This window comes from Mixta intestinalis (assembly GCF_009914055.1).
GTDB classification, from domain to species: domain Bacteria; phylum Pseudomonadota; class Gammaproteobacteria; order Enterobacterales; family Enterobacteriaceae; genus Mixta; species Mixta intestinalis.
In genome coordinates this window covers 974,122-1,030,827 of record NZ_CP028271.1, presented here as the reverse complement: position 1 = coordinate 1,030,827, position 56,706 = coordinate 974,122, and the positions used below count along the sequence as shown (strand labels likewise).

The following is a 56,706-nucleotide window of genomic DNA, read 5'->3' as shown; positions in this document are numbered from 1 at the left end:
CCGACTCCAGCGAGGTATGACCAATGGCTTCCACCATTGGACTCAGGGAGTATAACACTACGAGGTAATCATGCAAACAACCCTTCCATCATCAATCAACAAGGTATTATTCATTGCAGCACAAAAATATTCCTGGGAAGATAATTTCAGCATCAGGGTTTTAGATTATGAACCAATAAGCAATGACAATGTAGCAACTATTTTATTAACAACTCATGATTTATCAATTGACATACCATCTGTCGATTTAACACAAGGGGAAATTAATCATCTGGAGGAATCGAAAAGAAAAATACTTTCCGATGCACATGCAAAAGTACAGATAATTGAGGGAAAAATTCAATCCTTACGTTGCATTGAACATAAATAAGCGAGGAATGACCAATGGCATTATATATTTGTGGATTCATACCAAAGAAATCAGCCTTAGCCACCGGAACCGTGGCACTTGCTATTGCAGTTGAGGCTAAAAATGAAAAGCTGGCCGAGATGAAAGCCTCTGTAGCATTAGAAGAAAGTTTCCCTGACTCAGGAAATAACTACTTCAAACCTAAAATCAGTCTTTATCGTGACGGCATAGAGCATCCATCTGTTAATGAATTCGATGAAGAATGGATGTCAAATCACACATGGAATGAAGAAAATAAATGTTTTGATTTAATAGTAGCAGAAGATCCAAATAACAAAGAACCTGCCGTTATTTTCGATCTCCCTGCTGATGTGCGAATTGCCTATATCGTCATGTATGGCGCAGTGCCGGAAACTGTAAATCAGGAGTATTTGTCAAACGCCTACGACATGCTGAATGACGAAGAAGCACCGGAAGATATTCGCGCGGTGATAGATGGCCTTTGCCGCGTTACCGCCGTTAAAAATATGTTCCCTGCATCCGTTGATAATTTGCTTACCGCCCTCCGCGCCCGGACGCCACCGGATGATAACCCCGATGATGTGCAGGCGTTTGCTGAAAAATGGGTAGCAACAAGACCAGGAGAGCGGGAATCAACCGAGCGTCGTACCTACGACTTGCTTGATCTGGTAATAGCATTAGCGCTTAACGGCGTTAAACGCGCCGATGCCAAAGCTTCTGATGTGAAGAATGCCCGGGCGCTTATCAATGGCCGGGATCAGACCTGGCGAATGTGGAGCGCGTCTCTGCGGGTTATCGTAGACATTCTGGACGTCGATGATGAAACAATTTTCGAACTGGTATCCGCTGGTATGAAGTTCGATACGTTCGCTACTGATGCTGCTTTACGTAAGGAATACATTCGCAAATGCCTTACAGAACGCTGTGGTATGGTTTTTGAAGATACCATCCAACCCGTCCGTGGCGACGAGCAACAAGAAGTTGAGAGTACGCAGCAAACCACCTCAAATGAAGGGAAAAAAACGGAAGTACATAATTTGGGTGGTGGGAAATTCAGCATTGACGGCCTGATTGGTTCGAGCGCTGAACCAGCAAACGATACCAGCGCTCCAAATGATACAGAAAAACCAGTAACAGAGCATTCTAATGATCCAGTAAAAATACCGGAAGCTACCCCTGTGGTGGTTACTGCGCCTTGTGACATTGCTGCCGACAATTTCCAACAACGTGCGACACAGGTTGAAAAAGAAATTGCGGATCAACCGCAGGACATACAGGACAACCTCAGTCTTTGGCGCAAACTTCACAGAACCGACGAACGATTCACCAAAGCATTCGCAACGAATGGTGGCGGCACATCGATCAACGGTACCTATATGGTAATGCAAGCCACCAAGGTACTCGGCCCCCAAGGTATCAACTGGAAAATTGAGATTTTGGAAGAGCGTTTTGATAATGGCGCACCCATTATGCGCTCAGTTAAAGGTGCTGATGGAAATTTCGTAAAAGAAGTGATCCCTAATGGGGCTGGTGGCTACCTGACCGAAGTAAACCACACAACAAAAGTACGCCTGTGGTACGTGCTGGATGGTAAACAAGGCGAAATTTTTGCGTATGGCTGCACTCCCTATATTTACAACACAAAAAACGGCCTTATCAGCGATGGCGAAGCGCCAAAAAAATCACTCACAGACGCAACCAAAAAGGCACTTTCTCAGCTTGGCTCATCTGCTGATGTGTTTCTCGGCCTGTTTGACGATCAACAGTATCGCCAGGAAAACGCAGCTCAATTCGCCATCGAGAATGCCGGGGAAAAAGCCGGGGATACCGTACGTCTTCGTAAAGAACTGGACGAGAAAATCACCAAAGTCGCTAATACCATCGAAAGTGCCGTTACACCGAACGAAGCCAAGAAAGTGTATGAAACGATGGCGAGAGAAGTTGATGTCCATCGTAAGAATGCCGAGAGCACGGGCGATAGCCAGCATTCCGATTACCTGAAAAAACGTCTTCTCAGTCTTCACAAACTGACCGAGAAGCGCATTGCAGAACTGGAGGCGCAATCATGAGCACAGCAATTTCACTGGCAGCAGACATCCGTAAATTATTCGAACTGTCCCAGGAATCTGACGAACTGACGCCTGAAATGCTGGCTGATACCTTTGAGGGTCTTGAGGGTGCGCTGGCCGATAAACTTGATGGCATGATGGGATTAATGCGTGAGTACGAAGGACAAGCTGCAACTTGCAAGGCAGAGCGTGAGCGAATCGCTCAACGCGAGAAACACTTCAGTACCTATGCAGCCAGCCTTAAAAAATACGCTCTGCAATGTCTGATCGCCGCTGATAAGAAATCGTTAAAAACTGATTTCAATACCTTCTCCGTTAAACCGGGTTCAGTCAGTGTGATTATCGACAACCAAAACGCTATCCCTGATGAGTATGTCGATGTGGCAACCGTTGTTGCCCCGGATAAAGCCAAAATAAAAAAAGCGATCAAGGAGGGTATAGAAATTCCCGGTGCTCATCTTGAAACCGGATCACCTTCACTCGCAGTTCGCTAACTGATTTTTAAAAATCAAAACCACACCGGCCAGCGCTTTAACCTGTTGGCCGGTCGTATCGAGGTATGACCAATGGCCAGAATGGTTAGCTTAGAAGATTGGGCTAAAGATGAGTTTGGCGATAAAGCCCCTAGCCTACGCACTTTAAAACACTATGCCAAAGGCAGAATGATGGCACCACCAGCCGTGAAAGTTGGTAAAGAATGGATGATTGATCGTGATGCTCGTTTTACCGGCATTTTAGCAGCCCCGAAAATAGCACCAAACGCTAACCCTAGATTGAGAAGGATTATCGAAGATGGCTGCAAGACCACGAACCCATAACATAACGATCCCGAACCTGTACGCCAAACTTGATAAACGTACGGGCCGTGTGTACTGGCAGTATAAGCACCCTATCAGCGGAAAATTCCACAGCTTAGGCACTAACGAAGAGGAAGCAAAGCAAGTCGCCTGTGAAGCAAACGACATCATTGCCGAACAGCGCACACGTCAGATCCTGAGCGTTAACGAGAAAATTGCCCGAATGCGGGAATCAAGAGAATTTATCACCGTCACAACCTGGCTGGATCGTTACCTTGAAATCCAGCAGGAACGCCTTGATACAGGCGAAATAAAAATCAACTCAGTTAAACAAAAGAAGAAGCCTGTCGAATTATTGCGCCAACATTCAGGGATGCTTTATCTGAAAGATGTTACTGCGCTGGAAGTAGCAGAAATCATTGATGCCGTGAAAGCACGGGGGCATAACCGTATGGCTCAGGTCGTCAGGATGGCTATTATTGACGTTTTCAAAGAGGCGCAACACGCCGGACACGTGCCGCCAGGCTACAACCCGGCACAGGCAACAAAACAACCTCGAAACAGAGTGACACGCCAGCGCTTGTCGCTTGATGAGTGGAAAACCATTTATGCCGCCGCTGAACAACATCCGCCCTACCTCCAGTGTGCAATGCTATTGGCTTTAGTGACTGGCCAGCGGATAGGTGACATTTCTAATATGAAGTTTTCTGATATCTGGGGCGACATGCTGCACGTTACCCAGGAGAAAACCGGTTCACGTCTGGCTATCCCGCTGGATCTGACCTGTGGGGCGATCAATATTTCACTGAGGGAAGTCGTGGCTAAGTGTCGGGATGCGGTACTAAGCCAGTATCTGGTACATTTTCGACACACCACATCACAGGCGGTTCGGGGAGACAGGGTTTCGGCTAATTCCATCACAACCACATTCAAAAAGGCCAGGAACCGGTGCGGCATAACGTGGCCGGAGGGAACCGCGCCAACGTTCCATGAACAACGTTCTCTGTCTGAACGTCTGTATCGGGAACAAGGACTGGAGACGCAAAAACTGCTGGGCCATAAATCACAAAAAATGACGGATAAATATAACGATGATCGAGGGAAAGAGTGGATGGTAATCGCAGTTTAAACCGTACTTTTTTTATACAGTTTTGGGGAAGAGTTTTGGGGAAGTTTTGGGGAAAGATTAGGAGATCAAAAGGCCAACATAAAATTAACAATTTATGTTGGCTGTATGTTAACAAAAATACTTACATGTGCTTAACGATGGCGTCGCCAAACTCTGAACATTTCAGCAGCTTAGCGCCTTCCATCAGACGTTCAAAGTCATAGGTTACGGTTTTAGCGGCAATCGCACCTTCCATACCTTTAACAATTAAGTCGGCGGCTTCTGTCCAACCCATATGACGCAGCATCATCTCTGCGGAGAGAATAACGGAACCAGGGTTTACTTTGTCCTGACCCGCATACTTCGGCGCGGTGCCGTGCGTGGCCTCGAACAGTGCACATTCGTCACCGATGTTGGCACCCGGCGCGATACCGATACCACCAACCTGCGCCGCCAGGGCGTCGGAAATGTAGTCACCGTTCAGGTTCATACAGGCGATAACGTCGTACTCTGCCGGACGCAGCAGGATCTGTTGCAGGAAGGCGTCGGCGATCACGTCTTTCACGACGATCTCTTTGCCGGTATTCGGGTTCTTGATTTTCACCCACGGGCCGCCGTCCAGCAGCTCGCCACCGAACTCTTCACGCGCCAGCTGGTAACCCCAGTCTTTAAAGGCACCTTCAGTGAACTTCATGATGTTGCCTTTGTGCACCAGCGTGACAGAATCGCGATCGTTGGTGATAGCGTATTCAATCGCCGCACGCACCAGACGTTTAGTGCCCTCTTCCGAGCAAGGCTTCACGCCGATACCACACTGCTGCGGGAAGCGAATTTTGCTAACGCCCATTTCTTCACGCAGGAACTTGATCACTTTATCCGCTTCCGGCGTACCCGCTTTCCACTCAATGCCCGCATAGATATCTTCACTGTTTTCACGGAAGATAACCATATCGGTATCCTGCGGACGCTTCACCGGGCTTGGCGTGCCCTGATAGTAGCGTACCGGACGCAGGCAGATGTAAAGGTCCAGCTGCTGGCGTAGTGCAACGTTCAGAGAACGAATACCGCCGCCAACCGGGGTCGTCAGCGGGCCTTTAATGGCAACGCGATAATCCTTAATCAGGTCAAGGGTTTCTTCCGGCAGCCATACGTCCGGGCCATACACCTGAGTAGACTTCTCACCGGTGTAAATTTCCATCCAGGAAATTTTTCGCTCGCCGCTGTAGGCTTTTTTCACGGCGGCATCAACCACTTTGATCATCACTGGCGATACGTCCACGCCAATGCCGTCACCTTCGATATAAGGGATGATCGGATTAGCAGGCACAACCAGTTTGCCCTGATCGTCAAGAGTGATTTTCTGACCTTCCGCCGGAACAACTACTTTGCTTTCCATTAACCTCTCCTTCGAGCGCTTTTTTGTTAATGATTTGTAAGATGCGCGTCAATACTACTTGAATATTGCCGCCACGCCAATCATCTCAATTTCGGGTTATAATGCGCCCATTAACCTTAAGTGCAAAGCCTATGTGTAAAACTGTCGTTAAGAAACACAACGTTAAACGATTCAGCCGCGCCTCTGCATCCCCTGCCGTACGCAAGGGACCGCGACGCGTGATTATTTTTAACAAACCCTATGACGTGCTGCCGCAGTTCACCGATGAGGCAGGCCGCGCCACGCTAAAAGATTATATTCCGGTTGGCGATGTTTACGCCGCAGGCCGTCTGGACCGCGACAGCGAAGGCCTGATGGTGTTGACCAACGACGGTGCGCTCCAGGCGAGGCTTACGCAGCCCGGCAAACGCACCGGAAAAATTTATTACGTTCAGGTCGAAGGCGAGCCGGATGAAGCGGCGCTCAATACCCTGCGAAATGGCGTTAATCTGAAAGATGGCCCGACTCTGCCCGCCGGGGTGGAAAAAGTTTCAGAACCGGCGTGGCTCTGGCCGCGCCAGCCGCCGATCCGCGAGCGCAAATCGATTCCGGTCAGCTGGCTGAAAATCACGTTGTATGAAGGACGCAACCGCCAGGTACGGCGTATGACCGCGCATGTCGGTTATCCGACGCTGCGTCTGATCCGCTACGGCATGGCCTCACTGACGCTGGACGGGCTGGCGCAGGGTGAATGGCGCGACGTCAGCGACGCATTTTAATCTGATAAGGAGCAGCGGATGTATAAACCCCATGTCACCGTCGCCTGTATGGTGCAGGCGGAAGGCGAACTGCTGGTGGTGGAAGAAACCATCAATGGGAAGGCCACCTGGAATCAGCCCGCCGGTCATCTGGAGGCGGAAGAGAGTCTGTTGCAGGCGGCGAGCCGCGAGCTGAACGAAGAAACCGGCATCCAGGCTGAGATGGAACATTTTCTCGGCGTACAGCAGTGGACCGCACCCGATAATACGCCCTTTATCCGCTTTCTGTTTGCTGTCGATCTGCCCAGCCGACAGGCTACTGAGCCACAGGACAGCGATATCGATCGCTGCTGGTGGCTGCCGCCACAGCAGATTTTGGTTGCGGAAAATCTGCGTTCGCCGCTGGTGGCGGAGAGCGTGCATATCTGGCAAAGCGGCACGCGTTATCCCTTGTCGCTGTTGCGCTTTTATCGATAATGGCCTTCCGCTGGTGCAAGGCGCGCTGCGGGGATGCGCCCCCGGCTGACGCGTGCTAGAATACGCCGCCTGTTTTTGTTCCTTGTCGTGAGTGTGTCATGTCTGACAACAGCCAGAAAAAAGTGATCGTCGGGATGTCCGGCGGCGTTGATTCCTCCGTTTCCGCCTGGTTACTGCAACAGCAGGGCTATCAGGTGGAAGGTTTATTTATGAAAAACTGGGAGGAGGACGACGGCGAAGAGTACTGTACCGCCGCAGACGATTTGGCCGATGCCCAGGCGGTTTGCGACAAACTCGGTATGAAACTGCATAAAGTTAACTTTGCCGCCGAATACTGGGATAACGTTTTCGAACATTTCCTTGCCGAATATAAGGCGGGCCGTACGCCGAACCCGGATATTCTCTGCAATAAAGAGATCAAATTTAAAGCTTTCCTCGAGTTCGCGGCCGAAGATCTTGGCGCTGACTATATCGCTACCGGCCACTATGTGCGCCGCCAGGACAGCAATGGCCGCAGCCAGCTGCTGCGCGGCCTCGATGGTAATAAAGATCAGAGCTACTTCCTTTACACGCTCAGCCACCAGCAGATCGCCCAGAGCCTGTTTCCGGTCGGCGAGCTTGCCAAACCGGAAGTCCGCCGCATCGCCGAAGAGCTGGAGCTGGTGACGGCGAAGAAGAAAGATTCCACCGGTATCTGCTTTATCGGCGAACGTAAATTCCGTGATTTCCTCGGACGCTATCTGCCCGCCCAGCCAGGACCGATTGTCACCGTCGACGGCCTGACGGTTGGCGAGCATCAGGGGCTGATGTATCACACGCTGGGCCAGCGCAAAGGGCTGGGGATCGGCGGCATGAAAGAGAGCAATGACGATCCCTGGTACGTGGTGGATAAAGATGTTGCCAACAACCGATTGATTGTCGCCCAGGGAGCCGATCATCCGCGCCTGATGTCCGTAGGGCTTATTGCCCAACAGCTGCACTGGGTCGATCGTGAAACGCTCCGTGCGCCGCTGTCGTGCGTGGTGAAAACCCGCTACCGTCAGGAAGATATTCCCTGTGTGATAACCCCGCTGGATGACGATCGCATTGAGGTTCGCTTTGAGCAACCGGTGGCCGCCGTCACGCCAGGTCAGTCTGCGGTGTTCTATCTGGGCGAAGTTTGCCTCGGTGGCGGCATTATTGAGCAGCGCCTGCCGCTGGTTCAGGCATAACAGCGCGTGCGGCTTACGACGAGTATACAGGAGTAACCGTGGCTAAAAATTATTATGACATCACCCTCGCGCTGGCCGGTATTTGCCAGGCTGCGCATCTGGCACATCAGCTGGCCCATCAGGGCCAGTGTGATACGCCATCGTTGCGTACCTCTCTGGGCAGCCTGCTCGACTTAAACCCCTCTTCCACCCTTGCCGTTTATGGCAACGACGAAGCGCACCTGCGCCTCGGCCTTGAGACGCTGCTGGCGGTGTTGGGCAATCCCAGCCGCCAGGGGGCAGGCGCTGAACTGACGCGCTACACCCTGAGCCTGATGGTACTGGAGCGCAAGCTAAACGCCAGTCAGTCGGCGTTGGATACCCTGGCCCAGCGTATCACTCAGCTCGACCGCCAGCTGGCGCATTACGAGCTCGAGTCTGAAACCATTGTCGCTGCGATGGCCGGGATCTACGTCGATGTGATCAGTCCGCTCGGCCCGCGCATTCAGGTGACAGGCTCACCTGCGGTGTTGCAAAACAGCCAGGTGCAGAGCAAAGTGCGCGCGGTGCTGTTGGCAGGCATTCGCTCAGCGGTGCTCTGGCAGCAGGTTGGCGGTGGACGTCTGCAGTTAATGTTTTTCCGAAGTCGCCTGCTGCGCGAGGCGAAACGTATTTTAGCCGGTATGCAGTCGGCCTGATCGGGCCGATATGCACCAGACCTTTAGTTAACGATCCAGGAGTTGCTCTGATGGAATTATCCTCTCTGACCGCCGTCTCACCCGTCGATGGTCGTTACGGCGAAAAAGTCAGCCCGCTGCGCGGCATCTTCAGCGAGTATGGCCTGCTGAAGTTTCGCGTTCAGGTTGAAGTTCGCTGGTTACAAAAACTGGCCGCGACCGCAGAGATCAAGGAAGTTCCTGCTTTTGACGCCGACGCAAACGCTTTCCTTGATGCGATCGTCGCCAATTTCAATGAAGATGACGCCGCGCGTATTAAAACCATCGAACGCACCACGAATCACGACGTCAAGGCGGTGGAGTATTTCCTGAAGGAAAAAGTGGCAACGGTACCGGCGCTACATGCGGTGTCTGAATTTATCCACTTCGCCTGCACCTCTGAAGATATCAATAACCTGTCGCATGCGCTGATGCTGGATACCGCTCGCCGCGACGTGATCCTGCCTTACTGGACACAGCTGATCGATGCCGTTCAGGATCTGGCGCAGCAGTATCGCGATATTCCGCTGCTGTCACGCACTCACGGTCAGCCTGCCACACCTTCGACCATGGGCAAAGAGATGGCAAACGTGGCCTATCGTATGGCGCGCCAGCTGCGTCAGCTGGAGCAGGTTGAAATCCTGGGCAAAATTAACGGCGCGGTAGGTAATTATAACGCGCACCTTGCCGCCTATCCTGAAGTGGACTGGCATCAGCTGAGCGAATCTTTCGTAACTTCGCTGGGTATTCAGTGGAACCCCTACACTACTCAGATTGAGCCGCACGACTATATCGCCGAGCTGTTTGACTGCGTCGCACGTTTTAACACCATCCTGATCGATTTCGATCGCGATATCTGGGGTTACATCGCCCTGAACCACTTTAAACAGCGCACCGTAGCCGGTGAAATCGGCTCTTCCACCATGCCGCACAAGGTAAACCCGATCGACTTCGAAAACTCCGAAGGCAACCTCGGCCTGGCGAACGCGGTGATGCAGCATCTGGCGAGCAAGCTGCCGATATCGCGCTGGCAGCGCGATCTTACTGACTCCACCGTGCTGCGTAACCTCGGCGTCGGCCTGGGCTATGCGCTGATCGCCTGGCAATCCACACTGAAGGGCATCAACAAACTGGAGATCAACCGCGATCGCCTGCTGGCAGAGCTGGATCAGAACTGGGAAGTGCTGGCGGAGCCGATCCAGACCGTAATGCGTCGCTATGGCATTGAAAAACCTTATGAAAAGCTGAAAGAGCTGACGCGCGGCAAACGCGTGGACGCCGCCGGTATGCAGGCCTTTATCGACGGCCTGGCGCTGCCGGAGGAGGAAAAAACGCGGCTTAAGCAAATGACGCCCGCCAACTATCTGGGCCGCGCGGTGCAGATGGTAGACGATCTGAAGTAAGTCGCTTTCCCGGACGAGCGGATAGCCTCCGTCGTCCGGGATTGTCGTTGTGTTAACGCCCGGTTTATCTGCCTTCCCCTATACTCAGCGCTGGGTTATTTGTAAAGGAAAAGACTATGCGCGTTTTGGTTGTCGAAGATAACGCCCTGCTGCGTCACCACCTTTCCGTACAGCTGCGAGAGATGGGTCATCAGGTTGATGCGGCGGAAGATGCAAAAGAAGCGGACTATTTTCTGACCGAACACTCTCCCGATATTACGTTAGTCGATCTCGGCCTGCCGGATGAAGATGGCATGACGCTGATTCGCCGCTGGCGTAGTCAGGACGTAAAGCAGCCGATTCTGGTGCTCACCGCACGCGAAGGCTGGCAGGCAAAGGTGGAAGCGCTGGAGGCGGGTGCCGACGATTACGTAACCAAACCCTTTCATATTGAAGAAGTCGTGGCGCGGATGCAGGCGCTGATGCGTCGCAACAGCGGTCTGGCATCACAGATTATTACGCTGCCGCCGTTCCAGATCGATCTCTCGCGCCGTGAGCTATCGATCCATGAGCAGCAGATCAAGCTGACCGCCTTCGAATACACCATTATTGAAACCCTGATTCGCAACGTTGGCAAAGTGGTCAGCAAGGATTCGCTGATGCTCCAGCTCTACCCGGACGCCGAGCTGCGCGAAAGCCATACTATTGATGTGCTAATGGGGCGTCTGCGTAAAAAAATCCAGGCCGTGCATCCGCAGGAGGTGATTACCACCGTACGCGGACAAGGCTACCGATTCGATATTTAAGCCTTGAAGCGTTTTCTGCAAAGCCATCGCCCTTTTTCACTGCGCGCCCGTTTTCTGCTGGCGACTGCCGCCGTGGTGCTGGTGCTATCTCTTTCCTACGGCATGGTGGCCGTGGTCGGCTACATGGTCAGCTTCGACAAAACCACCTATCGTGTTATGCGCGGCGAAAGCAATCTGTTTTATACCCTGGCCCAGTGGCACGATAATCATTTGACCATCGCCCAGCCGGAGCAGATGACGCTGAATTCACCGACGCTGGTTTTTATCTATGACGAGCGCGGCAGGCTGCTGTGGCAACAGCGCGACGTGCCGGAAATCCGCCAGAAGATCAGGCCAGAATGGCTGAAAAAGCCCGACTTTTACGAAATTGATACCAATAATCAAACCAGCCGCGAGGCGTTAGGTGACGATGCCGCTGCACAGAGCAAGCTATACGATTATGACAATAACGGTGACGATACGTTTACCCATTCGGTAGCGGTCAATCGCTATGACGCCACCACCACCTTACCGGCATTGACCGTGGTAGTGGTGGATTCGATTCCACAAGAGCTACAGCACTCCGATGTGGTCTGGGCATGGTTCAGCTACGTGGTATTAGTCAATCTGCTTTTAGTGATCCCGCTGCTCTGGCTGGCGGCCCACTGGAGTTTGCGCCCCATCGGTACGCTGGCGGGGCAAATTCGCGAGCTGGAAAGCAGCCAGCGCGAGGCGCTCGATCCCAATCCGCCGCAGGAGCTACGCAGCCTGGTACGTAACCTTAACCTGCTGCTGGAAAATGAACGCCAGCGCTATACGCGCTATCGCACCACGCTTTCCGATCTGACCCACAGCCTGAAAACGCCGCTGGCGGTGCTACAAAGTACGCTGCGATCGCTACGCGGCGGCAAAAACTTTTCTGTCGAGCAGGCGGAGCCGATTATGCTGGAACAGATTAGCCGCATTTCGCAGCAGATTGGTTACTACCTGCATCGCGCCAGTATGCAGGCGGATCACAACCCGCTGAAACGGGAACTGCATTCGGTTTCCGCGCTGCTGGACAGCCTCTGCTCGGCGCTGAACAAGGTTTACCAACGCAAGGGCGTCTCCCTGACGCTCGATGTCTCGCCGGAGATCACTTTCGTTGGCGATCAGAACGACTTTATGGAAGTAATGGGCAACGTGCTGGATAACGCCTGTAAATATTGCCTTGAGTTTGTGGAAATCAGCGCGCAGCAGACCGATGCCAGCCTGCAACTGATCGTCGAAGATGACGGGCCGGGTATTCCGGAAAGCAAGCGGGAGCTGATCTTCCTGCGCGGCCAGCGCGCTGATACGCTGCGCCCCGGACAGGGGCTGGGGCTGGCCGTGGCGCGCGATATCCTTGAACAGTATGCGGGCGATATTGAAGCCGGTACCAGCCCGCTCGGCGGCGCCCGCATGAAAGTTATTTTCCAGCGTCAGGAAGTAGAACATAACCTTGAGTAGAACCGCATCGCCGCTGTTATACTTGGTGCAACTTATTGCCTGAACCGGACAACCTTATGGATTATCAGCTCGATCTTAACTGGAATGATTTTTTACAAACCTACTGGCAAAAACGTCCGGTAATCCTGAAACGCGGCTTTAAAAATTTTATCGATCCTATCTCGCCCGATGAACTGGCGGGGCTGGCAATGGAAAACGAGGTGGACAGCCGCCTGGTCAGCCAGCAGGATGGTAAATGGCAGGTAAGCCACGGCCCGTTTGAGAGCTACGATCATCTCGGCGAGCATAACTGGTCGCTGCTGGTGCAGGCGGTCGATCACTGGCACGAATCCGCCGCTAAGCTGATGCGTCCGTTCCGCGTCCTGCCCGACTGGCGCGTTGACGATCTGATGATCTCCTTTTCTGTACCCGGCGGCGGCGTTGGCCCACATCTCGATCAGTATGATGTTTTCATTATTCAGGGTACCGGTCGTCGTCGCTGGCGCGTCGGTGAGAAAGTGGCGCTGAAGCAGCACTGCCCGCATCCCGATCTGCTGCAGGTCGAGCCGTTTGACGCCATTATTGATGAAGAGATGGAGCCGGGCGATATTCTTTATATTCCGCCGGGTTTTCCGCACGAAGGCTATTCGCTGGAAAACGCGCTTAACTATTCGGTCGGCTTCCGTGCGCCCAGCGGGCGTGAGTTGATCAGCGGCTTCGCCGATTTTGTGCTGGCGCGCGAGCTGGGCAGCCGCCGCTACAGCGATCCAGACATTGCCGCTCGCGCCTGTCCGGCCGATATCCTGCCGCAGGAGATCGACGGCATTCGGCAGCTGATGCTGGAAGTGATCGATCAGCCGGAGCAGTTCCGCCAGTGGTTCGGTGAGTTTATCTCACAGTCGCGTCATGAGCTGGATATTGCGCCGCCGGAGCCGCCTTATCAGCCTGACGAAATTTATGATGCGCTTCAGCAGGGCGATCGGCTGGTACGCCTCGGCGGTCTGCGCGTGCTGAAAATCGGTAACGCGGTATTTATCAACGGCGAGCAGCTCGAATCAGCCCATCCTGCCGCGCTGGAGGCGCTGGCCGACAAACAGACGCTGGAACTGAACGATTTTGCGGACGCGCTTGACGATCCCGCCTTCCTTGCACAGCTGGCAGAACTGGTAAACAGCGGTTACTGGTTCTTCAACGACGCATAATTCTGTGGCGGCTGGCGCACAGCCAGCCGCCCGGGAACTACTTTTTCTCCGCTGCCAGTTTGGCAATACCGACGATAACCTCTACCGTTTTTTCCATAATATTCAACGAGGCAAACTCATGCTTGCCGTGATAATTATAGCCGCCGGTAAAGATATTCGGGCAGGGCAACCCCTTAAAGGAGAGCCATGCGCCATCGGTGCCACCGCGAATCGGCTTCACGTCCGGTTCCACGCCGCAGTCACGCATCGCCTGTAACGCCAGCTCAATACTGTGCGGATGCGCCTCAACGATCTCGCGCATGTTGTAATAGCTGTCTTCGATGGTGACGTCGATATAGCAGTCAGGATTCAGCCCTTTACCTACCCGCCGGGCGATATCGATCAGCTTTTGCTTACGCGTTTCAAAACTGTCGCGATCGAAATCGCGCACGATATAGCTCAGCTCGGCGCGTTCTACGGAGCCTTTAATGCTGTTCAGGTGATAAAAGCCTTCGTAACCGCTGGTAAACTGCGGTTTCTCGGTAGCGGGCACTTCAGCATGGAAACGCATCGCCAGATCCAGCGCATTCACCATCACCCCTTTCGCGGTGCCGGGATGCACATTATTACCAACGATCTTCACCGTCACCGACGCGGCGTTAAAGTTCTCGAACTGAAACTCGCCCAGGCCGCTGCCGTCAACGGTATAGGCCCACTCGGCACCAAACGCCTCAACGTCGAAATGTTCCGTACCGCGCCCTACTTCTTCATCCGGCGTAAAGGCCACGCGGATTTTCCCGTGCGGAATATCACCCTGCGCCAGCCGCGCCAGCGCCGTCATGATTTCCGCTATGCCCGCTTTATCATCGGCACCGAGCAGCGTCTTACCGTCGGTAGTGATAAGCGTGTGCCCGGTAAGCTGATGCAGCACCGGGAACATTACCGGCGACAGGATCTCTTCACCAATACCGAGCGCAATATCCCCGCCACGGTAGTTCTCCACGATCTGCGGGTTAACGTGCTTCCCGCTGAAATCAGGTGAGGTATCCACATGGGATATAAAGCCGATAACCGGCACCTGATGGTCGATATTAGCGGGCAGCGTTGCCATTACGCAGCAGTGCTCGCTAAGCGTCACCTCCTCAAGGCCCAGCGCAACCAGCTCGTCATACAGCACCCGAGCCAGCTGCCACTGCCCTTCCGTGCTGGGAACTTGCCTTGCATGCGGGCGTGACTGGGTATCAAATGAAACATAGTGTAAAAACCGGTCCAGTAGCGTTGTCATCTTTCTTCTCTCTCAATGGCCGTGAGCTATTATGGGAAGCCTGCTCCATCAACATATTGCGTCAGGTCATACTGTTAAAGCGTAGTGTGCAAAAAGACATATCGCGTTTTTTCGCGATAAATGGCGGTTATTGGTTCGGGAGCATGGAAATAACGCCGTTTTCAGGTATCATCGCGCCCCTGACTTTGTGGCGGGTCGACCGTAGCGACCACGCTTTACACACATACAGGCAGCCTGTCTGCCGATAACTTCGGGCTGAGTGACTAAAATGACGCAAACACGCGCGCAAACGGCGCTGGTTACGCTTTCTGGCATCAGTAAAGCTTTTGACGGCAAGGAAATTATTGCCGACTTTAACCTGACCATACACCACGGCGAGTTTATTACCCTGCTTGGCCCCTCCGGCTGTGGCAAAACTACTATACTGCGCCTGATTGCTGGCCTGGAAGAGACCGACAGCGGCGAGATCGTGCTTGATGGCGAAACCATCACCGCCACGCCCGCAGAACACCGCCACGTCAATACGGTATTTCAGAGCTACGCGCTGTTTCCCCATATGTCGGTATTTGAAAATGTCGCCTTCGGCCTGCGCATGCAGAAAACCCCGGCGACAGAAATTTCCGCCCGCGTTAACGAAGCTCTGGCGATGGTACAGCTCGACAGCTTTGCCGATCGTCGCCCGCATCAGCTCAGCGGTGGTCAGCAGCAGCGTGTTGCCATCGCGCGTGCGGTGGTCAACCGTCCTAAAGTCCTGTTGCTGGATGAATCGCTTTCGGCGCTGGATTACAAACTGCGCAAGCAGATGCAGAACGAACTGAAGGCGCTGCAACGCAAGCTGGGGATCACCTTTGTTTTTGTCACGCACGATCAGGAAGAAGCGCTCAGCATGTCCGATCGCATCGTGGTGCTGCGTGACGGGCGCATCGAGCAGGATGGTTCGCCGCGTGAAATTTATGAAGAACCCGCCAACCTGTTTGTGGCGCGCTTTATCGGCGAAATCAACGTTTTTGACGCCGAGGTTATCGCGCCGCTGGGTAATCAGCGCGTACGCGCCAGGGTCGAAGGACGCGAATGCGATATTCTGGTTCCTTTCCCGGTGACGCCGGGTCAGCGGCTGCATGTGCTGCTGCGCCCGGAAGATCTGCGCGTTGAAGAGATCCACGACGGCGAAGGTGCCGATGGTCTGGTGGGCTTCGTGCGTGAACGTAACTATAAAGGTATGACGCTGGAATCGACCGTCGAGCTGGAAAACGGCAAGCTGGTTACCGTCAGCGAGTTCTTTAACGAGGACGACCCGGATTTTGACCACTCGCTGGATCAGAAAATGGCGATTACCTGGGTAGAAAGCTGGGAGGTGGTGCTGCCTGATGAAAATAATGCGTAACCGTTTTCAGAAAACGATCATCACTCTGATCGTCGGCTGGCTGCTGCTGTTTGTGTTCCTGCCAAACCTGATGATTATCGTCACCAGCTTTCTGACGCGTGATGACGCTAATTTTGTCCGGATGGCGCTGACCTTTGACAATTATACCCGGCTGCTCGATCCGCTGTATGGTGCGGTGCTGTTGCATTCGCTCAATATGGCGCTGATCGCTACGCTCTGCTGTCTGCTGCTTGGCTATCCGTTTGCCTGGTGCCTGACAAAACTGCCGCCGCGCATGCGCCCGGTGATGCTGTTTTTACTGATCGTCCCCTTCTGGACCAACTCGCTGATCCGTATCTATGGACTGAAGATCTTCCTCAGCACGCGCGGCTGGCTGAATGAGTTTCTGCTGTGGCTGGGCGTTATCGACAAACCTTTTCGCATTATGTATACCTCAGAAGCGGTGGTGCTGGGCCTGGTCTATATTTTGCTGCCCTTTATGGTAATGCCGCTCTACTCCAGTCTGGAAAAGCTGGATAAATCCTGCCTGGAGGCGGCGCGCGATCTCGGTGCCAGCAAGCTACAAACTTTTTGGCGCATTATTTTGCCGCTGACGATGCCGGGCATAGTCGCAGGCTGCCTGCTGGTGCTGCTGCCCGCGATGGGATTGTTTTTCGTCGCCGATTTAATGGGCGGCGCAAAAAACCTGCTGATCGGCAACGTGATTAAGAGCCAGTTCCTGAATATCCGCGACTGGCCGTTCGGTGCTGCCACCAGCATTGTCCTGACGCTGGTAATGGGGTTGATGCTGCTCTTCTACTGGCGCGCGGCTCGTCTGCTGAACAAGAAAGTGGCCGAACTGGATAACTGATCGCCTCTGAGGCTTCCCCATACTGTACAGCCTGCAGTATGGGGAAGCGTTGATTTCCCCTTTATTGCCTTGCTTTTTCAGCGATAAGCCTTTGTTGTTATTTCTCCCCTGCGCTCGATAAAACTGAACAGGTTATTTATCTTTTTCACCGAAAAAAGGTATTATTCGCCCATATAAAAATTACCCTTTAACATAAATCGGGAAGTTTTAAGAAAACGTTATTATCGCGTTCTGTTTAATTTAAAAATTAATGTGCTCTATTATTTCTGCCAAAAGAAATACAGCGCTAATACGCATATAAAAGGAAAAATAAAACCTTTTAAATAAAGAACAAACAACGGTAAAACAAATTTAATCACTCATTATTTACAAAATAAAAATAAATTAACTTTTATTACTCAATTATGCTTCCTGCCGCATAAAAAATTTTTACGCCTGCCGGGAAGCACGCTTATAAACACAATGGGGAAGTTATGAGTAAAAGAATGGCGAGGCTGTCAGGGTGGGAAGAAGCGTCTGCCGCAGATTATCAGCGCGCCTATTTACGCTACGGCGGAAATTTTTCCACGCACCCTGAGGTGCTTGCCATCCAGAGCCAGCAATTAAAGGTAAACCAGCGTTACTTTGTAAAAACCACCCGGCTGGGAGAGATTAAAGGCGCGCTTTGCGTATGGAATAATCAATTTATCGCCAACGATTATGCCACCGCCAATATTGTCAGCACTGCCGATCTGCCGATAGCCAGAGATGAACTCATCCTGCCGCTAGCTGCTGACGAAAAATTTTTTCTGCCTTTTAACAGTAAAATCCTTTCCGCCTGTCACAGGCAACAAATCATAAATACCACCTACCGCGTTAACGCCGGGAGAACGCTCTGTCTTGCAAAAAGCGTGGCGCAGTTTTCTGCCAAAACCCGACAGACCAGGAAAAAAGAATTACGGAAATTTTTATTACAGGGCGGCGAAGTTTTACCCATCCAGCAATTTAGCGCAGATGATGTATCGATGATTTACGCCGAACTGTTTTTTAAGCGGCGTAACAGAAAGATCGAAAAATCAGATGAGCAGCGCGATTTTCTGAGACAAATTAAACCGCATATTTTTGGCAACATCCTGTTTTTCAACGGCAATCCGTGTGCTATCCAGCTCATTATGAAAGCGGAAAGCGAGCGGCACATTACCTATGACTATATTAATATCGGGCTGGACCCGGCGCTCTCTGCGCTGTCGCCGGGTACGATTATCACCTGGCTGAACGTACAGCAGGCCGACAGCGAGTGCCAGCACAAAGGTAAAGCGATGCGCTTCTCCTTCGGCAGGCCAACGGTGGATTATAAAAACCGCTGGTGCTATCAGGAACCGGTTGGACGGATACTCACGCTGTAGTCCGCTAAGCAGGCGTTTTATGTCGGTGAGATTGTCACGCCTGCGCTTCCTTTCTTTTTTAAAAGTGAACGTTCTGTGGATATCAACGTCTGTCAGCCAGTGGCGATATTATGTCCATCATCAAGCTTAACCTGCAGTAAAATCGTTATATTCGATAAAATGATGTAGAATGCGCGCCTTCGAAAGGCGGATCGACGCCCGAACGCCGTTGAGTTGATAATTTTGATGCGGTTTTATTAATAAAACAAAGGGTTGCATAGCTAATTTTTTAAGCTAATAAACAGTTTGCATAAGAAAGTGGAGCTGGAAGAATGGGCAAAACCTTACGCAGCGGCTTTATGTTCCTCATTTACGCCTGGCTGTATATTCCGATCGTCATTTTGATCGTCAATTCCTTTAACGCTTCGCGTTTCGGTATCAACTGGCAGGGCTTCAGCACCCAGTGGTATGCGCTGCTGATGAACAACGACAGTTTAATTGAGGCAGCAAAACATTCGCTGGTAATGGGCGTGCTTTCCGCCAGCTTTGCGACGCTGATCGGCGCGCTGACGGCAGTCGCACTCTATCGCTATCGCTTTCGCGGCAAGCCGTTCGTCAGCGGAATGCTGTTTGTGGTAATGATGTCACCTGATATTGTGATGGCGATTTCGCTGCTGGTGCTGTTTATGCTGCTCGGTATTTCCCTGGGCTTCTGGTCGCTGCTGGTATCGCATATCACCTTCTGTCTGCCGTTCGTGGTGATTACGGTCTATTCGCGCCTCAAAGGGTTTGATGTGCGTATGCTGGAAGCGGCACGCGATCTTGGTGCCAGCGAAGCAACCATTTTGCGTAAAATCATTTTGCCGCTGGCGATGCCCGCGGTTGCGGCGGGCTGGCTGCTGAGCTTTACCCTGTCGATGGATGATGTGGTGGTTTCTTCCTTCGTCACCGGGCCTGGCTTTGAGATCCTGCCGCTGAAGATCTATTCGATGGTAAAAGTCGGCGTCTCGCCAGAGGTTAACGCGCTGGCGACGATTCTGATGGTGCTGTCACTGCTGCTGGTAGCCGGTAGCCAGCTGCTGCTGCGTGATAAAACAAAATAGAGGAAAGGTTAATGAAGAAATGGGGTTACTGGCTGGCGGCTGGGGCGCTGGCGTTGGGCTTACAGAGCGCACAGGCTGCTGATGACGGCAAAACGCTTTATTTCTACAACTGGACTGAATATGTGCCGCCGGGACTGCTGGAGCAGTTTACCAAAGAGACCGGCATCAAGGTGATCTACTCCACCTATGAATCAAACGAAAGCATGTACGCCAAGCTGAAAACCTATAAGGATGGCGCGTACGATCTGGTGGTGCCTTCCACCTATTTTGTGGCGAAAATGCGCAATGAAGGCATGATCCAGAAGATCGACAAGAGCAAGCTGTCGAACTTCAGCAATCTCGATCCTAACCTGCTGAACAAGCCTTTCGATCCCGATAACGATTACTCCATTCCCTATATCTGGGGGGCCACCGCCATCGGCGTGAACGGCGATGTCATTGACGCGAAAAGTATTACCAGCTGGGCAGATCTGTGGAAACCGGAATATAAGCAGAGCCTGCTGCTGACCGACGACGCACGCGAAGTGTTCCAGATGGCGCTGCGCAAGCTGGGTTATTCTGGCAATACCCGCGACGCCAAAGAGATCAATGCGGCCTACGACGAGCTGAAGAAGCTGATGCCGAACGTGCTGGCGTTTAACTCTGACAATCCCGGCAATCCCTATATGGAAGGCGAAGTTAACCTGGGCATGATCTGGAACGGTTCGGCATATGTTGCGCGTCAGGCCGGTACGCCGCTGGAGATCGTCTGGCCGAAAGAAGGCGGCATCTTCTGGATGGATAGCCTGGCGATTCCGGCTAACGCCAAAAACAAAGAGGGTGCGCTGAAGCTGATTAACTTCCTGCTGCGCCCGGACGTAGCGGCGCAGGTAGCGAAAACCATCGGCTATCCGACGCCCAACCTTGCGGCGAGAAAACTGCTGCCGCCGGAAGTGGCTAACGATCCTTCTCTCTACCCTTCCGATACGGTAATTAAAAACGGCGAATGGCAGGATGACGTTGGCGACGCCAGCGTACAGTATGAGATGTTGTTCCAGAAGCTGAAGGCGGGACGTTAATCTGCCTCAGTCAATGAAAGCGGAGCCTGAGGCTCCGCTTTTTTATTTCACAGATTGAGCAACAGTTTATTTCTCAGTTAGGCACCAGACGCGATATCCAGCTAACAGACGCTGCTCATATCAGCCGGATATCAGGCTACACCAGCCGGTACAGCCCTTTCTGAAATTTTTCCACCCAGGCTGGCACCACTTCGCTGGCCAGGCCGTAATGCTTTTCGGCAAACTGGCTGCCTACCTGGCTTGGCTCCAGATTCAGCTCCACGGTATGCACGCCCTGTAACTTCGCTTCATGCACAAAGCCCGCCGCCGGGTAAACGTGCCCGGAGGTGCCAATCGCCAGGAAATAGTCCGCCTCAGAGAGCGCCTGGTAGATCTCATCCATTCCCAGCGGCATCTCACCGAACCAGACCACGTGTGGACGCAGGCGCGCCGGAAACTGACAGCAGTGGCAGCGATCGTCCACGCTGAGATCGCCGGTCCACTCCAGCACCTGGCCGCTCATGCTACAGCGCACCTTGAGCAACTCGCCATGCATATGCAGCACGCGCTGGCTGCCTGCACGTTCATGCAGGTTATCAATATTTTGCGTAACCAGCAGGAAGTTATCACCCAGTACCGCTTCCAGCTCCGCCAGCGCCAGATGTGCAGCGTTAGGCTGGATATCCGGCTGCTGGATCTGACGACGACGCGCGTTGTAGAACGCCTGCACCAGCGCCGGATCGCGGGCGAAGCCTTCCGGCGTGGCAACATCTTCAATGCGGTGCTCTTCCCACAGCCCGTCATCGGCGCGGAAAGTGCGGATACCTGACTCAGCGGAAATGCCAGCACCGGTCAGCACTACCACCCGCGGCTGTGGATGGGCCGCCAGCTCAGCGTTACGATCGCGTTCAAAAATACGCTGCCGGAAACGCTGATGCATTTTGCGCCGGGTTTTACGAAAGCGCGCAATGCGTAAACGGCGACGGGGTGTGCGCATACAGTCTCCTTTGGTTACTTAAGATGCAGGAATGCCGCACCGCGCATTCCACCTGCGTCCCCATGACGCGCACGGGCAAAGCGCGGCGGCTTCGCCACCGGTAGCAGGTGGGGTTGCACCTGTTCCGCCAGTCCGTCATAGATCGCGTCAAACCGGGATAATCCGCCGCCAATCACCACCAGATGCGGATCGATAAGAGTCAACAGATTGCCCAGGCATACCGCCAGCAGGGCGCGGAAGCGTTCGGTATGCGCCCGCGCCTGAGGATCGCCCTGCGCATAGCGTTCGGCGATCGCTTCCGCACTGAGCGTCTGTTGATAAAAATGGTGGAACAGCCAGGCAAAGCCGCGCCCGGAAAGCAACGTCTCCATGCAGCCGCGCTTACCGCAGCCACACAGCGGCAGTGGAACGCCCTCGCCCAGCACGCTTAACGCATCCAGCGGCAGGCGCATATGCCCCATTTCGCCAGTGACGCCGCTGCGCCCGGAAACCGGTCTGCCCTCAACCACCAGCCCGCCGCCGACGCCGGTGCCAAGAATCAGCCCCAGCACCACCGGGTAATGCTGAAATTCCTCGTCCCAGGCCTCGGAAAGGGCAAAACAGTTCGCGTCATTATCGATGCGTACCTCACGATCCAGCCGCGCACTCAGATCCTGAGCAAGCGCCCGCCCGCGCGCCGCCGGAACGTTGGCGGTGAACAGCGTGCCATCTTCAGGGTTAATCAGGCCCGGCACGCCAATGCCGACGCTGCCCCCCGTTCCGGTCAGCGCATCCGCCTCCGCCGTCAGGCTAACCAACGCGGCCAGCAGCTGCGCGTAATCATCCCGCGGCGTGGCGATACGTTTGCTCCAGACCAGCTGACGCTGTGGGTCATATACGCCGAGCGCAATTTTGCTGCCGCCCATATCGAAGCCGTAATACATCTTGTCACCCGTCACGTCAGAATCACTGTCCACTTAATACCCGTGCCGGATCGATACGGCTGGCGCGCCGCGCCGGATACCAGCTTGCTAGCAGGCTCAGCACAATCGCCGTCGCCAGTACCGAGATCACATCAAGCCAGTGCAGCTCCGAGGGCAGAAAATCGATAAAGTAGATATCGCCGGAAAGGAAATGATGTCCGGTCAGATGTTCAATGCCTTTGATCAGCGGCGTCAAATTCAGCGCCGCCAGCACGCCAACCACAACACCGCTCAGGCTGCCCAGCAGCCCGGCACGCAGGCCATACCAGACGAAGATAGCGCGAATCAGGCCATCTTTCGCGCCCAGCGTGCGTAACACTGCGATATCGCTGCTTTTATCTTTTACCGCCATCACCAGCGTGGAGACAATATTAAAGCAGGCGACACCGATCACCAGCACCATCGCCAGATACATAATGGCGCGGATCATCTGGATATCGCGATACATATAGCCGTAGGTGCCGATCCAGCTACGCAGATAGACGTAAGACTGCGTCACTTCGCCCGCATCGCGTACCAGCTTAACGGCATTAAAGGGATCGTTCATCTTTAGCGCGATGCCGCTGATGTCGTTCGCCTTATCCAGATAGCGCTGTGCATCGGTTAGCGGCACCAGCGCCAGGCTGTGATCGAGCATACCGCTCAGTTGCAAAATCCCGCTCACCTGCAGGCGAATGCGCTTCGGCTGCAACAGTTTATTCTGCCCGTCACTGTTCGGGATCATCACCGTCAGCCAGTCACCCTGGCTGATACCGAGTGATTTCGCCACGCCGCTGCCGATAATGATCTGCTGCTTGCCGGGGCTGAAGCTGGACCAGGCATCGTTCTGCACAAACTGCGGCAGCGCGCTCAGGTGGGTTTCCCGCGCCGGATCGACGCCTTTTATCTGAATCGCCTGTAGCTTCGCCCCGCTCTCCACCAGCCCGGTAAAGTTAATATAGGGCGCGGCAGCGGCGATGCCCGGCACCTGCTCAATGCGCGGTAACATCTGCTGCCAGCCGTTCAGCGAACCGTCAACCGGTTCGATCTCGCCGTGCGGCACCACCGCCAGAATGCGGTTATTCAGCTCACGCTCGAAGCCGTTCATCGCGCTCAGGCCAACAATCAGCACCGCCACGCCCAGCGCAATTCCCAGCGTGGAAATCACTGAAATCAGCGATACCATGCCGCCGCGCCGCCGCCCGCCGCTGAAACGCGTGGCTAACAGTAAAGAGAGTGAAGCCATTACAGCGCTCCCGTCAGCGTTACCTGCTCGCTAAGCTGACCGTCGCGCATTTCGCGCTGCGCGGGAAGCCGCCTCGCCAGGTGCAAATCGTGGGTAACCACCAGAAACGCGGTGCCCTGACGAACATTCAGCTCGCCCAGCAGATCGAAGATGGCGTCGGCATTGCGCGCGTCAAGGTTGCCGGTCGGCTCATCAGCCATGACCAGCCGTGGATTATTGACCAGCGCCCGCGCAATCGCCACGCGCTGCCGCTCGCCGCCGGACAGTTCGGCAGGACGATGCGCGGCGCGTTTATCGAGGCCAACCGCGCTCAGCATATCCAGCGCTTTCTCCTGCGCTTCCTGCTTGCTTTTTTTACCGATCAACAGCGGCATCGCCACATTTTCCAGCGCGGTGAAATCAGGCAGCAGATGATGGAACTGATAGATAAATCCCAGCTCGCGGTTGCGCAGCTCCGCTTTTTGTGCGGAGGTCATGCCGCCGAGGGCGCGTCCGTTGAACAGCACATCGCCGGAAGTCGGCGCGTCCAGCCCACCCAGCAGATGCAGCAACGTACTTTTACCGGAACCGGAACTGCCAACGATCGCCATCATTTCGCCGGGCCGCATAGTGAAACTGACGTCGCGTAACACGTCTGTCTGCACGCTCCCTTCCTGATAGCGTTTGCACAGTTGGTGACACTGTAACAGAATAGATTCACTCATAGCGTAAAGCCTCAGCGGGTTGTACGGCGGCGGCGCGCCAGGATGGATAAAGCGTTGACAGCAACGCCAGCGCCATGGCGGTCAACGCAATCACGCTCACCTGCCAGTAAGAGATCGCTACTGGCAGCGCGGCACCGTTAAGGAACATACCGATAACCGGCATCAGGTTATTCAGCTGGCTGGCCAGCAGCACGCCGAGCAGCGCACCGAGCAGCGCGCCAATAATCCCGGCGCTGGCCCCCTGTACCATAAACACCAGCATGATCTGACGGGGAGTCAGTCCCTGAGTTTGCAGAATCGCCACTTCGCCCTGCTTCTCCATAATCAGCAGGCCGAGCGAGGTGATAATGTTAAACGCCGCCACGGCGATGATCAGGCTCAGCAGCAGCCCCATCATATTTTTTTCCATCCGCACCGCCTGGAAAAGATCGCCTTTGCGGTCGCGCCAGTCTTTCCAGACCAGCCCCGGCGGCAACGGCTGCTCGCTAAGGCTATCCACCTGTAACGGCTTATCCAGCCACAGACGCCAGCCGGTAATGTTACCTGTTGGATAACGCATCAGGCGCGAGGCGTCCTGCTGGTTAACCAGCATCTGATAACCATCCACCTCGCTGTTGGCGGCAAAGGTGCCGATAACGGTAAACAGCCGCTGGCTGGGCAGACGTCCCATCGGCGTAAACTGACTGGCGGAAGGCACCATCAGGCGCAGCCGATCGCCACGTTTGACGCCGAGCTGACCTGCCAGCTGTTCACCCAGAATAACATTGTACTCACCGGGCAGTAGCGCCTGTTGCTGAACGTTGACCAGATAAGGTGACAGCGGATCGGCCTCATTCGGCTGTACGCCAAGCATCACACCCACCGCCACGCTGTTGGCGCTTTGCAGCACCACATCGCCGGTGGTCAGCGGCGTGATGCGACTTACGCCCTCCAGATGTAGCTCGCTGGCGGGTTGCTGTTGTGGATTAAGCGAGCCTTTTTCTCCGGTAATCAGCGCCTGCGGCATCAGGCCGAGGATATTGCCCTCCAGCTCGCGCTCGAAACCGTTCATCACTGACAGAACGGTGACCAGCGCCAGCACGCCAAGGGTGATGCCGATAGTAGAAAGCCAGGAAACAAACCGGCCAAAGCGGTCTGCGGCACGTCCGCGCATGTAGCGCAGACCAATAAATAACGCGACAGGTTGATACATGAGATCCGTCTTATGCGTGGCAAAAAGCAAAGTAGTCAGGATGATAAAGGAGCCGCCTGCTTTATGGAACCTTTACCCGCCAGTGTTAACGCGAAAGATGCGTCAGAATTTTTCAGCCGCTGTCCGCTGGCGGAAAATAGCGCAGACGACGCCGTCTTCCTCGCTCCTGCACCAAACTGCACTATACTTGCCCTTGATATTTAAAGGGTTAAGGATATAAACCAGCCACAGCAGCGGTACCGGAGCCGTTTATGAGTAAGTATGCAAAAGGCACAATTGTCAAACATCAGTCTGGTGAAATTCGCGTTATGGTTATCGCTGTTTTCTCACAGGGTGATTTTTCCGCCAGCTATCAGGTGCGCTGGGACGATGCGTTTTATTACCGCCATCCCGCCTTCTGACACAGGTTACGGCGCGGCGTATCATCCTGTTGGAGCAAAAAGCCTGCCTCAGCAGATGATCCGTGCCGCGTTCTGTGGAATGATTACGCCCCTGAAATAAACAGAGAGAACGTCGAAAAGACTATGCCCGAACAGATTCGCTATGCCCTGCCCGCCGCGGCAGCCGATCAACGCCAGCTGGGCCAGCTTACCGGTGCCGCCTGTGCCGTTGAATGCGCGGAAATGGCGGAGCGTCACCCCGGACTGGTGATGCTGATTGCGCCGGATATGCAAACGTCGCTGCGGCTGCAGGATGAAATCAGACAGTTTACTCGCCAGCCGGTTATCAGCCTGGCAGACTGGGAAACGCTACCGTTCGACAGCTTCTCTCCCCATCAGGACATTATCTCTTCGCGCCTTTCCACGCTCTATCGCCTGCCGACGCTGGAGCGCGGCGTGCTGATCCTGCCGGTGACCACCCTGATGCAGCGCTACTGCCCGCACGAATTTTTGCATAGTCATGCGTTGGTGATGCATAAAGGCCAGCAGCTGTCACGCGATCGCCTGCGCGATCAGCTGGAACAGGCAGGCTATCGTCACGTCGATCAGGTGATGGAGCATGGCGAATACGCCACGCGCGGTGCGCTGTTGGACCTGTTTCCGATGGGCAGCGAACAGCCCTACCGTATCGACTTTTTCGATGATGAGATCGACAGCCTGCGGCTGTTTGACGTCGACAGTCAGCGTACGCTGGAAGAGGTTGAGGCGATCAACCTGCTGCCCGCGCACGAATTCCCGACCGATAAAGCGGCAATTGAGCTGTTTCGCAGCCAGTGGCGCGAGCATTTTGATGTGCGCCGCGAGCCGGAGCATATCTATCAGCAGGTAAGTAAAGGTACGCTGCCCGCAGGCATTGAATACTGGCAGCCGCTGTTTTTCGCGCAGCCGCTGGTGCCGCTGTTCAGCTATTTGCCACGCGGCACGCTGGTGGTCAGCACCGGCGATCTGGAAGCGAGCGCCGAGCGTTTCTGGCAGGATATTATGGCGCGCTTCGAGAATCGCCGCGTCGATCCGATGCGCCCATTGCTGCCGCCGGAAACGCTCTGGCTGCGTACCGACGGGCTTTTTGCCGAGCTGAAAAAGTGGCCGCGGGTGCGCATGAGCGGCGAAACGCTGCCGGATAAAGCGGCCAACAGCAACCTCGATTATCAGCCGTTGCCGGAGCTGGCGGTGGAACCGCAGGCAAAAGCGCCGCTGGATAATTTGCGCCGCTTTCTGGAAAGTTTTCACGGTGCCGTGATCTTTTCCGTCGAGAGCGAAGGCCGCCGCGAAGCGTTACAGGAGCTGCTGGCGCGCATCAAGCTGCAACCGAAAGCGATTCAGTGCCTCGATCAGGCCAGCGCAGCGGGCCATTATCTGATGATTGGTGCCAGCGAGCGCGGTTTTATTGATAATCTGCGCCAGCGCGCGCTGATTTGCGAAGGCGATCTGTTGGGCGAACGCGTCAGCCGTCGCCGCCAGGATACGCGTCGCACTATCAACCCGGATGTGCTGATCCGCAACCTGGCGGAACTGCATCCCGGTCAGCCGGTGGTGCACCTTGAGCATGGCGTGGGCCGCTATATCGGCCTGACCACGCTCGAAGCGGGCGGCATCAAAGCGGAATACCTGATGCTGGCCTATGCCAACGATGCCAAACTCTATGTTCCGGTCTCTTCGCTGCATCTGATTAGCCGCTACGCTGGCGGCGCGGATGAGAACGCCCCGCTGCACAAGCTGGGCAGCGATACCTGGTCACGTGCGCGTCAGAAAGCGGCGGAAAAAGTACGTGACGTGGCGGCGGAACTGCTGGATATCTATGCGCAGCGCGCTGCTAAATCGGGCTACGCCTTTAAATACGATCGTGAACAGTATCAGCTGTTTTGTGACAGCTTCCCGTTTGAAACCACGCCGGATCAGGCGCAGGCGATTAATGCGGTGCTGAACGATATGCGTCAGCCGCTGGCGATGGATCGGCTGGTGTGCGGCGATGTTGGCTTTGGTAAAACCGAAGTGGCGATGCGCGCTGCTTTTATGGCGGTAGAAAACAATAAGCAGGTAGCGGTACTGGTGCCGACCACGCTGCTGGCGCAGCAACATTACGATAACTTCCGCGACCGCTTCGCCAACTGGCCGGTGCGCATTGAGATGCTTTCCCGCTTTCGTAGCGCCAAAGAGCAGGCGCAGGTGCTGGAACAGGCAAGCGATGGCAAGATTGATATCCTGATCGGCACCCATAAGTTGTTGATGAGCGATCTGAAATGGCGCGATCTCGGACTGCTGATTGTCGATGAAGAACATCGCTTTGGCGTACGTCATAAAGAGCGCATCAAGGCGATGCGCGCCGATGTCGATATTCTGACGCTGACCGCCACGCCGATTCCGCGAACGTTAAATATGGCGATGAGCGGTATGCGCGATCTGTCGATTATCGCTACCCCACCCGCCCGTCGCCTGGCGGTGAAAACCTTTGTACGCGAGTATGACAGCCTGGTGGTGCGCGAGGCGATCCTGCGTGAAATTTTGCGCGGCGGTCAGGTTTATTATCTCTATAACGACGTAGAGAATATCGAGAAAGCGGCCCATCGTCTGGCGGAGCTGGTGCCGGAAGCGCGTATCGCTATCGGTCACGGGCAGATGCGCGAGCGCGATCTGGAACGGGTGATGAATGATTTCCATCACCAGCGTTTTAACGTGCTGGTCTGTACCACCATTATCGAGACCGGTATCGATATTCCTACCGCCAATACCATTATCATCGAGCGCGCCGATCACTTTGGCCTGGCGCAGCTGCATCAGCTACGCGGGCGCGTCGGGCGTTCACATCATCAGGCCTACGCCTGGCTGTTAACGCCGCCGCCGAAAGCGATGACCACCGATGCGCACAAGCGTCTGGAGGCGATCGCGTCGCTGGAAGATCTGGGCGCGGGTTTTGCCCTGGCAACGCACGATCTGGAAATTCGCGGCGCGGGTGAACTGCTGGGCGAAGATCAAAGCGGCCAGATGGAGAGCATTGGCTTCTCGCTCTATATGGAGCTGCTGGAGAACGCGGTTGATGCATTGAAAGAAGGACGTGAACCATCTCTGGAAGACTTGACCCGCCACCAGACGGAGATCGAGCTGCGAATGCCTGCCCTGCTGCCGGACGACTTTATCCCGGACGTCAATACCCGCCTCTCTTTCTATAAGCGCATTGCCAGCGCTGACGATCGTCGCGAGCTGGATGACCTGAAGGTAGAACTGATCGATCGCTTCGGCAATCTGCCGGATGCGGCGCGTAACCTGCTGGATATCGCCGCGCTGCGCCTGTCCGCACAGCAGCTTGGCGTGCGCCGGATTGAGGCCAGCGAAAAAGGTGGCTTTATTGAGTTCGCAGAGAAAAACCAGGTTGATCCAGGCTGGCTGATTAGCCTGTTGCAGCAGGACCCGAAACAGTGGCGGCTTGATGGCCCAACGCGTCTGAAGTTTACTCGCGACCTGGAAGAGCGCAAGCTGCGCATGGACTGGATACGTGAGCTGATGGAGCAGATGCAGGCGCACATGCTGGCAAGCTGACAGATAAAAAAAAGGGGCCGCAATGGCCCCTTAATATGCTGATAAAGACAGGGTAGTTATGCGCGACTATCGTTGTCGCTGTTATTAAGGATGAGTTGACCGTTACGATCGAGCGGAATGCGGGTGCCGGGATCGTTTTCCATTCGAATTTTTCCCTGCTGATCGCCAATTTTATAGGTGACGTCATAGCCCAGCATTTTATCCTGCTTATCGTAAACGGTTTTACAGCGCTGCTCGGTGGTAGTGTAGGTATCACGGTCCTGCAGGCTGCCCTGCACCTGATGCCCCGCGTAGCCACCCGCCAGTGCTCCGGCAACGGTAGCAACATCTTTACCGTGCCCACCACCAAACTGATGACCTAATACGCCACCAGCCACCGCGCCCAACACCGATCCGGCGATGCGGTTTTCATCCTGCACCGGGCGACGATGGGTCAACGTTACGTTGCGACACTCCTGACGGGGATTCTTGATAGTTTCCTTGATGGGCGTTGCGGAAATAACCTGTGCGTACTGGGGGGCAGGATTGAACACATTCATGCTGGCGACAGCAGCGCAGCCCAGAGCAGCCACTACACCAATACCTATACCCGCTATCATTGATTTATTCACAGGAAAACCTCCTGGTAATGTTACCGCGCAATCTTACCGCTGCTGCTTCCGTTGCAGCCTGGTATCCTCGGCGTGCGCGACCCGCCGTGGTAGTAATAAAAATTTTGCAGACGCAGGGGTAAAGCGGCAATCAGATAAAGGGAAGAAAAGCGCTAAAGCGCAGTAAAGACTGGCTTTTCAGAGAGTTCTTAACAAATGCCGGGAAGGGATAAACAGCCTGCGCCACTGATGCGACGCAGGCCAGCATTAAGCCAGCAGATGTGGCTTAGTGCAGCTTCAGACGGGGGCGAATCACGCGGTTAATGCTGCCAACCAGCATCATCAGGCCGGTTTTAAAATAGCCGTGCAGTGCAATCTGGTGCATACGGTAGAGCGAGATGTAGACGAAACGCGCAATGCGCCCTTCCACCATCATCGATCCACGCATCAGGTTACCCATCAGGCTGCCAACCGTGCTGAAGCGGGAGAGCGAAACCAGCGAACCGTGATCCTTATAGACGTAAGGTTTTAACGCCTGACCGCGCATCTGCGCCAGAATATTATCCATCGCCTTTGAAGCCATCTGGTGCGCCGACTGCGCGCGCGGCGGTACAAAGCCCCCTGACGGCAGCGCACAGGATGCACAGTCGCCGATGGCATAAATGTCATCATCGCGCGTGGTTTGCAGCGTCTCTTTTACTACCAGCTGATTAATGCGGTTGGTTTCCAGCCCGCCAATCTCTTTCATAAAATCTGGTGCTTTGATCCCAGCCGCCCAGACCATCAGATCCGCCGCAATAAAATCCCCGCTTTTGGTGTGCAGGCCATCTTTGTCGGCGCTGGTTACCATCGTTTGCGTCAGTACCTGTACGCCAAGCTTGGTTAATTCCTGATGCGCCGCAGCGGAAATACGCGGCGGCAGCGCGGGCAGAATACGCTCGCCCGCCTCCACCAGCGTCACGTTCAGGACCTGGTTATCCAGCCCCTTATAGCCGTAGCTGTGCAGCTGTTTGACCGCGTTATGCAGCTCGGCAGAAAGCTCCACGCCGGTTGCGCCACCGCCGACGATGGCAATGTTAATTTTTTCCTGCTCGCTGGCGTTAGCTGAATATTTCAGGAACAGGTTCAGCATTTCATTATGAAAACGCTGTGCCTGATGCGGGTTATCGAGGAAGATGCAGTGCTCCTTCACGCCCGGCGTACCGAAATCATTCGAGGTACTGCCCAGCGCCATGACCAGCGTGTCGTAAGCAACCTCGCGCGCGGGCACCAGCACCTCTCCCTGCGCATCGCGAATTTCTGCCAGCTGTAGCCGTTTATTTTCACGATCGATATTAACCAGCGAGCCAAGCTGAAACTGAAAATGATGATTGCGCGCATGGGCAAGATAGCTGAGCGCGTCGATCCCTTCATCCAGCGAACCGGTAGCCACTTCATGCAGCAACGGTTTCCACAGATGGCTGTGGTTGCGATCCACCAGGGTAATTTCCGCCTTTTTGCTGCGGCCCAGCTTATGCCCCAGCTGCGTTGCCAGCTCCAGACCGCCAGCGCCTCCCCCAACAATAACAATCTTTTTCAACGGTATAGTCAAAAGACCCCCTCAAAATGTAAACCAAAGGTTAAATATAAGTTAATAAAAACTTTAGATAACATAGGGTTGCGAAATTAAATCGCGAGCTACGGTGAGAATAACATGACGGGGTAAGTTGGTCATACCAAATTTGATGCAGATCAATTTTTCCCCATCACGCTAGCAGCAAGGTGCAGGAAAGCGGGATAACCATCAGCGTTATCCCGGCAGGCAGGCGTTAGCCCAGCGTTTTGAAGGCTTTGATACGTTGTAAGTAAGGAGAAAGCGAAGGAAATTTATGCGGCTGCTCTTCATCCCAGATCAGTTCATACCAGGGTTGTAGCGTTTGCGCGCTGCGCTGGCTATCGAGCATATCGTCATGACGCGAAAGCAGTACCAGACAGCGATCGCGATTCTTCTCGCGAAAGTTATCAACGCATTTGGTGGCGATATCAAGGTACTCTTCCGGACGATCGATTTTGTCGCCCATATTGTCATAGGGCCAGAGGTTAGGGTTAATGACCACCTGGCGAATATCGCAAAGGAAGCCGATGCGCTCGGCCCAGTAGCCGCCCAGCCCGACGCCGCAAATCAGCGGGCGATCGTCAACGTTCAGCATCAGCATCTTGTCTGTCTCTTTCAGCAGATGCTGCATATCATGCTTCGGATGGCGGGTACTGTAACTCAGCAACCGCACGTCGGGATCGATAAACTGCAACTGCAGCACTTTTTCATGGTTGCCCGGACTACTGGAATCAAAACCGTGCAGATAAATAATCATTGTTATCCTCACCCTTGATTAACCTGCCGGGCATTGCGGTTAACTGCCCGACGCCTTGTGCGCCAGCCAGCGCGACTGGAGCGCGCTTAGCGCCTCGCTGGCCTGCTGCCAGCGCGTTGAATCCAGCAGCTGCTGACGACTGAACGATCCCTGATGATACAGGCGGCTTACCCGCTCTGCCTTGATCGCAGGCAGATTATCCAGCACGCTAACCGCACCCTGGCGATGGTTGCAGACCAGAACCATATCGCAGCCAGCAGCCAGCGATGCCTGCGCCCGCTCGGCATAGCTGCCCATGATCGCCGCGCCTTCCATAGAAAGATCGTCGGAGAAAATAATACCATCAAAGCTTAGTTCACCGCGCAGCACCTGCTGTAGCCAGAAAGCGGAACCGCTCGCCGGGCGCGGATCCAGCTGCGTGTAGATAACGTGCGCAGGCATGATGGCATCCAGTGCGCTTTCCGCTATCAGCTGCTGAAAAATCGCCATATCGTGCTGGCAAATGGTAGCAGCATCGCGCTCATCACGCGGCGTTTCTTTATGGGAGTCGGCGCTGACGGCACCGTGTCCGGGAAAATGCTTACCGGTAGTTTTCATGCCCGCTTCACGCATTCCGGCAATAAAGCGACGAGCAACGCGCAGCGCGATCTGCGGATCCTCATGAAAAGCGCGATCGCCAATCGCCGCGCTGATGTGCCCAATATCCAGCACCGGTGCGAAGCTGATATCAATATCCATCGCGATCATTTCCGCTGCCATCAGCCAGCCCGCCTCCTGCGCCAGCGCATCGGCCTGCTCCGGCGCGTTCAGGGCAGCAAAGGACTGCATCGCGGGCAGCGTGGTAAAGCCATCGCGGAAACGCTGTACCCGCCCGCCTTCCTGATCGACCGCCACCACCAGCCGCGTATGGGAAGCGGCGCGAATTTGCCGCACCAGCTCGCGTAGCTGGGCGGGATCGTGATAGTTACGCGCAAACAAAATCAGACCGCCTACCAGCGGATGGGCCAGAATTTCACGCTCTTCGGCGTCCAGTTCGTAACTTGTTACATCCAGCATCACCGGACCGGGTATCGACATGATGATTTCTCCTGTAAAAACTGGCGCACATCATAGCGGGAATGCGCAAGCGGCGCGCTAAATTTGTCGCCAGGCTTCTACGGCGAGCTGACACAGCGCGTCATCGCCACTCTGCTCCCAGCGCAGCTGATACCAGCTGGCTGTCAATAGCTGAAGCCAGGGTTGCCAGCGCGCCACCTGACGGCCTAGCGTAGCAACATTGAGGTGGCTGACGCGGGCGTAATCGGCCAGCAGACGGCGCTGCGCGGCAATGTCCAGCGCGTTGCCGCCGATAACCGCGGCCAGCTCCAGCGCGACATCACCGTCGGCAGCATATTCCCAGTCAATCAAACACAAGTCGTCACCCTGTCGCAGCACATTGCCGGGATGAATATCCATATGCAACAGCCCCAACCGTAACGGCGAAGGCTCGCCCTGCTGCGCCAGCCGTCGTAGCCGACGCAGCCAGCGCGGATGACGATAACGACAGCGCTGCCAGTAGTGCTGGAGTAAAGGCAACAACCGTAGCCGATAGCCGCTCAGTGGCTGACGATGCAGCTGCGCCATCAGCGTAACCAGCTGCGGCTGGAGCGCAGAAAAATCCGCAGGCGACAGCGTCTCGCCGGGTAGCCACTCCAGCAACAGCCAGCGTGTATTGCTCGCCAGCGCGCGCGGTGCCAGCCCGCTCGCCGCGAGGCTATGCAGAATACGCCGCTCACGTCGACGGCAGATAAAGGGAATGGGAGATGATGGAGTACGACGTGCCAGCCACTGCTGCGAACCGCAAACAACCCTGCCGGACAGCCCGGTCAGGCCATTTAGCGGATAAAAAGAACCGGCAGACGACGCTGCCGGTTGTTGAGCATCAATCAGCGACTGTAGCTCGCGATCAATGCTGTACGCTGCCATTGCCCGACCAGATAATTTCTCCTGTTTGCACCAGCATCAGCTGCATTTGCAGCTCAGGGGATTTAACATCGCCCTGTGCGTTGCTGTAAAGCACGTACTGCGCGCCAACGTAGCGCGCCAGCCCCACCGCTTTACTACGCGAGGAGAGACTATCTTCCGGTGACAGGCCAAGCGTTTGCTTAGCCTGAGCGAGCTGCTGCGGCGTGACCAGCGTAAAGGTATTATTGTTGGCCAGCGCGTTCTGTAAGGCTGTCGTTGCCTTTGCTGCCTGCAGGCTACCGTTGGTACTGTTTTTGATACGATCGACCAACAGCACGCTACCCGGTGTAATGCCCTGCGCCTGTAGCATTTGTTTCACTAATGGCTGGAGGCTGGCATCCCAGTCGATGCTTTTCAGCTTCGGCGGCTGCGGCACCGCTTCACCCGGTTGCGGGCTGGTTATCGGCGGCGGCTGTACCACGACCGGCGGTGCAGGCTGCACCGGTTCTATCGGCGCGGGCGGCTGTTGCGGCTGTTGGTTGTTAATACAACCGGCGAGAACGAAAGCCAGCAGCATTACGCCGGAGAGTTTTACACCTCTGGACACGGTTTTTCCCCTTACAGATAAAGATAAAGACGAACTTTACTCGCCATCAGGTTGCCTATTTGCGAGCCGATTTCAACCCGTTGATTGCCCGGTACAACCACGGTACGTGGCGCTTCAAAAGGCTGAATTTCAAGCCCTTTATCATCATACCAGTAAAAACGGTAATGAACGGTGACCGGCTTGCTCTGCTGGTTTTCCAGCAGGCTTACCGCGCGCTGCTGCCCGGCCTTTTCAGAAAGGGTTGGCTTGCTGGTGAGGATGCCCGCCGACAGGACCGATGATTCCATGATCAGCGACTGCGATGTATCGATCATCGGTTTATCGCTGCTACAGGCGGTCAGAAGCAAAACCAGCGGCAGGCTGGCAAATAAGGCACGCATAGTGGAGTTCCGCTGACAGATTAAGCGCTGAGCATCGGCCCCAGCGGGCGGCCGCCGACCAGATGCATATGAATATGATACACTTCCTGTCCGCCATGCTGGTTGCAGTTCACAATCAGCCGGTAGCCATCTTCCGCAATCCCTTCTTTTTTGGCGATTTTCGCTGCAACGGTAAACATACGTCCCATCGCCTGCTCATGCGCTTCGCTAACGTCATTTGTGGTCGGCACCAGAATGTTCGGGACGATCAGCACGTGTGTTGGCGCTTTCGGTGAAATATCGCGGAAAGCGGTGACCAGCTCATCCTGATAAACGATATCCGCAGGGATTTCACGACGAATAATTTTACTGAAAATAGTTTCTTCAGCCATGAGGCATATCCTTAGCAAAGAGGTAAGTTATGGCAGTATGAGCGACAATTTCGTTTTCTTTCAACCTTCCTGCCGCTTTTCTTTGCTTTCATCGGCTGTAGTGCCACTTTTTTGTACACACCTTGCTCATCGAGCCGTTTTTTATGCGCTTTTTCGCAATAATTTGCTCAATCTTAACTCAAAATAAAACGCCGTTTTATAAATTAGATGCACGGCAGGTTTTCCTTTGTTTTTTTGCCAGTCTACTGTTGGAGGCAGCAAAAACGCGAAGGTTTGCATTCCCCCGCCCCTTTACCTTCTGGGTAATCCAATTGAGCTATTCAAAGTTCATGCGTTTTATTCGTGGTCATGACGAGGAGATAAACAATGCCAGCGCGTAAAATCGGTTTACGGCACTATCTGGCTTATGGATCGGGCGACTTTTTAGGCGCCGGCACCACAGCCCTGACGGCAGCGTGGCTGCTCTACTTTTATACGACCTTTTGCGGCCTGTCGCCGATTGAGGCCACCTTCATTTTCGCGATGGCGCGCGTACTTGACGCCATCATCAGCCCACTGATGGGCTTCCTTACCGACAACTTCGGCTCTACCTGGCTGGGTAAACGGTTTGGTCGCCGCAAGTTTTTTATCCTGCTCGGCATTCCCTGCGTATTTAGCTACAGCCTGATGTGGGTGGGTGAGATGAGCTATCTCTACTACCTGCTGACCTACCTGCTGTTCGATATCGTTTACACCATGATCCTGGTACCTTATGAAACTCTGGTACCGGAAATGACCGACGACTTCAAAAAGAAAACCAAGTTTTCCGGCGCGCGTATTGCCCTGGCGCAGCTGTCCGCAATTCTGGCTGCCTTCCTGCCGGGCGTGTTGATTAACCACTTCGGCAAAGATAACGCCATTTCTTTCTTCTACGCCAGCCTGGTCTTCTCTGTTATCTGCGCCATCGTGCTGACGCTGGTCTGGATCTATACCTGGGAGCGTCCGGCAGAAGAGTTCTCGGAAGAATCGCGCCGTGCTGAAGAGGAAAAGCGGCAGCTGACGCTGGCGCAGAGCCTGAAACGCCTTTATGTGGAGCTGGCCTCAACGCTGCGCGTGCGTATTTTCCGTCAGCATCTGGGCATGTATCTCGGCGGCTATATTGCGCAGGACGTGTTTAACGCTGTATTCACCTGGTATGTAGTGTTTGTACTCATGCAGAGCGCCCAAATCGCCTCTAGCCTGATGGGTACAATGGCAATTTTGCAGTTCATTGCCGTTATGGGGATGATCCCGCTCTGTATTCGCCTGGGACCTGCGCCCTCCTATCGCCTGGTGGTCACGCTGTTTGCCCTGAGCGCCCTCTCTTACGCGGGCCTGTGGTACAGCGGCATGAACGATAATATGGCGCTGCTGGTCTTTATCTCCGCGCTGGCTGGACTCGGACGTGGCGGCATCAACTATGTTCCCTGGAATATCTATACCTATATCGCCGATGTTGATGAGGTAATTACCGGACAACGTCGTGAAGGCATCTTCGCCGGAATTATGACGCTGACGCGTAAGGCGTCGCAGGCGGGTGCAGTAATGCTGGTGGGTATTGTATTGCAGCTTTCCGGCTTTGTTTCCGGTCAGGCGCAGCAAAGCGATACCGTACAGCATACCATTCTGCTAATCCTCAGCGTCGGCACGCTGTGCGTTCTCGCTATCGGCTTCCTGATCTCCCTGCGCTTCCGTCTCAACCTGCAAACGCATTCCGTGCTGCGTGAAGAAACCAGCAAGATGCGTCAGGCAGGCCGCCCGGTGCCGGAATCGATTACGCCTGAAGCGCGTGCGACGGTAGAAACGCTCGCCGGGTTGCCTTATGAAAATCTGTGGGGCAATAACAATATCGGCTTCCTTAACCGCCACAAATCTCCTGCTCCGGCGCTGCGTCCCGTACAGGCCGCAGGTACGGAGCTGTCACACTCTTTGAAACGATAGGATCTTAATAATGACTGTATTTCCTGTAAAACATAGCGCCCTGTTACGTCAGCCTGAATTTTTACTGCCCCGGCCACAGCTGGTGCAGCTGATTGAAAAATTGACCGATAATTTAGTGGCGATCGTTGATGAGAGCGGCGAGTTTCTGCTGCGGCTGGATGACGGACGCGTTATCGATACCAAAGGCTGGGCTGGCTGGGAGTGGACACACGGCATTGGGCTGTACGGGATGTATCACTACTATCAACAGACCGGCGATAGCAAGACGCTGGCAATTATCGACGACTGGTTTCGTGAACGTCTGGCGGAAGGAACGCCGACCAAAAACGTTAATACCGTTTGTCCCTTGCTGACGCTGGCTTACCGCTATGAAGAGACAGGTAATCCGGCGCTGCTGCCGGTGCTGGAGCGCTGGGCTGAGTGGGTGATGTATGAAATGCCACGTACTGAACGGGGCGGACTGCAACACATCGTTTATAACAACGAAAACCATCAGCAGCTGTGGGACGATACGCTGATGATGAGCGTGTTGCCGCTGGCAAAAATTGGCAAGCTGCTTAATCGCCCGGAATATGTAGAAGAAGCCAGCTATCAATTCCTGCTGCACGTACAGTATCTGATGGATCGGGAAACCGGGCTGTGGTTCCACGGCTGGAGTTTCGATGGAAATCATAATTTCGCGAAAGCGCGCTGGGCGCGCGGCAACAGCTGGCTGACTATCGTTATCCCGGAATTTATCGAGCTGATGGGCTGGCCGGAACAGCACGCAACGCGCCGTTTCCTGCAACAGGTGCTGGAAAGCCAGGTGGCTGCACTTCAACAGTGGCAGCATGAAAGCGGCCTGTGGCATACGCTGCTGGACGATCGCGACAGCTATCTGGAAGCGTCTGCCACCGCCGGTTTCGCCTACGGTATTTTAAAAGCGGTACGTAAGCGCTATCTCTCACGCGATTATTTGCCAATGGCGGAACAGGCGGTGAAAGGCGTAATCAAACATATTAATGATGACGGCGAGCTGACGCAGGTTTCATTTGGCACCGCGATGGGCAGCGATCTGGACTATTACCGGCAGATTCCTTTGACCTCGATGCCTTACGGCCAGGCAATGGCATTGCTGTGCCTGACGGAATATTTGCGCGTTTATCTCTGATAAATACTTTTGCTGTAACAGGCGGCTCTCCGGTGAGCCGCTATTTTTTTCGCTTTCTCTGCCCTGCCAGCGCATTAAAAAGTGTGTCCGCACCTGCTTGCTTCACTCATTTATATACATCTCACCGTAACGTTAAGCTGATATAGCTAAACGAGTAACAGTGTTCATTATTTACACAACTGGTGAGATAGCATACCCTTTTTACGGACGTTAATGAGGAACAAGGAATGTACCGCTATGTCTGCATTGCAGTTTCCCTGTACGATTTTTAAAACACAAAATTTGATGGATGACTATGGCGCAGCCGATATGCTCTACGGCGATCTGACTGAAACACAATTAAAAAATGATTTCCATCTGCTTGATGTGTCTGCCAGAGTTAATCCTTATACGTTGACGAAAATTACCCCTTTTAGTCAGCCACATTCGATGTTCCATGGTTCACGTGGCGCCGGTGAGAAGGTAACTCATCAGGAATGCGCGAATATCCTTTTTGACGAGCTACGTCATCTGTCGCAAAGTTTTGCCTTATATGGTCCTTACAAGTATTTAATTGTAAAAATGATTAACCATATGCAGGACAATACCGGCACTCCGTTTACCAGTTTAGATCTGAACCGGGCGCTAAAAGAGCATATAGTTAACGATCGTGACCCCGAAAACAGCACGCGAATACTGTTGCAAGAAGCCTTAAGTACGAATATAGACTGGTCAAAAAAAATTTATCCAGTGTCAAAGATAGGTAAGCTGAAAGAAAGGATAAAAAATGGCAAACTACCAAAATTTAATAGACTTCAGGATAACATCAATGGAATGGGCATTACCATACATGATACTTGGGCAACGCATATCATTATAGATTCATTACGTATTGATAAAGAGAACTATCGTGCATCTGTACGTTACAAGGTACAGGATCATTTTGGGCTTGATACAGCTGATATTTCAAAAACTAAATTTGGCCTGTTTCGCTTTTTTCGAATCTGGTTCTTACTACAACGTCATAAGGCTTTTAGTTATCGGCCTTTTTTAACTAATATGGAAACAATAGTGGAGATAGAAGGAGAAATTAATGAAAATAAATAAAAAAAAGATTTATTGTTTACTGGTGATTTTTTTCGTGATGTTATTGGGCTTTTCTGTATGGTTGTCATTACGCACAGTAGAAATTGTTGCTGTACATAAAAGAACCAGTGGTTTTAGTGATGTCCTGGTAACCAAATTTCCTTTTACTACCAGAGGAAAAATCAACTGGTGGCTGGAAAACAAAGAAATGTTAAAAAATAAATATAATATTCCTCAGTCGGAATTTTCAAAAAATTTCACTATAACATTTTGGCTATTCGGAGAGGGTTATATGGAACAAGGGAAATATGATCGTCTCTGCTTCCCTGAAATGAAAACAGAGAAGAACTGCATAGAAAAGGAAAAAGTCTTCACTGTCGATTACAGTAAAAATACCGGATTATTTTTTACCGTTAGTGACGGATATTATCGTTTAAAAGACAACGGTAAAATAGAAAAAACAAAAATTTACTAACAATAATTATTTTACTGACGCTAACGGTTACTGCCGATTAAAAATTATCAAAGTAATAAAACAGATAAGTCTTGATTGATTAATTACCTGAGCAAGCAAGATATCGCACAGGTATCACCATGGATCCCCGATGTTTAACGGGCACAAATAAATAAAAAAGGAAAACGATGAAAAGCATGTTTCTTAAGATAGATGGAGTAACGGGCGAATCAGAGGACAGTGCCCATCAGGGCTGGAGCGATATACAAAACTATACCTGGGGCGTCAACAGGAACGGTCCTGGCCCCGGTAATTCCAGATATCGTAACCTGACGGTCTATAGCCAACTTGATCAGGCAACGTCAGCTACGCTCTTACTGGCGACCAATGGCAATTATATAAAATCGATAACCATCTCGCTCTGTAAAGCAGGTAACGGTATGCTTGAGTTCTGCCGGATTACGCTGGAGCATGTCCTTATTCTGGGCGTTAACATCAACGGCAGCGATGTTACCTATGACTTTGAGGGTGACAGAGTGAAATTCCAGTACTGGAAACAGACCGTAGCCGGAATAAAAGGCCCGGAAAGCCGTATGGGTTGGGATATCAGGAACACCACCTCCTTCTTTTGAAACGCCTTAATACGTTGTTTCAGCGCGTATCTGTGTCATAGCGTACTTTCCCCTGCATTCATCTATACGCATAAAAAAGGCCGCTTGCGCGGCCCTTCACGTTTATACCTGTAACGATGATTATGAGTTACGGATGTAATCATCCATTTCAGTTTTCAGGTTATCAGACTTGGTGCCGAAGATAGCCTGTACGCCAGAACCAGCGACAACCACACCAGCTGCGCCCAGTTTTTTCAGGCCAGCCTGATCGACTTTAGAAACGTCGGCCACGCTAACGCGCAGGCGGGTAATACAGGCATCGAGGTTGGTGATGTTTTCTTTACCGCCAAACGCCGTTACCAGGTTTGCTGCCATTTCGTTGGCTGTGCCGGTGCTCTGTTCGGTCGTCGCATCTTCACGGCCAGGCGTTTTCAGATTCAGTTTAGCGATCAGCACGCGGAAGATAGCGTAGTAAACCAGACCGTAGACGATACCAACGATCGGGAACAGCCAGATTTTGCTGCTGTTACCGCTCAGCACGATAAAGTCAATCAGACCGTGCGAGAAGCTGGTGCCGTCACGCATACCGAGCAGAATACAAATCGGGAAAGCCAGACCTGCCAGAATCGCGTGGATAACGTACAGGATCGGTGCCACGAACATGAACGAAAACTCGATCGGTTCGGTAATACCGGTCAGGAACGAAGTCAGCGCAGCGGAGATCATGATACCGCCCACTTTCGCGCGGTTTTCCGGTTTTGCTGAGTGCCAGATAGCGATAGCAGCAGCAGGCAGACCATACATTTTGAACAGGAAGCCACCGGACAGTTTACCCGCGGTCGGGTCACCCGCCATGTAACGCGGAATATCGCCGTGGAACACCTGACCAGCCGCGTTGGTGAACTCGCCGATCTGCATCTGGAAAGGTACGTTCCAGATATGGTGCAGGCCAAACGGCACCAGCGAACGTTCAATGACGCCGTAGATACCAAAGGCTACAACCGGGTTCTGATAGGCTGCCCACTGGGAGAAATCCTGAATCGCGCTGCCAATCGGCGGCCAGATAAAGGAAAGCACAACGCCCAGAATAATCGCCGTCATACCGGAGATAATCGGAACGAAACGTTTACCGGCAAAGAAGCCAAGATACTCAGGCAGCTTAATGCGATAGAAGCGGTTAAACATGTAAGCGGCGATGGAACCGGCGATAATGCCGCCCAGCACCCCGGTATCCGCCAGATGTTTATCGGCAATCTCCTGCGCAGGCAAATGCAGCACCAGAGGCGCAACCACCGCCATGGTTTTCACCATAATGCCGTAAGCGACCACGGCTGCCAGCGCCGAAACGCCATCGTTATTGGTAAAGCCTAACGCCACACCGATAGCAAAGATCAGCGGCATATTGGCGAACACCGAACCGCCTGCTTCCGCCATTACATGTGAAACAACAGCAGGCAACCAGGTAAAGTTTGCCGAACCGACGCCCAATAAAATACCGGCAATCGGCAGCACCGATACCGGTAGCATGAGCGATTTACCGACCTTTTGCAGGTTTGCAAATGCGTTCTTAAACATATTGTGGAACTCCTGAGTATGAGTGCTTTTAGTCGCGCAGTACGCGGCGGTGCAAGAGGGAGGATCCTGCACCATTGGGGCTTGTTAAGGCCCTCTGGATTTATTACGAAGGGTAAAATAAATCCTTCCGATTTTGTTTGATACCTGTCACGTTTCGCCTATCAGGCGGCTAATCTTTAGAATATTTTTTATTTTTTCGCCAACTTTTGCGTAGAAAAAATTCACAGCGCGAACTTTTTCGCGCTGCACTTTACGTTTTTTAGAGACTAATTACGAGCAGTAAAATAAAGATTAGATATGAGTATCGGTGAGACGTGACATGGGAACGTGGAACAGATCGGAGAAGTTCTGCGTAGTAGCCTGCGCCAGCGTCTCGATATCCACGCCCTTCAGCACTGCCATATAGTCAGCCACGTCCCGCGTCCACGCAGGCTGGTTCTCTTTGCCACGATGTGGCACCGGAGCCAGATAAGGGGAATCCGTCTCTACCAGCATACGATCCAGCGGTACATAGCGCGCCGCTTCACGCAACGCTTCGGCATTACGGAAGGTGACGATGCCGGAGAAAGAGATATAGAACCCCATATCCAGCAGCTTGCCTGCGGTTTCACGATCCTCGGTAAAGCAGTGCAGCACGCCGCCACATTCCTCAACCTTTTCTTCTCTCAGGATTGCGAGCGTATCTTCACGTGCATCACGCGTATGTACGATAACTGGCTTGTTCAGCTCACGTCCGATACGGATATGTTCACAAAAAGAAGCCTGCTGACGCGCCATGGTTTCCTGCTGATAATAGTAATCCAGCCCGGTCTCCCCCATCGCCACTACGCGCGGATCGGCTGCCAGCTGGCGCAGCTCGGCAAAATCCCACTCTTCTTCCTGATTAAGAGGATGTACGCCACAGGACCAGGCGATATTGGGCCGATCGCCTAACAGCTGCGTCATTGCCCGGAAACCAGGTAAGGTCGTGGCGACCGCCAGCATAAATTTGACGTCACGCGCGGCGGCTTTTGCCAGCACATCATCAACGTCTTTGTGCAGCGTCTCATAGTCCAGGCCATCAAGATGGCAGTGGGAATCAACTAAAAACATAACGACTCTCTTTGATTATTGAACCGACGGCGCTGCCGCCGGTTTAAGCAACGTTTCCCAGTTCAGCAACTGTTCGGTCAGCAACAGCTCGCGATTGACCGCCACGATATGACTCAGACGATCCCGGCAAAGCAGCCACTGACGCAGGCTTTTATCCAGCGCGGCGGCGGGCAAGCGCTGCGCCAGCTGTAACACCAGCTGCGGACGATCGACGTTGGTAATAAAGCGATCGCCGCTCTGCTGCCATTTCAGCGCATCCGTCAATAGGGAAGCGAGCCAGCCGATGCGCTCGGCAACGTTATCGTGATTCAGCTGCGGTAACAGCGTAAGCACATCTCCATTCAACGCGATGGAAAGCGTATCGCACAGCGTCTGACGCTGAGTCCAGTGCTGCTGATCGAGTAGCGCCAGCGCCGCCGCCGGTGCTCCGCTGCTTAAGCGTAGTGCGGCAAGCATGGCATCAGGCGCGCCAGCCTCTTGCTTCTGTAGCCAGGCCAGACTTTGCCGTTCATCCGGTGGTGCCAGATGTAGCCGCAGGCAGCGGCTGCGCAGCGTTGGCAACAGCCGTGACGGTTCGCTGCTGCTGAGAAAGAACCAGCTGTTCTGCGGCGGCTCCTCCAGCGTTTTCAACAGCGCATTTGCCGCCGCTTCGGTCAGCTCTCCCGCATCGGGTAGCCAGACCACTTTTGCACCGCCCTGCTGCGCGTGATGAAACAGTTTTTCGTTCACGTCACGTACCGCATCAATACCGAGTGCGCTTTTACCCTTTTCTGCCGCCAGGCGGTGCCAGTCAGGGTGCGTTCCGGCAAGCATCAGCTGGCAGCCGTGACAGTGACCGCAGCTTTTCAGGCCGTCGCGCCGTTGGCAGAGCAGCCAGCGGCTGATAGCCCACACCAGCTCGCTGTCACCCATTCCCGGCAAAGCCTGTACCAGCAGCGCATGGTGCGCCCGATCAGCCTGATGCTGGCTGATAACCTGGCGATAAACCGGATTAAGCCACGGATACCAGTTCATTATTGCTGCTCCACCAGCCAGCTGGCTAAAACCCGTTTAAGTGACAACGTCACTTCTTCCAGTGGCTGTGTTGCGTCAATCGTTTTAATGGTCGCGTCGTTAGCAGCCAGTGCAAGATAGCGCTGACGGGTGCGTTCAAAAAATGCCAGCGACTCCTGCTCAATGCGATCGAGTTCGCCACGTGCGCGTGCGCGCTGCAAACCGATAACGGGCGTCACGTCCAGATAGAGCGTCAGATGGGGACGAAACGCGCCCAGCACGGTATCACGCAGCGTTTGCATCAGTTGAGCATCAATACCCCGCCCTCCTCCCTGATAAGCCTGCGAAGAGAGGTCGTGACGATCCCCTACTACCCAGGCTCCACGCGCCAGCGCCGGTTTGATTATCGTCTCCACCAGCTGCACCCGCGCGGCGTAGAGCATCAGCAGCTCCGCCTTATCGGTAATTTTTTCGCCGTCCAGCCCCTGTTTGATCAGTTCGCGTAGTTTCTCCGCCAGCGGCGTACCGCCCGGCTCACGGGTAAAAACGATATCGGTAATGCCCTGTTCGCGCAGCATCGCTACTACGCAATCACGCGCGGTAGTTTTGCCTGCACCCTCCAGGCCTTCAATCACAATAAATTTACCGCTCATTTTTTTCCTTCATTGTCATGCGCCAGGCTTTAACCGCCTGGTTATGGCTGGCCAGGTTAGTGGTAAACGTATGCCCGCCCTTGCCGTCAGCAACAAAATAGAGATAGTTGCTTTTTATCGGATGCGCTGCCGCTTCCAGCGATGCCTTACCCGGCAAAGCGATGGGTCCTGGCGGCAACCCATTAATGGTATAGGTATTGTAAGGCGTAGGCGTTTCCAGATCCTTTCGCGTCAGCACGCCGTTATATTTTTCACCCAGGCCGTAAATAACCGTGGGATCGGTTTGCAGGCGCATCCCGGTACGCAGGCGGTTAATAAATACCGAGGCGATCTTGTTACGTTCATCGCTAACCGCCGTTTCCTTCTCAATAATAGACGCCATGGTGACCATTTCTTCTGGCGACTGGTACGGTAAATCAGGCTGGCGATTTTGCCAGATAGCAGCAACCTCGGTCTTCATGCGCTGATGCGCACGCTGTAGCAGCGCCACATCGCTGGTATTAGCGGTATAGAGCCAGGTATCAGGCCAGAGCCACCCTTCCAGGTTTGCACCTTCAGGCAGCTTTAGCGCCGCAGCAACTGTCTCTGGGCGATCGTCTTTCAGCGTATGCTTCACCCAGGGCGAATTCCGTAATTCACGCAGCACATCCTGCAGGCGTGTACCTTCGGTGAAGCGCACCGGAAACTGCGCCTCTTTACCGCTTGCCAGCAGGGTTAACAGCTGGCGCACTGTCATCCCTTTTTCCAGGCGATAGGTGCCTGCCTTGAATCTCGCCAGTTCCGGCTTTAGCTTCAGCAATACGCTGAACCAGGAAGAAGGCGCAATAATATGCTGACTCTCCAGCCGTGCCTGCAACGCCACCCGCCCGGTACCGGCAGGCAGCGTGAAAATAGTTTCCTGGTTAATCCTCAGCGGTGCCGCGGCAAAGCGCAACACCTGCCAGTAACAACCGGCAGCAGCAGCAGCGACAAGCAACACCACCACAGCAGCAATAATTTTTATTTTACGACTCATGATTGATCCACTTTTAGCAATCCGGTGCCAGCAGTTGGTAAAGCATGCGGGATTGATAGTGCCAGTTATCAATCTGGCGAACCGGCAGTAAAGGCATCAGCGCGTTGGTAATAAAAACTTCCTCCGCCTCCGCCAGCACTTCCGGCTGTTCACGAACCTCATGGCAAAGATAGCCATGCCGCCGTGCCAGACCGATCACATGCCTGCGCATAATTCCATTTACTCCCGCACCGCGCAACGCTGGTGTAAACAGGTGTTTTTGCTTGCGCCAGAATAAATTAGCCGCACAGCATTCCACCAGCCTGCCCTCGATGTCAAGCACCAGCGCCTCCTCCGCCTCGCTCTGTTCCAGCTCCGTACGGATCAACACTTGTTCCAGGCGGTTAAGGTGTTTTATCCCGGCCAGCAGCGGGTTAATACCGAGGCGTACCGGGCTGGTTGCCAGACGCACGCCGCTTTCACGCAGTGCGGCATAATGGCCCGGCGCAGGTGCCAGCATCATGATACGCGTAGGCTGATGACAGTTAGCCCCGCTGTAGCCACGTCCGCCCGCACCGCGTGAAAGGATCACTTTCAGTACGCCTTCTGGCTGTGTCCAGCTTTGCGCGGCAGCCTGCATTTCCAGCTTCAGTAGCCGCCAGTCGAGGCCGTTAATTTTGAGCACCGAAGTTGCCTCACGTAGCCGTTGCAGATGCGCTTCCAGCCAGTCAATTTTACCTTCGCGCAGGCGCGCCGTAGTAAAACAGCCGTCACCATACTGCAAAGCGCGATCGCTGACAGCGATCTGCTGCTGCGGCTCTCCGTTAATCCAAAACATACTTATACCTGGCGTTACGCCATAACTGACGGCTTATCCACCCGCCGGGATACGGCGGAACCGATATTGTCCGGATGTAAAAAAGGCCCGCACTGCGGGCCTTTTATCGGCAAAGGAAGTGACTCAGACACGACGGAAAATCAGCGAGCCGTTAGTCCCACCAAAGCCAAAGGAGTTACACAGGGTATACTCCAGATCTTTTACCTGACGTGCGGTATGCGGCACAAAATCGAGATCGCAGCCTTCATCCGGGTTATCAAGGTTAATCGTTGGCGGAACGGCCTGATCGCGTAGCGCAAGGATGGAGTAGATAGATTCTACCGCACCTGCGGCACCCAACAGGTGACCCGTCATCGATTTGGTCGAACTGACCATCACGCTTGACGCAGCTGCGCCGAACACTGATTTCACCGCCTGCGCTTCAGCCTTGTCGCCCGCAGGTGTCGAAGTACCGTGCGCATTGACGTAGCCGATCTTCTCCGGCGTCAGCTGCGCATCTTTCAGCGCATTGACCATTGCCTGAGCGGCACCCGCGCCGTTTTCCGGCGGCGAAGTCATGTGATAGGCATCGCTGCTCATGCCAAAGCCTACCAGCTCAGCATAGATTTTCGCGCCGCGTTTTTTGGCATGTTCGTACTCTTCGAGCACAACAATACCCGCGCCGTCACCGAGCACAAAACCATCGCGATCTTTATCCCCACGGACGGCTTGCCGCCTGCGGGTTATCGTTACGCGTGGAGAGCGCACGTGCCGCGCCGAAGCCGCCAATACCCAACGGGGTACTACCTTTTTCCGCGCCGCCCGCCAGCATCACATCCGCATCGCCATAGGCGATGATACGCGCCGCCTGACCGATGTTATGAACGCCGGTAGTGCAAGCGGTAGAGATGGCAATGCTGGGGCCTTGCATCCCATACATGATAGTTAAATGGCCAGCTATCATGTTAACGATGGTAGAAGGCACAAAGAACGGACTGATTTTACGCGGCCCGCCCTGCACCAGCGAGGCATGATTATCTTCAATCAGCCCCAGCCCGCCAATGCCTGAACCAATCGCCGCACCGATACGGGGCGCGTTTTCTTCGGTAATAACCAGGCCGGAATCCTGCATGGCCTGTACGCCAGCGACAACTCCATATTGAATGAAGGCATCCATCTTACGCTGATCTTTTGCGCGAGATGATTTCTTCACAGTTAAAATCCTTTACTAAGCCAGCAAAACGCGTTGCGTAGGCACTAGTATCGAAATGGTCGATCAGGCTGATGCCACTCTGCCCGGCAAGGAGAGCACTCCAGGTTGACTCTACGGTATTGCCGACAGGAGACAACATGCCAAGACCGGTCACAACTACACGACGCTTAGACACGTTCATCCTCCAGGGAGGGAAAGATTGACACTATGTGAAGTGAACAAAAAACTCAGGCGGTCGAATGACCGCCTGATGGGTGTTCATTAGGCCTGATGGTTATTGATGTAATCAATAGCAGCCTGAACAGTAGTGATCTTCTCAGCTTCTTCGTCCGGAATCTCAGTATCAAACTCTTCTTCCAGAGCCATTACCAGCTCAACGGTATCAAGAGAATCAGCGCCAAGATCTTCAACGAAAGATTTTTCGTTGGTGACTTCTTCCTGCTTAACGCCAAGCTGCTCGGAGATGATTTTCTTAACGCGTTCTTCGATAGTGCTCATACTATTAAATTTCCTATCAAAACTCGCTTTCGCGATGGTTTTCGTAGTGTATAAAAAGTTGGAAAAGATGCAACTCAATCCCGGCTGGTCCAACCACGATTTGACGTTATTTTGCGGCTATTGCCTCAATTAACGCAAATAGTTTTCGTAATTATCAGACCATGTACATTCCGCCATTGACATGCAACGTTTCACCAGTGATGTACGCTGCTTCGTCAGAGGCTAAAAATGCGACGGCACTGGCGATTTCCTGTGCGCCGCCAAGGCGGCCCGCCGGTACTTCCGCCAGAATGCCAGCGCGTTGATCATCGCTCAACGCGCGCGTCATGTCGGTTTCAATGAAACCCGGAGCCACAACGTTAACGGTAATACCACGTGACGCAACTTCACGCGCCAGTGATTTGCTAAAGCCGATTAAACCCGCTTTTGCAGCCGCGTAGTTTGCCTGACCCGCATTACCCATCGTACCAACAACGGAACCGATGGTAATGATACGGCCCACGCGTTTTTTCATCATTGCACGCATTACCGCCTTAGAAAGACGGAATACGGAGGTCAGATTGGTATCCAGAATGGATTCCCACTCATCATCCTTCATGCGCATCAGAAGATTATCACGCGTAATGCCAGCATTATTGACTAAAATGTCCACCTCGCCAAATTCGGCGCGAATATTTTCAAGGACGCTCTCAATTGACGCCGGATCGGTCACGTTCAGCTGTAAACCTTTACCGTGATTTCCCAGATAAGCGCTGATCGCATCTGCGCCGCTCTGGCTGGTGGCGGTACCGATCACTTTCGCGCCACGCGCCGCCAGCGTTTCGGCGATAGCGCGTCCGATACCGCGGCTTGCGCCGGTCACCAGAGCTATTTTTCCTTCGAAACTCATATCATCCTCGTTTATTGTTCAAGCGCCGCTGCCAGACTGGCGGAATCGTTCACCGCCGAGGCTGTCAGAGTGTCGACAATACGCTTCGTCAAACCGGTAAGCACTTTACCTGGCCCAACTTCCAGCAGCGCGGTAACGCCCTGCGCTGCCATAAATTCCACGCTTTCGGTCCAGCGTACCGGGCTATAGAGCTGGCGAACCAGCGCACTGCGAATAGCTTCCGGTGAGGTTTCGCATTTTACATCAACATTGTTTACAACCGGTAAGGTTGGCGCATTAAAAGTAATATTTTCCAGCGCAACCGCCAGTTTTTCCGCCGCTGGCTTCATCAGCGCGCAGTGAGAAGGCACGCTAACCGGCAGCGGCAGCGCACGTTTTGCACCCGCAGCTTTACAGGCGGCCCCCGCACGCTCTACGGCATCTTTATGACCAGCGATAACCACCTGACCCGGCGAGTTGAAGTTGACCGGTGATACCACCTGGCCCTGTGCTGCTTCTTCGCACGCTTTTCCGATCGCCGCATCGTCAAGGCCGATAATCGCCTGCATAGCACCGGTGCCCGCCGGAACGGCTTCCTGCATCAGCTTGCCGCGCAGCTCTACCAGTTTAATCGCATCGGCAAAGTTCATTACGCCTGCACAAACCAGCGCAGAATATTCGCCGAGGCTGTGGCCCGCCATCATTGACGGCGTCTGACCGCCCTGCTGCTGCCATAAACGGTAAATCGCTACCGAGGCGGCCAGCAACGCAGGCTGCGTCTGCCAGGTTTTATTCAGCTCTTCAGCCGGACCCTGCTGCGTCAGCTGCCACAGATCGTAACCCAGAGCATCAGAAGCCTCTTTAAAGGTAGCTTCAATGATCGGGTGATGTGCAGCCAGCTCGGCCAGCATCCCAACGGTTTGCGAACCCTGTCCAGGGAAAACCATTGCAAATTGCGTCATCTTTTGTTCCTTCGGTTAAAAACGAACCAGCGCCGAGCCCCAGGTGAAACCACCGCCAAAGGCTTCCAGCAGTACCAGCTGGCCGGGCTTAATCCGCCCGTCACGCACCGCTTCATCCAGCGCCGCCGGTACGGAAGCGGCAGAAGTATTACCGTGACGATCGAGCGTCACCACAACTTTATCCATGCCCATACCCAGTTTTTTCGCCGTGGCACTGATAATACGCAGGTTAGCCTGATGCGGTACCAGCCAGTCGATTTGCGTACGTTCAAGATTATTGGCTGCCAGCGTTTCATCAACGATGTGCGCCAGCTCGGTGACGGCTACTTTGAAAACTTCATTGCCGGACATGGTGAGATAAGCAGGTTGATCCTGTGCCGCACGATCCTGGTAAGGCAGCGTCAGCAACTGGCCGTAGCGACCATCGGCATGCAGATGCGTAGAGATAATGCCCGGTTCTTCGCTGGCAGAAAGCAGAGCAGCTCCCGCGCCATCGCCGAACAGAATAATGGTGCCGCGATCGCTCGGATCGAGAGTACGGGCCAGCACGTCAGCGCCTATCACCAGCGCATGTTTTACCGCACCGTTTTTGATGTATTGATCGGCTACGCTCAGAGCGTAAGTGAAGCCCGCGCAGGCTGCCGCCAGGTCAAACGCCGCGCAGTCTTTGATTTCCAGCATATTCTGGATCATGCAGGCTGAACTGGGAAACGCATGGCTACCTGACGTTGTGGCAACAATAATCAGCCCGATATCATTTTTATCGACACCTGCCATTTCCAGCGCGCGCTCGGCAGCGGCAAAGCCCATTGTCGCCACGGTTTCATCCGGGGCAGCGATACGACGCTCGCGAATGCCGGTACGGGTAACAATCCACTCATCGGTGGTTTCCACCATTTTTTCCAGATCGGCGTTAGTCCGCACCTGAGCGGGCAGATAACTGCCCGTACCGATTATTTTGGTATACATGTCCGCTCAATCACTCCTGGCTAATACAGCCTCTAGGCGCGCAGCAATCCGCTCCGGGACTTGCCGCCGCACCGCCTGCTCTGCCTGTTCAATCGCTGCGGCAAAAGCGCGCTGGTTTGCCGCGCCGTGACTTTTAATCACCGTACCGCGCAATCCTAACAGGCAGGCGCCATTGTACTGGTCGGGATTGAGATGGCCGAAGCGTTTTGCCAGGCGCCGCTTAATCCAGCGCCCCAGCAGCTTCATCCACCACGCCCGCTTTTTCCCCTCGCCTGAAGATTTCAGTAGCGAAAGGAACATCCTTACCACGCCTTCCAGGGTCTTCAGCGTGACGTTGCCCACGAAACCGTCGCAAACCAGTACATCAGCCTTGCCGGTCAACAGATCGTTGCCCTCAAGGTAGCCGATATAATTAATTTGCGGTGATGCCCTGAGCTGCTCCGCTGCTTCGCGGATTGAGTGCAGCCCTTTGGTCTCTTCGTGACCAATATTCAGCAGCGCCACGCGCGGTTGCTCAATAGCCAATACTTCTTCGGCCATCACTGCCCCCATAATGGCAAACTGCACCAGCATGGCGCTGTCAGACTCTACGTTGGCACCTAAATCAAGCACCACCGTATTACCGCGCTGCTGATGCGGCAGCACGGTCATTAACGCCGGGCGTTCAATGCCGTCCAGCGGTTTTAACAATAGTTTTGCCAGCCCCATCAACGCACCGGTATTTCCGGCACTGACGCAGGCCTGGGCCTTGCCTTCTTTCACCATCTCCAGCGCGATACGCATAGAGCTACCGCGGCTGTGGCGGATAGCCTGAGAAGGTTTAGCATCACTGGCGATAACCGATTCGGCAGGGATAACCTGCAGACGTCCCTTTACAGCGGAATCAGCTTTAGCGAGTAATGGCGTGATGGCGGCGGGATCGCCGATCAGAAGAAGCTGAAGTTGCGAATGTAAGGCCAGTGCCTGCAAAGCTGCAGGCACTGTCACGCAGGGACCGAAATCCCCGCCCATAGCATCAATGGCCAGGGTCAAACGTGTCAAAGTAGCGCCTTGCGTTACCGCAAGAATTACTTAACGATGACCTTGCGACCGCGGTAGTAGCCATCCGCAGTGATGTGGTGACGCAGATGCGTTTCGCCAGAAACTTTATCTACGGACAGAGTGGAAGTGGTCAGCGCATCGTGAGAACGACGCATGCCACGTTTGGAACGGGTTGGTTTATTCTGTTGTACGGCCATGGACCTTACTCCTATTACTTACGCTTTAAACTGGCTAATACGGCGAATGGGTTTGGTTTTTCCGCCTCTTCAGGCAGTTTGCCAAAGACCATGTCCGCGTCGGACACTTCACAGTGTTCAGAATCATGCACCGGAACTACAGGCAGGGCGAGGATAATTTCATCCTCCACCAGCGCCAGCAGATCGATTTCACCGAAATCGTTGACATCGACCGGCTCGTAGGCTTCCGGTAACGCTTCTGCCTGAGCATCATCTGCAACAGGGCTGAAGCAATATGTTACGTGAACCTGATGTGCAAATGGCTTGTTGCAGCGCTGGCAATTCAGCGTGACGCTAACGTCCGTCGTTCCTTTCAAAACGGCTAAACGCTGGTTATCAACGGCAAACGACATAACGCATTGCACATCACTGTCCACACTGACAACAGAATCGGCCACGCGCTCCACCTGTTCAGGTGTGTAGACGCCCTCATAATCAAGGCGTTTTTGAGCGGCACGAACCGGATCAATGGTCAGGGGTAATTTTACCTTTTGCATAGGGCGCGCATATTAACTTTGTAACGACAGAGAGTCAAAGAAAAAGGCCGTTAAACAGCATCTTTCACCTGATATTCGCATCCAGTGCGGCGCACAGTTTAAAATGTCTGCTTCCGATTCGCTATATTTTAACTGAAAAATTATGCCACAGCTTATTTTAGCTTCGACTTCATTATTTCGTCAGGCCCTGCTTAATAAATTAGGCCTGCCTTTTATTACCGCCGCGCCGGAGGTGGATGAAACGCCTTATGCAGGCGAAACGGCGGTGCAGCTGGTTGAGCGGCTGGCGTGCGCTAAGGCACAGGCGCTGGGGGAGCGTTACCCGAACAGCTGGATTATCGGTTCCGATCAGGTCTGCCTACTGGATGGGAAAATAACCGGAAAGCCGCACACGGAAGAAAACGCCCGCGCTCAGTTACGTGCCGCCAGCGGTAAAACGATTACCTTTTATACCGGGCTGGCGCTCTATTCTGCGGCGCAAAATCGCACCTTATCGCTGGTGGAACCTTTTCACGTCGGTTTTCGTTTATTAAGCGAAGCGGAAATTAGCGCCTACGTGGCTTTAGAACAACCGCTACAGTGCGCGGGCAGCTTTAAAAGCGAAGGCCTGGGTATTACGCTCTTTGAACGTCTGGAGGGACGCGATCCTAATACGCTGGTAGGACTGCCGCTGATCGCCCTTTGCGATCTGCTGCGTGAGGTAGGCATCAATCCCTTAACGGCAGCGCAAAGCTAACCCCATAAGCCCCAAAAGCGTGCGCCCCACTTTGGTGAGGCGCTTAGCGGGATTATTTCTGCTGGCGCAGGGTTGTCAGGCAGCGTTTAAGCTCATCATCCAGCGGCGCTTCCAGACGCATTCTGTCGCCGCTGTGCGGATGGGTAAAGCTCAGTGCCGCCGCGTGCAGGAACAGTCGACGCAGCCCGGTACCGGCAAGCTGCTTATCAAACTCGCGGTCGCCGTAGCGATCGTCAAAGGCGATAGGATGCCCCGCATGCAGCGTATGGACACGAATCTGATGCGTCCTTCCGGTTACCGGGCTGGCTTTCACCAGCGTCGCCTGGGTATAGCGCTCTTCCACCTTAAAGCGTGTCTCTGAGGGCTTGCCTTCGCTGCTGACGCGCACCACACGCTCACCGCTCTGAAGAATATTTTTCAGCAGCGGTGCCTGTACCGATTTCAGATGCGACGGCCACTGCCCGCGCACCAGCGCCAGGTAATCCTTTTGCATCCCCTTCTCGCGCAGCTGCTCGTGCAGCGATCGCAGCGCTGAGCGTTTTTTCGCTACCAGCAAAATGCCGGAAGTATCGCGATCGAGACGATGTACCAGTTCAAGGAAACGCGCTTCCGGACGCAGCGCCCGTAACCCTTCTATGACGCCAAAGCTCAATCCGCTGCCGCCGTGCACGGCGGTGCCGGAAGGCTTATTCAGCACCAGGATGTACTCATCCTCATACAGAATGGCGTCTGTCAGGCTGGCGACGCGCTCAAGCTTCGGCGAAATTGCCTCTTCTTCGCGTTCCGCCACGCGCACCGGCGGGATACGCACCTCATCACCGGCTTCCAGCTTGTACTCAGGTTTAATGCGTTTTTTGTTTACCCGCACTTCGCCTTTACGCAAAATGCGATAAATCATACTTTTCGGCACGCCCTTAAGCTGCGTGCGAAGAAAATTATCGATGCGCTGTCCCGCTTCATCGGCGGAGATGGCGACAATTCGTACTGCTGGCGTGTTCATATTCATGGGTGGCGATTCTAATGAGTGGCAGATAATAGCGCCACCTCTTTTTCTGTGCTTAACTGACAGCGTATCGCTAATTTCAGCGCCTGTTTTATACTTTTAAACCGGGTTGGTGAAAAAGCCTGCAAAATGAAGGCGTAAAACAGCAAGAAAGTTTATCAGTAATGAAAAGTCACCTTGCTATAACAAGGTTAGCAATGGAATAATGGCTCGGTTTCCTGGCGGCTCACCACCAGGAAATAATAATTAGCGAATTAAGAAATTTTGCCGGATAGCACATACACGCAGCAATGGCGTAAGACGTATTGTGAGATCAGGCATTTAGCGGGCTGCGGGTTGCAGCTTGGACGATAAGACGGGATTAACTCTCTCTGGTAAATTCAGTGGCGGTTCCCTCATCCGAGCGCTGTTTTTCCTTATAAAAACAGGCTGCCGAGATTTTTGCGCCCCTTGAGCGACCGACAACCGTGAGGTTGACGCTGACGCGATAAGACACGGGGCCGTCGGTTATTCTTCGTCCAGTGTTACTTAGCCCGTAGCTTAGTCACTCATGTAAGAATAACGAGTACGTTACGATGAAGAGAATGTTAATAAACGCAACTCAGCAGGAGGAGTTGCGTGTTGCTCTTGTGGATGGACAACGTCTGTACGATCTGGATATTGAAAGCCCTGGACACGAACAGAAAAAAGCCAACATCTATAAAGGAAAGATCACCCGCATAGAGCCCAGTCTGGAAGCGGCTTTTGTTGATTACGGCGCTGAACGACATGGTTTCCTTCCGTTAAAAGAAATTTCCCGCGAGTATTTTCCCGCCAGCTACAACGCGCATGGTCGTCCCAATATCAAAGATGTCTTGCGTGAAGGCCAGGAAGTCATTGTTCAAATTGATAAAGAAGAGCGCGGTAACAAAGGCGCGGCCCTGACCACCTTTATCAGTCTGGCCGGTAGCTATCTGGTACTGATGCCGAACAACCCACGCGCTGGCGGCATTTCTCGCCGTATCGAAGGCGACGATCGCACCGAACTGAAAGAGGCGCTTTCCTCACTTGAGCTGCCGGAAGGGATGGGTTTGATCGTGCGCACCGCGGGCGTTGGTAAATCCGCCGAAGCGTTACAGTGGGATCTCAGCTTTCGCCTGAAGCACTGGGAAGCGATTAAAAAAGCGGCAGAAAACCGCCCTGCGCCCTTCCTGATCCATCAGGAAAGCAATGTGATTGTACGCGCCTTCCGCGACTATTTGCGCCCCGATATCGGCGAAATTCTGATTGATAATCCCAAAGTACTGGAGCTGGCCCGTCAGCATATTGCAGCGCTGGGCCGCCCT

At 53.9% G+C, this 56,706-nt stretch carries 57 protein-coding genes and 1 pseudogene (1 of these 58 only partly in view); 28 read left to right on the top strand and 30 right to left on the bottom strand.

Features of this window, described 5'->3' with window-relative positions:
* Positions 1-70: 70 nt before the first annotated feature.
* The 5 genes from C7M51_RS04780 (at position 71) to C7M51_RS04760 (ending at position 4,365) form a co-directional block, all read left to right on the top strand.
* Positions 71-370: a hypothetical protein gene (locus C7M51_RS04780; protein WP_160620738.1), complete on the top strand. Its 300-nt coding sequence runs from the start codon at positions 71-73 to the stop codon at positions 368-370.
* 14 nt (positions 371-384) lie between these two features.
* On the top strand, positions 385-2,439 hold the full coding sequence (locus C7M51_RS04775; RefSeq protein ID WP_160620737.1) for a hypothetical protein: 2,055 nt from the start codon (positions 385-387) through the stop codon (positions 2,437-2,439).
* On the top strand, positions 2,436-2,933 hold the full coding sequence (locus tag C7M51_RS04770; protein ID WP_160620736.1) for a siphovirus Gp157 family protein: 498 nt from the start codon (positions 2,436-2,438) through the stop codon (positions 2,931-2,933). The genes C7M51_RS04775 and C7M51_RS04770 overlap by 4 nt, the downstream gene beginning before the upstream one ends.
* 72 nt (positions 2,934-3,005) lie before the next feature.
* Positions 3,006-3,257, top strand: coding sequence for an excisionase (locus C7M51_RS04765; protein ID WP_160620735.1), 252 nt, complete (start codon positions 3,006-3,008; stop codon positions 3,255-3,257).
* A complete protein-coding gene (locus tag C7M51_RS04760) occupies positions 3,232-4,365 on the top strand; it encodes a site-specific integrase (protein WP_160620734.1) in 1,134 nt (377 codons plus the stop codon). Before C7M51_RS04765 ends, C7M51_RS04760 begins: the two co-directional genes overlap by 26 nt.
* A gap of 121 nt (positions 4,366-4,486) precedes the next feature.
* Here the strand turns inward: C7M51_RS04760 and icd are convergent, their stop codons facing one another.
* Positions 4,487-5,740 (bottom strand): NADP-dependent isocitrate dehydrogenase, encoded by a 1,254-nt coding sequence (icd, locus tag C7M51_RS04755; protein WP_160620733.1) that lies wholly within the window; start codon positions 5,738-5,740, stop codon positions 4,487-4,489.
* A 101-nt stretch (positions 5,741-5,841) separates the two neighbouring features.
* Between icd and rluE the strand changes: the two genes are divergently transcribed.
* From rluE to C7M51_RS04715, 8 genes are all read left to right on the top strand, one after another.
* On the top strand, positions 5,842-6,498 hold the full coding sequence (gene rluE, locus C7M51_RS04750) for a 23S rRNA pseudouridine(2457) synthase RluE (protein ID WP_160620732.1): 657 nt from the start codon (positions 5,842-5,844) through the stop codon (positions 6,496-6,498).
* 18 nt (positions 6,499-6,516) lie between these two features.
* A complete protein-coding gene (locus tag C7M51_RS04745; protein WP_160620731.1) occupies positions 6,517-6,954 on the top strand; it encodes an NUDIX domain-containing protein in 438 nt (145 codons plus the stop codon).
* Between the two features lie 98 nt (positions 6,955-7,052).
* Positions 7,053-8,165: a tRNA 2-thiouridine(34) synthase MnmA gene (mnmA, locus tag C7M51_RS04740; RefSeq protein WP_160620730.1), complete on the top strand. Its 1,113-nt coding sequence runs from the start codon at positions 7,053-7,055 to the stop codon at positions 8,163-8,165.
* A gap of 38 nt (positions 8,166-8,203) precedes the next feature.
* Positions 8,204-8,842 (top strand): high frequency lysogenization protein HflD, encoded by a 639-nt coding sequence (gene hflD / locus C7M51_RS04735; RefSeq protein ID WP_160620729.1) that lies wholly within the window; start codon positions 8,204-8,206, stop codon positions 8,840-8,842.
* A 50-nt stretch (positions 8,843-8,892) separates the two neighbouring features.
* Complete coding sequence (gene purB / locus C7M51_RS04730; RefSeq protein ID WP_160620728.1) at positions 8,893-10,263, top strand: adenylosuccinate lyase; 1,371 nt, start codon at positions 8,893-8,895, stop codon at positions 10,261-10,263.
* A 116-nt stretch (positions 10,264-10,379) separates the two neighbouring features.
* Positions 10,380-11,048 carry a two-component system response regulator PhoP gene (gene phoP, locus C7M51_RS04725; RefSeq protein WP_160620727.1) on the top strand — a complete coding sequence of 223 codons (669 nt, stop codon included), beginning with the start codon at positions 10,380-10,382 and terminating at the stop codon, positions 11,046-11,048.
* A gap of 3 nt (positions 11,049-11,051) precedes the next feature.
* Positions 11,052-12,515, top strand: coding sequence for a two-component system sensor histidine kinase PhoQ (gene phoQ, locus C7M51_RS04720; RefSeq protein ID WP_160620726.1), 1,464 nt, complete (start codon positions 11,052-11,054; stop codon positions 12,513-12,515).
* A gap of 56 nt (positions 12,516-12,571) precedes the next feature.
* Entirely contained in the window at positions 12,572-13,696 is a 1,125-nt protein-coding gene (locus tag C7M51_RS04715) for a ribosomal protein uL16 3-hydroxylase (RefSeq protein ID WP_160620725.1), read from the top strand.
* A 37-nt stretch (positions 13,697-13,733) separates the two neighbouring features.
* On the opposite strand, the gene pepT is transcribed toward C7M51_RS04715, so the two are convergent.
* Complete coding sequence (pepT, locus tag C7M51_RS04710; RefSeq protein WP_160620724.1) at positions 13,734-14,960, bottom strand: peptidase T; 1,227 nt, start codon at positions 14,958-14,960, stop codon at positions 13,734-13,736.
* Positions 14,961-15,228: 268 nt separating this feature from the next.
* Between pepT and potA the strand changes: the two genes are divergently transcribed.
* The 5 genes from potA to potD all read left to right on the top strand — a co-directional run bounded on the left by potA (position 15,229) and on the right by potD (position 20,719).
* Positions 15,229-16,344, top strand: coding sequence for a spermidine/putrescine ABC transporter ATP-binding protein PotA (potA, locus tag C7M51_RS04705; RefSeq protein ID WP_160620723.1), 1,116 nt, complete (start codon positions 15,229-15,231; stop codon positions 16,342-16,344).
* A complete protein-coding gene (gene potB, locus C7M51_RS04700; RefSeq protein ID WP_160623567.1) occupies positions 16,337-17,194 on the top strand; it encodes a spermidine/putrescine ABC transporter permease PotB in 858 nt (285 codons plus the stop codon). The genes potA and potB overlap by 8 nt, the downstream gene beginning before the upstream one ends.
* 473 nt (positions 17,195-17,667) lie before the next feature.
* Positions 17,668-18,579 (top strand): GNAT family N-acetyltransferase, encoded by a 912-nt coding sequence (locus C7M51_RS04695; RefSeq protein ID WP_160620722.1) that lies wholly within the window; start codon positions 17,668-17,670, stop codon positions 18,577-18,579.
* Positions 18,580-18,890: 311 nt separating this feature from the next.
* Positions 18,891-19,661 (top strand): spermidine/putrescine ABC transporter permease PotC, encoded by a 771-nt coding sequence (gene potC, locus C7M51_RS04690; protein ID WP_160620721.1) that lies wholly within the window; start codon positions 18,891-18,893, stop codon positions 19,659-19,661.
* An 11-nt stretch (positions 19,662-19,672) separates the two neighbouring features.
* Positions 19,673-20,719 carry a spermidine/putrescine ABC transporter substrate-binding protein PotD gene (potD, locus tag C7M51_RS04685; RefSeq protein WP_160620720.1) on the top strand — a complete coding sequence of 349 codons (1,047 nt, stop codon included), beginning with the start codon at positions 19,673-19,675 and terminating at the stop codon, positions 20,717-20,719.
* A 136-nt stretch (positions 20,720-20,855) separates the two neighbouring features.
* Here potD and cobB read toward each other — a convergent pair whose 3' ends face one another.
* From cobB to lolC, 5 genes are read right to left on the bottom strand one after another with little or no spacing between them, the layout of a single operon-like run.
* Complete coding sequence (cobB, locus tag C7M51_RS04680; RefSeq protein WP_160620719.1) at positions 20,856-21,695, bottom strand: Sir2 family NAD+-dependent deacetylase; 840 nt, start codon at positions 21,693-21,695, stop codon at positions 20,856-20,858.
* A gap of 14 nt (positions 21,696-21,709) precedes the next feature.
* Positions 21,710-22,618, bottom strand: coding sequence for an N-acetylglucosamine kinase (gene nagK / locus C7M51_RS04675; RefSeq protein WP_160623566.1), 909 nt, complete (start codon positions 22,616-22,618; stop codon positions 21,710-21,712).
* A 22-nt stretch (positions 22,619-22,640) separates the two neighbouring features.
* Positions 22,641-23,882: a lipoprotein-releasing ABC transporter permease subunit LolE gene (gene lolE / locus C7M51_RS04670; protein ID WP_160620718.1), complete on the bottom strand. Its 1,242-nt coding sequence runs from the start codon at positions 23,880-23,882 to the stop codon at positions 22,641-22,643.
* Positions 23,882-24,586 carry a lipoprotein-releasing ABC transporter ATP-binding protein LolD gene (gene lolD / locus C7M51_RS04665; RefSeq protein WP_160620717.1) on the bottom strand — a complete coding sequence of 235 codons (705 nt, stop codon included), beginning with the start codon at positions 24,584-24,586 and terminating at the stop codon, positions 23,882-23,884. The genes lolE and lolD overlap by 1 nt, the downstream gene beginning before the upstream one ends.
* Complete coding sequence (gene lolC, locus C7M51_RS04660) at positions 24,579-25,778, bottom strand: lipoprotein-releasing ABC transporter permease subunit LolC (RefSeq protein ID WP_160620716.1); 1,200 nt, start codon at positions 25,776-25,778, stop codon at positions 24,579-24,581. The genes lolD and lolC overlap by 8 nt, the downstream gene beginning before the upstream one ends.
* 12 nt (positions 25,779-25,790) lie before the next feature.
* Between lolC and C7M51_RS04655 the strand changes: the two genes are divergently transcribed.
* From C7M51_RS04655 to mfd, 3 genes are all read left to right on the top strand, one after another.
* The gene (locus C7M51_RS04655; protein ID WP_160620715.1) at positions 25,791-25,982 is read left to right on the top strand and encodes a hypothetical protein; all 192 of its coding nucleotides are present in this window, start codon (positions 25,791-25,793) and stop codon (positions 25,980-25,982) included.
* Positions 25,983-26,029: 47 nt separating this feature from the next.
* A complete protein-coding gene (locus tag C7M51_RS04650; protein WP_160620714.1) occupies positions 26,030-26,179 on the top strand; it encodes a hypothetical protein in 150 nt (49 codons plus the stop codon).
* Positions 26,180-26,302: 123 nt separating this feature from the next.
* Entirely contained in the window at positions 26,303-29,752 is a 3,450-nt protein-coding gene (mfd, locus tag C7M51_RS04645) for a transcription-repair coupling factor (RefSeq protein WP_160620713.1), read from the top strand.
* A gap of 56 nt (positions 29,753-29,808) precedes the next feature.
* Here mfd and C7M51_RS04640 read toward each other — a convergent pair whose 3' ends face one another.
* The 8 genes from C7M51_RS04640 to hinT all read right to left on the bottom strand — a co-directional run bounded on the left by C7M51_RS04640 (position 29,809) and on the right by hinT (position 35,995).
* The gene (locus tag C7M51_RS04640; protein WP_160620712.1) at positions 29,809-30,363 is read right to left on the bottom strand and encodes a glycine zipper 2TM domain-containing protein; all 555 of its coding nucleotides are present in this window, start codon (positions 30,361-30,363) and stop codon (positions 29,809-29,811) included.
* 265 nt (positions 30,364-30,628) lie between these two features.
* Complete coding sequence (locus tag C7M51_RS04635) at positions 30,629-31,933, bottom strand: NAD(P)/FAD-dependent oxidoreductase (protein WP_160620711.1); 1,305 nt, start codon at positions 31,931-31,933, stop codon at positions 30,629-30,631.
* Between the two features lie 217 nt (positions 31,934-32,150).
* Positions 32,151-32,693, bottom strand: a complete 543-nt coding sequence (ycfP, locus tag C7M51_RS04630; protein ID WP_160620710.1) for an alpha/beta hydrolase YcfP — start codon at positions 32,691-32,693, stop codon at positions 32,151-32,153.
* Positions 32,694-32,732: 39 nt separating this feature from the next.
* Positions 32,733-33,770 carry a beta-N-acetylhexosaminidase gene (gene nagZ, locus C7M51_RS04625; RefSeq protein WP_208852117.1) on the bottom strand — a complete coding sequence of 346 codons (1,038 nt, stop codon included), beginning with the start codon at positions 33,768-33,770 and terminating at the stop codon, positions 32,733-32,735.
* Positions 33,771-33,827: 57 nt separating this feature from the next.
* On the bottom strand, positions 33,828-34,658 hold the full coding sequence (gene thiK / locus C7M51_RS04620; RefSeq protein WP_160620709.1) for a thiamine kinase: 831 nt from the start codon (positions 34,656-34,658) through the stop codon (positions 33,828-33,830).
* Entirely contained in the window at positions 34,639-35,244 is a 606-nt protein-coding gene (gene lpoB, locus C7M51_RS04615) for a penicillin-binding protein activator LpoB (RefSeq protein WP_160620708.1), read from the bottom strand. The genes thiK and lpoB overlap by 20 nt, the downstream gene beginning before the upstream one ends.
* An 11-nt stretch (positions 35,245-35,255) precedes the next feature.
* Positions 35,256-35,624: a YcfL family putative periplasmic lipoprotein gene (locus tag C7M51_RS04610; protein WP_160620707.1), complete on the bottom strand. Its 369-nt coding sequence runs from the start codon at positions 35,622-35,624 to the stop codon at positions 35,256-35,258.
* A gap of 20 nt (positions 35,625-35,644) precedes the next feature.
* Positions 35,645-35,995 (bottom strand): purine nucleoside phosphoramidase, encoded by a 351-nt coding sequence (gene hinT, locus C7M51_RS04605; RefSeq protein ID WP_160620706.1) that lies wholly within the window; start codon positions 35,993-35,995, stop codon positions 35,645-35,647.
* Positions 35,996-36,361: 366 nt separating this feature from the next.
* Between hinT and C7M51_RS04600 the strand changes: the two genes are divergently transcribed.
* From C7M51_RS04600 to C7M51_RS04580, 5 genes are all read left to right on the top strand, one after another.
* A complete protein-coding gene (locus tag C7M51_RS04600; protein WP_160620705.1) occupies positions 36,362-37,954 on the top strand; it encodes an MFS transporter in 1,593 nt (530 codons plus the stop codon).
* 10 nt (positions 37,955-37,964) lie between these two features.
* Positions 37,965-39,104: a beta-galactosidase BglB gene (bglB, locus tag C7M51_RS04595; RefSeq protein ID WP_160620704.1), complete on the top strand. Its 1,140-nt coding sequence runs from the start codon at positions 37,965-37,967 to the stop codon at positions 39,102-39,104.
* Positions 39,105-39,341: 237 nt separating this feature from the next.
* Positions 39,342-40,190 (top strand): YPO3983 family protein, encoded by an 849-nt coding sequence (locus tag C7M51_RS04590; protein ID WP_160620703.1) that lies wholly within the window; start codon positions 39,342-39,344, stop codon positions 40,188-40,190.
* Positions 40,177-40,644 carry a DUF943 family protein gene (locus C7M51_RS04585; protein WP_160620702.1) on the top strand — a complete coding sequence of 156 codons (468 nt, stop codon included), beginning with the start codon at positions 40,177-40,179 and terminating at the stop codon, positions 40,642-40,644. Before C7M51_RS04590 ends, C7M51_RS04585 begins: the two co-directional genes overlap by 14 nt.
* Before the next feature lie 167 nt (positions 40,645-40,811).
* Positions 40,812-41,255 carry an Hcp family type VI secretion system effector gene (locus tag C7M51_RS04580; RefSeq protein WP_160620701.1) on the top strand — a complete coding sequence of 148 codons (444 nt, stop codon included), beginning with the start codon at positions 40,812-40,814 and terminating at the stop codon, positions 41,253-41,255.
* Between the two features lie 120 nt (positions 41,256-41,375).
* Here the strand turns inward: C7M51_RS04580 and ptsG are convergent, their stop codons facing one another.
* The 14 genes and pseudogenes from ptsG to yceD all read right to left on the bottom strand — a co-directional run bounded on the left by ptsG (position 41,376) and on the right by yceD (position 53,642).
* Entirely contained in the window at positions 41,376-42,809 is a 1,434-nt protein-coding gene (gene ptsG, locus C7M51_RS04575; protein WP_160620700.1) for a PTS glucose transporter subunit IIBC, read from the bottom strand.
* A 291-nt stretch (positions 42,810-43,100) separates the two neighbouring features.
* On the bottom strand, positions 43,101-43,901 hold the full coding sequence (locus tag C7M51_RS04570) for a metal-dependent hydrolase (RefSeq protein ID WP_160620699.1): 801 nt from the start codon (positions 43,899-43,901) through the stop codon (positions 43,101-43,103).
* Positions 43,902-43,916: 15 nt separating this feature from the next.
* Positions 43,917-44,915: a DNA polymerase III subunit delta' gene (gene holB, locus C7M51_RS04565; protein ID WP_160620698.1), complete on the bottom strand. Its 999-nt coding sequence runs from the start codon at positions 44,913-44,915 to the stop codon at positions 43,917-43,919.
* The gene (tmk, locus tag C7M51_RS04560) at positions 44,915-45,547 is read right to left on the bottom strand and encodes a dTMP kinase (RefSeq protein WP_160620697.1); all 633 of its coding nucleotides are present in this window, start codon (positions 45,545-45,547) and stop codon (positions 44,915-44,917) included. The genes holB and tmk overlap by 1 nt, the downstream gene beginning before the upstream one ends.
* Positions 45,537-46,562 carry an endolytic transglycosylase MltG gene (gene mltG / locus C7M51_RS04555; RefSeq protein ID WP_160620696.1) on the bottom strand — a complete coding sequence of 342 codons (1,026 nt, stop codon included), beginning with the start codon at positions 46,560-46,562 and terminating at the stop codon, positions 45,537-45,539. The genes tmk and mltG overlap by 11 nt, the downstream gene beginning before the upstream one ends.
* A gap of 13 nt (positions 46,563-46,575) precedes the next feature.
* On the bottom strand, positions 46,576-47,379 hold the full coding sequence (gene pabC / locus C7M51_RS04550) for an aminodeoxychorismate lyase (RefSeq protein ID WP_160620695.1): 804 nt from the start codon (positions 47,377-47,379) through the stop codon (positions 46,576-46,578).
* A gap of 123 nt (positions 47,380-47,502) precedes the next feature.
* Positions 47,503-48,746, bottom strand: a pseudogene (gene fabF / locus C7M51_RS22580) (beta-ketoacyl-ACP synthase II).
* 86 nt (positions 48,747-48,832) lie between these two features.
* Complete coding sequence (acpP, locus tag C7M51_RS04540; protein WP_038626777.1) at positions 48,833-49,069, bottom strand: acyl carrier protein; 237 nt, start codon at positions 49,067-49,069, stop codon at positions 48,833-48,835.
* 154 nt (positions 49,070-49,223) lie between these two features.
* A complete protein-coding gene (fabG, locus tag C7M51_RS04535; protein WP_160620694.1) occupies positions 49,224-49,958 on the bottom strand; it encodes a 3-oxoacyl-ACP reductase FabG in 735 nt (244 codons plus the stop codon).
* A gap of 11 nt (positions 49,959-49,969) precedes the next feature.
* A complete protein-coding gene (fabD, locus tag C7M51_RS04530; RefSeq protein WP_160620693.1) occupies positions 49,970-50,899 on the bottom strand; it encodes an ACP S-malonyltransferase in 930 nt (309 codons plus the stop codon).
* A 15-nt stretch (positions 50,900-50,914) separates the two neighbouring features.
* Positions 50,915-51,868 carry a beta-ketoacyl-ACP synthase III gene (locus tag C7M51_RS04525; protein WP_160620692.1) on the bottom strand — a complete coding sequence of 318 codons (954 nt, stop codon included), beginning with the start codon at positions 51,866-51,868 and terminating at the stop codon, positions 50,915-50,917.
* A gap of 6 nt (positions 51,869-51,874) precedes the next feature.
* Positions 51,875-52,909 carry a phosphate acyltransferase PlsX gene (gene plsX, locus C7M51_RS04520; RefSeq protein ID WP_160620691.1) on the bottom strand — a complete coding sequence of 345 codons (1,035 nt, stop codon included), beginning with the start codon at positions 52,907-52,909 and terminating at the stop codon, positions 51,875-51,877.
* A 26-nt stretch (positions 52,910-52,935) separates the two neighbouring features.
* Positions 52,936-53,106, bottom strand: a complete 171-nt coding sequence (gene rpmF / locus C7M51_RS04515) for a 50S ribosomal protein L32 (protein WP_038626789.1) — start codon at positions 53,104-53,106, stop codon at positions 52,936-52,938.
* 14 nt (positions 53,107-53,120) lie between these two features.
* A complete protein-coding gene (gene yceD / locus C7M51_RS04510) occupies positions 53,121-53,642 on the bottom strand; it encodes a 23S rRNA accumulation protein YceD (RefSeq protein WP_160620690.1) in 522 nt (173 codons plus the stop codon).
* A 142-nt stretch (positions 53,643-53,784) separates the two neighbouring features.
* On the opposite strand from yceD, the gene C7M51_RS04505 reads away from it, so the two are divergent.
* Positions 53,785-54,378 carry a Maf family protein gene (locus C7M51_RS04505; RefSeq protein ID WP_167522361.1) on the top strand — a complete coding sequence of 198 codons (594 nt, stop codon included), beginning with the start codon at positions 53,785-53,787 and terminating at the stop codon, positions 54,376-54,378.
* 52 nt (positions 54,379-54,430) lie between these two features.
* Here the strand turns inward: C7M51_RS04505 and rluC are convergent, their stop codons facing one another.
* The gene (gene rluC / locus C7M51_RS04500; protein ID WP_160620689.1) at positions 54,431-55,384 is read right to left on the bottom strand and encodes a 23S rRNA pseudouridine(955/2504/2580) synthase RluC; all 954 of its coding nucleotides are present in this window, start codon (positions 55,382-55,384) and stop codon (positions 54,431-54,433) included.
* A gap of 572 nt (positions 55,385-55,956) precedes the next feature.
* Between rluC and rne the strand changes: the two genes are divergently transcribed.
* Positions 55,957-56,706, top strand: the start of a protein-coding gene (gene rne / locus C7M51_RS04495) for a ribonuclease E (protein WP_160620688.1). 2,670 nt of this gene lie beyond the right edge of the window; the window shows 750 of its 3,420 coding nt (coding positions 1-750); its start codon is at positions 55,957-55,959; the stop codon falls past the right edge of the window.

Coding starts and splice junctions, on each gene's coding strand:
- C7M51_RS04780 (WP_160620738.1), top strand. CDS start 71: ATGCAAACAACCCTTCCATCATCAATCAACAAGGTATTATTCATTGCA.
- C7M51_RS04775 (WP_160620737.1), top strand. CDS start 385: ATGGCATTATATATTTGTGGATTCATACCAAAGAAATCAGCCTTAGCC.
- C7M51_RS04770 (WP_160620736.1), top strand. CDS start 2,436: ATGAGCACAGCAATTTCACTGGCAGCAGACATCCGTAAATTATTCGAA.
- C7M51_RS04765 (WP_160620735.1), top strand. CDS start 3,006: ATGGCCAGAATGGTTAGCTTAGAAGATTGGGCTAAAGATGAGTTTGGC.
- C7M51_RS04760 (WP_160620734.1), top strand. CDS start 3,232: ATGGCTGCAAGACCACGAACCCATAACATAACGATCCCGAACCTGTAC.
- icd (WP_160620733.1), bottom strand. CDS start 5,740: ATGGAAAGCAAAGTAGTTGTTCCGGCGGAAGGTCAGAAAATCACTCTT.
- rluE (WP_160620732.1), top strand. CDS start 5,842: ATGCGCCCATTAACCTTAAGTGCAAAGCCTATGTGTAAAACTGTCGTT.
- C7M51_RS04745 (WP_160620731.1), top strand. CDS start 6,517: ATGTATAAACCCCATGTCACCGTCGCCTGTATGGTGCAGGCGGAAGGC.
- mnmA (WP_160620730.1), top strand. CDS start 7,053: ATGTCTGACAACAGCCAGAAAAAAGTGATCGTCGGGATGTCCGGCGGC.
- purB (WP_160620728.1), top strand. CDS start 8,893: ATGGAATTATCCTCTCTGACCGCCGTCTCACCCGTCGATGGTCGTTAC.
- phoP (WP_160620727.1), top strand. CDS start 10,380: ATGCGCGTTTTGGTTGTCGAAGATAACGCCCTGCTGCGTCACCACCTT.
- C7M51_RS04715 (WP_160620725.1), top strand. CDS start 12,572: ATGGATTATCAGCTCGATCTTAACTGGAATGATTTTTTACAAACCTAC.
- pepT (WP_160620724.1), bottom strand. CDS start 14,960: ATGACAACGCTACTGGACCGGTTTTTACACTATGTTTCATTTGATACC.
- potA (WP_160620723.1), top strand. CDS start 15,229: ATGACGCAAACACGCGCGCAAACGGCGCTGGTTACGCTTTCTGGCATC.
- potB (WP_160623567.1), top strand. CDS start 16,337: ATGCGTAACCGTTTTCAGAAAACGATCATCACTCTGATCGTCGGCTGG.
- C7M51_RS04695 (WP_160620722.1), top strand. CDS start 17,668: ATGAGTAAAAGAATGGCGAGGCTGTCAGGGTGGGAAGAAGCGTCTGCC.
- potC (WP_160620721.1), top strand. CDS start 18,891: ATGGGCAAAACCTTACGCAGCGGCTTTATGTTCCTCATTTACGCCTGG.
- potD (WP_160620720.1), top strand. CDS start 19,673: ATGAAGAAATGGGGTTACTGGCTGGCGGCTGGGGCGCTGGCGTTGGGC.
- cobB (WP_160620719.1), bottom strand. CDS start 21,695: ATGCGCACACCCCGTCGCCGTTTACGCATTGCGCGCTTTCGTAAAACC.
- nagK (WP_160623566.1), bottom strand. CDS start 22,618: ATGTATTACGGCTTCGATATGGGCGGCAGCAAAATTGCGCTCGGCGTA.
- lolE (WP_160620718.1), bottom strand. CDS start 23,882: ATGGCTTCACTCTCTTTACTGTTAGCCACGCGTTTCAGCGGCGGGCGG.
- lolD (WP_160620717.1), bottom strand. CDS start 24,586: ATGAGTGAATCTATTCTGTTACAGTGTCACCAACTGTGCAAACGCTAT.
- lolC (WP_160620716.1), bottom strand. CDS start 25,778: ATGTATCAACCTGTCGCGTTATTTATTGGTCTGCGCTACATGCGCGGA.
- C7M51_RS04655 (WP_160620715.1), top strand. CDS start 25,791: ATGCGTGGCAAAAAGCAAAGTAGTCAGGATGATAAAGGAGCCGCCTGC.
- C7M51_RS04650 (WP_160620714.1), top strand. CDS start 26,030: ATGAGTAAGTATGCAAAAGGCACAATTGTCAAACATCAGTCTGGTGAA.
- mfd (WP_160620713.1), top strand. CDS start 26,303: ATGCCCGAACAGATTCGCTATGCCCTGCCCGCCGCGGCAGCCGATCAA.
- ycfP (WP_160620710.1), bottom strand. CDS start 32,693: ATGATTATTTATCTGCACGGTTTTGATTCCAGTAGTCCGGGCAACCAT.
- nagZ (WP_208852117.1), bottom strand. CDS start 33,770: ATGTCGATACCCGGTCCGGTGATGCTGGATGTAACAAGTTACGAACTG.
- thiK (WP_160620709.1), bottom strand. CDS start 34,658: ATGGCAGCGTACAGCATTGATCGCGAGCTACAGTCGCTGATTGATGCT.
- C7M51_RS04610 (WP_160620707.1), bottom strand. CDS start 35,624: ATGCGTGCCTTATTTGCCAGCCTGCCGCTGGTTTTGCTTCTGACCGCC.
- hinT (WP_160620706.1), bottom strand. CDS start 35,995: ATGGCTGAAGAAACTATTTTCAGTAAAATTATTCGTCGTGAAATCCCT.
- C7M51_RS04600 (WP_160620705.1), top strand. CDS start 36,362: ATGCCAGCGCGTAAAATCGGTTTACGGCACTATCTGGCTTATGGATCG.
- bglB (WP_160620704.1), top strand. CDS start 37,965: ATGACTGTATTTCCTGTAAAACATAGCGCCCTGTTACGTCAGCCTGAA.
- C7M51_RS04590 (WP_160620703.1), top strand. CDS start 39,342: ATGTCTGCATTGCAGTTTCCCTGTACGATTTTTAAAACACAAAATTTG.
- C7M51_RS04585 (WP_160620702.1), top strand. CDS start 40,177: ATGAAAATAAATAAAAAAAAGATTTATTGTTTACTGGTGATTTTTTTC.
- C7M51_RS04580 (WP_160620701.1), top strand. CDS start 40,812: ATGAAAAGCATGTTTCTTAAGATAGATGGAGTAACGGGCGAATCAGAG.
- ptsG (WP_160620700.1), bottom strand. CDS start 42,809: ATGTTTAAGAACGCATTTGCAAACCTGCAAAAGGTCGGTAAATCGCTC.
- C7M51_RS04570 (WP_160620699.1), bottom strand. CDS start 43,901: ATGTTTTTAGTTGATTCCCACTGCCATCTTGATGGCCTGGACTATGAG.
- holB (WP_160620698.1), bottom strand. CDS start 44,915: ATGAACTGGTATCCGTGGCTTAATCCGGTTTATCGCCAGGTTATCAGC.
- tmk (WP_160620697.1), bottom strand. CDS start 45,547: ATGAGCGGTAAATTTATTGTGATTGAAGGCCTGGAGGGTGCAGGCAAA.
- mltG (WP_160620696.1), bottom strand. CDS start 46,562: ATGAGTCGTAAAATAAAAATTATTGCTGCTGTGGTGGTGTTGCTTGTC.
- pabC (WP_160620695.1), bottom strand. CDS start 47,379: ATGTTTTGGATTAACGGAGAGCCGCAGCAGCAGATCGCTGTCAGCGAT.
- acpP (WP_038626777.1), bottom strand. CDS start 49,069: ATGAGCACTATCGAAGAACGCGTTAAGAAAATCATCTCCGAGCAGCTT.
- fabG (WP_160620694.1), bottom strand. CDS start 49,958: ATGAGTTTCGAAGGAAAAATAGCTCTGGTGACCGGCGCAAGCCGCGGT.
- fabD (WP_160620693.1), bottom strand. CDS start 50,899: ATGACGCAATTTGCAATGGTTTTCCCTGGACAGGGTTCGCAAACCGTT.
- C7M51_RS04525 (WP_160620692.1), bottom strand. CDS start 51,868: ATGTATACCAAAATAATCGGTACGGGCAGTTATCTGCCCGCTCAGGTG.
- rpmF (WP_038626789.1), bottom strand. CDS start 53,106: ATGGCCGTACAACAGAATAAACCAACCCGTTCCAAACGTGGCATGCGT.
- yceD (WP_160620690.1), bottom strand. CDS start 53,642: ATGCAAAAGGTAAAATTACCCCTGACCATTGATCCGGTTCGTGCCGCT.
- C7M51_RS04505 (WP_167522361.1), top strand. CDS start 53,785: ATGCCACAGCTTATTTTAGCTTCGACTTCATTATTTCGTCAGGCCCTG.
- rluC (WP_160620689.1), bottom strand. CDS start 55,384: ATGAATATGAACACGCCAGCAGTACGAATTGTCGCCATCTCCGCCGAT.